We start from the raw sequence: 45,540 nt of genomic DNA, 5'->3' as shown, positions 1-45,540 counted from the left end.
TTATTTTGCACATGTGTTGGTTTTTTCCACAAAATAATGCAAATAAGTAGTTTTTCATTCATTTTTTAATCGTTTTCGAACCTAAATCGCATATTTATTTTCATTTGATGTGTTTTTGGCTTTTATTATCAGCGTGAAATGTAAAAAAAAGCACAACTTTTATGTTGTGCTTTTCTATTTTGTCATTCGACGTATTAGAACGAGCTTTCTAATGCTTCTAATTCCATCATTAACGTCAGCATCTCTTCTTCAATTTGCTCTAACTTTGCTTTTAACTGATTTTGTTCATCCATCAATTTCAGCAAATCTTGTTTACGCTCTGCTTCATATAAACTGCTATCTCCCAACAGAGTTTCAATTTCTTGTAGACGCGGCTGTATTTTTTCCATCTGCAATTCGTATTTTTCAATATTTTTACGAATGGGTCGACTGAGTTCACGGTGCCGTGCTGCTTCTTTACGTTGCGCCTCTTTGTCCAATTTTGAAATAGTGGCTTTTACTTCAACTTGGGATTGAACTGGAGCAGAGGGTTGTTGCCCAGTCTTCATCATGTCGATCCGTGCTTGGCGTAACCATTCGGCATAAGCTGTCAAATCACCATCAAATTCACGATAAGTTCCTTTATGTACTAATAGAAGTTCGTCACAAACGCTGGCAATGAGTTGGCGTTCATGTGAAACAAGAACAACGGCACCTTCAAAATCTTGGAGTGCCATAGTTAGTGCATGACGCATATCTAAGTCTAAATGGTTGGTCGGCTCATCTAGAATTAAAACATTTGGACGTTGCCACACGATCAGCGCCAAAGCCAAACGCGCTCGTTCCCCCCCTGAGAAACTTTCACTTGGTGTGTCCATTCGCTCACCACTAAAACCAAAACTGCCCAAGAAAGAGCGTAAGCTGGCTTCACTAATTTTTTTGTCGGCGATACGTGCCAATTGCAACATTGGGCTGGCATTCCCATCCAAAACATCCATTTGATGCTGAGCAAAGTAACCAATATTTAATAGTTCAGAGTCTTTACGCGTCCCTTGTAATAATTTTAGATCGCCGACTAGCGATTTAATCAGGGTTGATTTACCAGCACCATTCATGCCCAATAAACCAATTCGGCTGGTTGGGGTAATTTGCAAATTAACATTGGTTACAATCAGTTTTTCACCGTAACCAATATCGGCATTTTCAAGTTCTAATAAAGGTGAACTCATTTTTGATGGTTCACGGAAACTAAAGGTAAACGGCGTATCCACATGTGCAGCAGAAAGTTCCTGCATACGTTCTAATTGCTTAATTCGACTTTGTGCTTGTTTGGCTTTGGTCGCTTGTGCTTTAAAGCGGTCGATATATTTTTGCAAATGGGCACGAGTTTCTAGTTGCTTTTCATAAGCTTGTTGTTGTTGTGCTAAACGCTCGCTGCGGGTACGTTCGAAGGTCGAATAATTGCCTGTATATAATGTCAGCTCTTGATTTTCAATATGCAGAATATGGTCGGTAATGGCATCCAAGAAATCTCGGTCATGCGAAATCAAAACCAAAGTTCCTTCATAAGCTTTCAACCAATCTTCTAACCACAGAATTGCATCTAAGTCTAAATGATTGGTTGGCTCATCCAATAACAGTAAATCTGAACGACTCATAAGGGTACGCGCAAGGTTCAGACGCATACGCCAACCACCCGAGAAACTTGAAACATCGAGCTGGGATTGATGTTCGAAGAAACCTAAACCCGCCATGAGTTGCGATGCTTTGGCTACGGCTGAATAACCATGAATTTCATCAAAGCGACCATATAAATGAGCAAGTTCATCATTACTTAAGTTTTCTGGATGATCGAGTTTGTGCTGAATTTCCCAAAATTCCTCGTCGCCAGATAAAACAAAATCAATAGCTTTCATATCTAAAGCTTTGATTTCTTGTGCCATATGGGCCACGGTCCATACCGCAGGACGGGTTAAAGATCCTCCATCAGATTCCATTCCCCCCAAGAGCGCAGAAAATAATGTGGATTTACCTGCACCATTGACGCCCGTTAAACCAATTTTCCAACCTGGATGCAATTGCATCGAGGCTTTTTGGAAGAGTACGCGTCCTCCACGACGTATTGAAAGTTGGTCTAATTGGATCATTACACACACTGGCAGATAAAAAGTTAGCACTATTCTAAAGGAAGTCGCCTAGAAAAGAAAAAGGACCAATATCCTACACACCGAAATGTTATCGGTCGGAAATAGAGTAAAAGCTCTATTTTATTCAAAAAAAACATGTTTATATAAATTTGTTCCAGCAAAATCAAAAAAATGAGGTGAAATAATGAAAAAAGCCTTTTTTGTCTTGTCTACAGCAACCCTATTCAATATGCCTAATTTAGCGCATGCAAATATTAATGTTTGTGTTTTCGATTTGCTTGCCAAATCTGGGGAATCTTATAAGTTTCTTGAAGAATGGGCATTGGCCAGTAAAAACTGGGGTGCCAATATCGACCTGACGGCTTACAAAGATGAAGCCAAATTAGACCAAGACTTCAAAGCTGGAAAATGTGACGGTTTTTATATGACCTCCATGCGTGCCCGTAATTATAATAAATTTGCAGGTTCAATTGATGCATTGGGTGGGGTACCCAATAACGCGATTGCTCAAAAAGCCATTACTTATGTTTTAGACAAACGCAATCAAAAGCGTCTCATCACCAAATCAGGCAAAGAGACTTATGAAGTTGCGGGGATTGGTCAGATTGGTCCAGCCTATTTATTTGTACGGGATAAGTCCATCAATACCGTTGAAAAACTCAATGGCAAAAAAATTGCAGTGATGGAGTTTGATCAGGCACAAAAAATTATGGTGAAACGCGTGAATGCTGTTCCTGTGATGTCTGAAATTTCCAATTTTGTGAAAAAATTTAATCAGAATGAAGTCGATGTCGTACCCGCACCAGCTTATGCCTTTAAACCTCTTGAGATTTATAAAGGGCTGGGCAATAACGGTGCAATGGTCAATTTTCCCGTATTAAATGTCACAGCAGACCTGATTATTCGACCAGAGCAATTTCCAGAAGGTTTTGCAGCTCAATCTCGTCAATGGTTTGTCCGTCAATTGCCTAAAAGTTTTGCCATGGTACAGCGTGTAGAAGCCACTATTCCAAGCAAATATCGTATGGAACTCGATAAGGATGCTAAAGAGAAATATCAAAAACTGTTACGTGATGCACGGATGGATCTGACCCAACAAGGCATCTATGACCCCACCATGATGACGGTATTGAAAAAAGCCAGATGTACCATTGAGCGCACCAATTTTGAATGCTCGCTTGGTGGGGAATAATTTAATGATAATTTTTTAGGCCTAAATCCTTTTAATTCACTGATTTTATTTAAAACACAGCTTTGGATTGGACAATTTGACAGCAATTTTGCAGCGCGTGTCATTTTTTTATTTAAAATTGGAGTAAATACTCTATTTATAAATACAAAACTTGCTTAATATTGTTTGCGTGTAAGGACACTTAAAACAATAACCAATCTGAAAAGGATGAACACAATGAAAAAAGTCATGTTAAGTTTAGCTGCTTTGACTGCTGTGGGTCTTTCTACGACTACACAAGCAGCTAAAGTCGATATCTGTGTATTTGATTTGCTTGGTAAGTCAGGTGAGTCTTATCAAATGGCGCAAGAATGGGCACTAGCAGCAAAAAGCTGGGGGGCAGAAGTCAACCTCATTCCACGACAAGATGAAGCTGTCGCAGACAACGATTTTAAAGCAGGTAAATGTGACGGCGTTTTTATGACTGCAATGCGCGCACGTCAATACAATAAATTTGCTGGTTCAATTGATGCCTTGGGCGGTGTACCCAGTAATGCGATTGCGCAAAAAGCCATTAGCTTTGCCTTAGACCAACGTAATGCCAGCAAAATGGTGACCACATTGAGTGGCAAAAAATATGAAGTGGCAGGCATTGCTCCCCTTGGCTCTGCTTTTATATTCGTCCGTGACAAAAACATCAATTCCATCGAAAAGGCTGCTGGAAAAAAATTCGCAGTCTTGGGTTATGACCAAGCACAAAAAATTATGGTACAGCGTGTTGGTGCCCAAGCTGTGATTTCAGATGTTTCAAATTTCGTGGCTAAATTTAATAATGGTCAAGTGGACATGGTGGGCGCCCCAGCCTATGCATATAAACCTCTCGAAATTTATAAGGGTTTAGGCAATAACGGCGCAATGTTTAACTTTCCAGTTCTACAAGTGACTGCTGACTTTGTGATTCGTCCTGAGCAATTCCCTGCTGGTTTTGGACAAAAATCTCGAGACTGGTTTGTGAAGAATTTACCAAAAAGCTTCTCGATGATTAATCGTCTTGAAGCGGGTATTCCTGCAAAATACCGCATGAATTTAAATGCTGAAGATAAAATTAAATACCAAAAAATGTTACGTGATGGTCGTATCGATCTCACCAAGCAAGGTATTTATGATGCAGGCATGATGAGTGTTTTGAAAAAAGCACGTTGCTCTGTCGATAAAGCCAATTTCGAATGCTCGATGGCTGGTGAATAGACCATAAATCAATAACTAAGGCCTAGATTACTCTAGGCTTTTTTATTTAAGTTTTAGTCTAAAGTGCCAATGTTCAAGGATAAAAACACGCTAATCTTGAACTCAGGAAAACGGATTGTTTTATCACTTAAAGTGATGAAAAACATCATCCCAACAATATAAAAAGAACGGAATAAGGAAAATTCATATGATGAAACGATCATCAATACAACTTTTGATCGGACTCGGGCTGTGTACTGCAACCAGCCTTGTACAAGCCAAACAAGTGGTCTGCGTATTTGACTTGGTCGGTAAAAGTGGTGATGTCTATGCGCTAATGAAAGATTATCAATTGGCCGCCAAAAACTGGGGGGCAGATATTGAATTACGAGTTGCCCAAAATGAAGCGGTCATTGCCGAAGATTTTAAGGCAGGGAAATGCGATGGCATTAGTGTGACTGGCATGCGCGGACGTCAATTTAATGATTTTACTGGCTCACTGGATGCGATTGGAGCCATTCCCAATCTAAAATTAGCAGTTAAAGTCATGCAAGGTTTAGCCAATCCTACTTTTAGCAAATATATGGTGAAAGGCAAATATGAAGTTGCAGGCGTCATTCCAGTGGGTGATGCCTATCTGTTGGTCAATGATCGTAGCATCAATACTGTTGCTAAAGCCGCAGGCAAAAAAATTGCCGTGCTGGATTATGATCAAGCGCAAAAAATCATGGTGCAACAAGTCGGTGCCCAAGCCGTTAGTTCAGATGTCACCAATTTTGGCAGCAAATTTAATAATGGTCAGGTCGATATTATTGGTGCCCCTGCAGCGGCCTTTAAACCACTCGAATTACACAAAGGTTTAGGCAACAAAGGGGCAATTGTGAACTACCCAATTTTGCAAGTTACTGGCAACATCATTATCCGCCCTGACCGTTTCCCTAAAGGCTACGGACAGCAATCACGTGAATGGGTGAAATCACAGCTTCCTCGTGCCTTTGGCATTTTAGGTAAAATGAAAGCCGATATTCCAACAAAATACTGGATGGAAGTTTCCGCAACCGACAAACCTGGCTATCAAAAAATGATGCGTGATGCGCGAATTAATTTGACTCAGCAAGGCGTATACGATAAACGCATGATGAAACTGCTGTGGCAATTCCGCTGTAAAGAAGATGCCAAAAATTTTGAATGCGGCTTACAAGATGAAAACTACAAATAATCTTGATAAAATTACTCTGCTTTGACTTTTAATCTTCGAATATTGACCATATATTGAGTATGCTATACTAGACATATGGTCTTTTTCATTTTTAAAAGACCCATGAACCGAACAGAGGAATCTATCATGACTGCTCCAGCGCTTGTGTTGACCGACAATGCTGCAAATAAAGTACGCCAATTGCGCGATAGTGAAGGCAACCAAGATCTCATGTTACGTGTCTATGTAACGGGCGGGGGCTGTTCTGGCTTTTCTTATGGTTTTAACTTTGCCGATAATATGAATGAAGATGATGCAGAATTCATCAATGGTGATGTGAAAATGCTGGTTGACTCACTGAGCTATCAATATCTCGTCGGTTCAGTGGTCGATTATATTGAAGGTCTTGAAGGTTCACGCTTTATTGTACAAAATCCGAATGCAACCACCACTTGTGGCTGTGGATCATCTTTCTCGATTTAAATCGATTATAGATAAAAAAACCTCCTATTCAGGAGGTTTTTTTATGCATGTGTTCTGGACGTTTAAACTGCAGTTATGCTACCTAAAATACGATAACCGTCAGCGCCAGTTACCGCAGGTAAATTACCACTCAAATGTTCAACAAAACGCATCGCCAACCAAGCAAAAGCTGTGGCTTCGACCCAAGTCGGACTTAAGCCCAAATCTGCGGTACTTTGGACTGTCCATTGGTGTTTGCGTAAACGCCAACGTAATTGTTCTAATAGTTGTGAATTATAAGCACCACCGCCACAGACATAGACCTCGCCTGTATCCATTCCTGAGCGATAAATGGCTTTCTTAATGGCACGTGTGGTGAGTTTTAATAGAGTCGCTTGGACATTTTCAGGTGTATCTTCCAATTCATCATAAGCCAGCTCGTCATTGCGCCAGTCCATGATTTGGTCATCTAGCCAATCCAGATTAAAATCTTCACGTCCCGTACTTTTAGGTGGCTCTTTGGCAAAAAAATCATGGGCCTGTAAACGCTCTAACAAGCTGCGAATTGGCTGACCATAAGCTGCCCAGTTACCATTTTCATCATAAGGTTGTCCGGTATAACGATGGCACCATGCATCCATCAGAATATTGGCTGGTCCTGTATCAAAACCCGAAACTTGCTCTGGTGCACCCGCAGGTAAAAGGCTGACATTTGCAATGCCCCCTAAATTCAGAATCACACGGTGAATGCTTTCATGCTGAAATAAAGCTTGATGAAAAGCAGGGACCAAGGGTGCACCCTGCCCACCCGCAGCCATGTCGCGACGACGGAAATCAGAGACCACAGGGATTTGAGTCATTTCAGTAATAATGTTGGGATCGCCAATCTGTAAAGTAAAGCCATGCTCTGGGCGATGTCGAATGGTCTGCCCATGCGAACCAATCGCTTTAATTTGGCTACGATCAAGTTGATGCTGTTCAATCAGCGTATTGATGCCTTCACCAATCATTTTTGCCAAAGCCACATCAGCCTTGCCCATACGATCTATTTCGTTATCATCAGGCAAAGTGAGTGCCATCAGTTCATTTCGTAAATCGGGGTCAAACGCTAAGGTAAGCGTGGCATGCAACTGCAATGGGTCGAATGAAGCGGCCACAATATCTACCCCATCCATGCTGGTGCCGGTCATTACCCCAATATAGATTGCTGTCATGATTATTCTAAAGCCTGCAATGTGCTGAAAAAGTGTTAGTATATCGCACAAATTGAATAACTGATGTGTTTGGGTTTTGTGATGTCAAATTTCCTGCCGGCTGAAGAACAACTTGCCCTCATTCAACGAGGCACTCATGAAATTATCTCTGAAGAGGATCTATTAAAGAAACTCAAAGAGAATCGTCCTTTAAAAATTAAAGCGGGCTTCGACCCGACTGCACCTGACTTACACTTAGGTCATACCGTGCTGATCAATAAATTAAAAACGTTCCAAGACCTTGGTCATGAAGTGTTTTTCTTGATTGGTGACTATACGGCAATGATCGGTGACCCTACGGGTAAAAGTGCGACTCGCCCACCATTGTCACGTGAACAAGTCTTAGAAAATGCCAAGACCTATCAAGAACAAGTGTTTAAAATTCTTGACCCGAACAAAACCAAAGTAGTGTTTAACTCGGAATGGTTTGCGACTAAAACTGCGGCTGATTTAATTCAGTTGGCTTCACAGCAAACTGTGGCGCGTATGTTAGAACGTGATGACTTCACTAAGCGTTATAATAATCAACAACCGATTGCCATTCACGAATTCTTGTATCCACTGGTACAAGGCTATGATTCTGTTGCCTTACATGCCGATGTGGAACTTGGTGGGACAGATCAAACCTTTAACTTGCTGATGGGTCGTACCTTGCAAGGTCGTTATGATCAAGAAGCGCAAGTATGTATTACCGTGCCAATTCTTGAAGGTTTAGATGGCGTCAACAAAATGTCTAAATCTTTAGGCAACTACATTGGGGTATTTGATACGCCTGGGGCAATGTATCAAAAAGTACTTTCCATGCCAGATGCTTTGATTGAACGTTATTTTGATCTGCTCAGCTTTAAATCACTTGAAGAAATCAAAGTCTTGTTGAAAGAAATTGAAGATGGTCGTAACCCACAAGAAGTGAAGAAGATTCTTGCACTTGAGTTGGTCGAACGTTTCCACGGTGCTGAAGCAGCTGCCAATGCGCATAAAGGTGCTGGCAACATCATTACCGAAGGTGAATTACCAGAAGGAACACCTGAAATTACGATTTCACGTGCCGAGTTTGGTGGTGAAATGTTTATTGCTTCGATTGTACGCGCTGCGGGCTTAACCAAAAATGCGGCTGCTGCCAAAGACGCTGTTTCACGTGGAGCCGTTAAAGTCGATTGGAATGTGGTCGATGCCGGCTTCTCTGTGAAAGAAAATATCACGGTGATTGTTCAAGCAGGTAAAAAAGCCATCGCGAAAGTGACTTTTACTGACTAAGACCAATCCCTAATAAATTAAAAGCAGGTCACACGACCTGCTTTTTTTATGCTTAAATCAATTCAATCACATAGATCAACCAGTTTCTTTTTGCAAAACCGTAGTTCAATAATTTGCCATGCATCGGCATGAAAGGACCAAGTTTCTTGAACGACCTGTCCAGGCTGCGCGAGATGGAGCAAAATTCGGCATTCAGTTTGTGTCGGGTTAAACTCAAATATTTCAGTTTGAATGTCTAAATGACGTGGCTTCCAGACACCGTTTTGAACTGCATGCTCAATACATGCATAACGACTCAAATTACTTTCTACCTTCCCTTGTGCCTCATATACCACTTTAAATTCTGGATGCTCGTATACCATCAATTCCTGTACTTGTCCCGTATAAAAAGCATTCAGCCAATGATCTCGACACTGTTCCAAACTTAAATCCATATGCTTTCCGCTCAGTTATTTTTAGTCAGCATGCCAGAACAATACGACAGTTTAATAACCATCACTAAAAACCAACAAAGTCTATGCAATAAAAAAGCAGCCCGTAGGCTGCTTTCAAGGTGACATGCTGTTAGGCATCAATATCGGCATTTAAAGCATTCTCTTCAATAAAGGCACGACGTGGTTCGACATCATCCCCCATCAAACAAGAGAACATGCGATCAGCCTCAATCGCATCATCAATTGTCACTTGCAACATATTACGATTATCAGGGTCCATCGTGGTTTCCCAGAGCTGCTCGGCGTTCATTTCACCCAAACCTTTATAACGTTGGATCATCATGCCGCGACGCGAGTCTTGTAAAATGTGTTGCCATACTTGATGGAAATTGTTGACCGCAATCTTGCGTTCGCCCTTCTCTAAATATGCACCTTCTTCAAGCAAGCTAAACCAACTCTTCGAGTTTTTCAGCAAACGGACATACTCACCCGAAGATAACAAGCCTGCATCAAGCAAATAGCTGTGCGGAAGGTTGTGCACATAAATCGTGATACGTGGGAAATACACCACTACCTTCTGACCATCAGCCAGCTCTTTATCAAAAGCTTCCAAGGTCAATTCAGGACGCAAGCTCGGCTGAGTTTTTTCAACAGCAGCACGCAATTGCTCACCCCACTGTTGTACATAAGCCAAATCTTGTGAATGATCAAACTTATAAGCATCCATTGAGATCAGACCATCCAACAAGCTTGCAGGATAACGCTGAGTTAAACGCTGTAGACTCTTTTGCGAGGTTTGATAATCCGCAATCACATTGGCTAAAGCTTCGCCACGAATCGCAGGCGCTTCAGCACTAATATGCAAAGCCAAATCATCAATCGCATTTGAAATCAGGAAGGTTTCCAATGCTTCATTATCTTTGATGTATTGCTCTTGCTTACCTTTTTTCAACTTATACAATGGTGGTTGGGCAATATAAATATGACCACGTTCCACCAATTCTGGCATTTGACGGAAGAAGAAAGTTAACAACAAAGTACGAATGTGTGAACCATCGACGTCGGCATCGGTCATGATAATAATTTTATGATAACGTAACTTATCAGGATTGTATTCTTCACGCCCAATACCACAGCCCAAAGCGGTGATCAGCGTCCCCACTTCCTGAGAAGAAATCATCTTGTCAAAGCGTGCACGTTCTACGTTCAAGATTTTACCTTTCAAGGGTAAAATGGCCTGCATTTTACGGTTACGCCCTTGTTTCGCCGAACCACCCGCAGAGTCACCCTCGACTAGATACAATTCAGACATTGCAGGATCTTTTTCCTGACAGTCTGCCAATTTACCTGGCAAACCAGCAATATCTAAGGCACTTTTACGACGAGTCATTTCGCGGGCTTTACGAGCCGCATCACGAGCACGAGCCGCATCAATAATTTTGCCAGCAATTGATTTTGCTGCAGCAGGATTCTCAAGCAAATACTCAGAGAACGATTTGTTCATCGCCTGCTCAACCGCAGGTTTTACCTCACTCGATACCAATTTTTCTTTGGTTTGTGAAGAGAATTTTGGATCTGGCACTTTCACTGAAATAATTGCAGTTAAACCTTCACGCGCATCATCGCCCGTAACTGCTACTTTTTCTTTTTTCAGCAGACTCTCATTTTCCATATAGCTGTTTAAGCCACGGGTCAGTGCTGCACGGAAGCCTGCTAAGTGTGTACCACCATCTTTTTGCGGAATATTGTTGGTGAAGCAACGGACATTTTCTTGATAAGTATCATTCCATTGCAACGCCACTTCCACGCCAATGCCATTTTCAGCTTGAGTGGTAAAGTGGAAAATGTCATTCAGATGGTTTTTACCCTGATTAATGTATTTAACAAATTCAGATAAACCACCTTCATAGTCATATACATGTTCTAAATTAATTCGCTCATCACGAAGAACGATACGCACACCTGCGTTCAGGAAAGACAATTCACGTAAACGACGCGCCAAAATATCGACATTAAAAATCGTTTGGCTAAACGTTTCTGCACTTGGCCAGAAACGTACAATCGTACCTGTAGTTTCTGTATTACCAATGACTTTAAGAGGGTACTGTGGGTCACCGTGACGATATTCTTGTTGATGAATATGCCCAGCACGATGAATGGTTAACTCGAGTTTGCTCGACAAGGCATTTACAACGGAAACACCTACACCGTGTAAACCACCTGAAACTTTATAACTATTATCGTCAAATTTACCGCCAGCGTGCAGAATCGTTAAAATAACTTCTGCGGCAGAAACCCCTTCTTCAGGGTGAATATCGGTTGGAATACCACGACCGTTATCAGAAACACTGACCGACTCATCTTCATGAATCGTCACCAAGATTTCATCACAATGACCAGCTAAAGCTTCATCAATGGCGTTATCCACCACCTCGAACACCATGTGATGCAAACCTGAACCATCATCAGTATCGCCAATATACATACCTGGGCGCTTACGAACGGCATCCAAACCACGCAACACTTTGATGCTAGAGGAATCATAAGCCTTTTCGTTGCTTTGTTCTGTTTGAGTGACAGATTGGTCTTCTGAACTCATGGTTACTCCCTAGTGAAAAATCGGTCTATCCAAAGATGGGAAATCATTGCACAACACATGCTACTTGGCCATTTTCCACGTGGAACAATTGGTGGGAAATAGACAAGTCATGTAAATGTTTTTGCACAGATTCATGCTCTAAAGTGGTAATAAAAACTTGACTACCAAGTTGGCTTAATCGCTCAATTAAACGTTGTTGTGCGGCTAAATCTAATTCTGCTGTCAGATCATCTAATAATACCACAGTTTCCTTATTACAGGCATGTAGCATTGCAATCTGTGAGAGTTTTAGCGCTATAATCAGTAGCTTTTTTTGGCCGCGGGATAAAACAATATCCGCCTCCCCGTTAGGGGTTTTCAGGCGTAAATCGGCACGATGTGGACCATATTCTGTATATCTTCGGTCAACATCTTTTTGATGATGAATGCATAGGTCATGTAGCAATCCATGTTCAGTATGAAAGCCAGCAATATATTGCAGTTCAACACTTAAGTTAGGCAGCAGATAGTGTAAATCTTGCTGAAAAAATACATTCCACTGTTCCACAATCGCAACCCGCTGTGAATGCAAAATTTCACCATATTCACCCAACATTTTATTCCACGGTTCTAAGCTTTCTAGACTTAAATGCCGCTGCGACTTTAATAGGCTATTGCGTTGTTTTAAGGCACGCGAATAATATTGCCAAGCATGATAAAACTCTGGTTCCACGTGAAACATTAGCCAGTCGAGCAATTGTCGTCTTGGTTTGGCACCCTGATCAATAATATCGGTACTTTGCGGATCGATATGCTGTAAAGGCAGTAGTTTGGCCAACTGCCCTTGTGTGGCAATATGATCTCCATTCACTTTCATAACCTGCTCGCCATTAATATGTTTTTGCATTCCAATTTTTTCACTGGAAGATTGAGCAAAAACAACAGCATTCTGAGCATCATGCAGAATATAGTGTTTGGGAATATGGGTGCGAAAGGAACGACCCGTCGCCAGCAAATGGATCGCCTCCAAAATTGAAGTTTTTCCCGAACCATTCGCACCATAAAAGACGTTAAACGGCTGCAACTCAGAGAGTGCAACCGTTTTTAAATTACGAACACGTTCGATGTTTAAACGCGTAATCTGCATAATAAATCTAGCGATTACACACGCATTGGCATAACAACATAGGTCTGATCAGCATGTGCAGGATCATGAACCAATACTGATTGGTTGGCCTCACTCATGGTCATCGATACATCATCACCATCTAGGACACCAAGCACATCCAGTAAATACTGTGCATTAAATGACATTTCTAACGGTGCATCGTTGTACTGAATTGCCAAATCTTCAATCGCTTCATCTTGCTCAGGGTTATTGGCACGCAATTGCAAAGTATCTGCACTGAAATTCAAGAATACGCCACGCAGTTTTTCATTACTTAAAATCGAAACACGCTGTAAAGACTGCTTAAACACATCATGAGCGATTAATACATTTTTATCACCACCACGTGGAATGACACGGCGATAATCTGGAAATTTCCCATCGATCAGTTTCGTGGTAAAACGAACAGTAATGGTTCCCTGCTCTTTATCGCGGCTTGGTGTATTAATGGTCACATTCAGTAGTTCACGACCAATTAATAACGACAATTGCTCATCTTCAATGCTCAGTAAACGTTGTAATTCACCCACAGCTTTACGCGGTACAATCGCTTGAATCAACTGTTGCGTATTTGAAGAAGCCAATGTTTCACACAAGGCCAAACGGTGACCATCTGTTGTGACTGCACGCAATTGATTTTCATCAATTTCTAGTAAAGTACCTGTTAAATAAAAACGAACATCCTGTACAGCCATTGCAAAGGCCGTTTTTTCAAATAAACGTTTTAATTCACGCTGAGTGACCGCAACTTGTGTGCCTTGTGTGTTTTCTGTATTAAGCAACGGGTAATCTTCGGCAGGCAAAGTCCCCAATACAAAACGGCTGTTCCCCGATTTCAGAATACAGCGCTGATCTTCGGTAATTTGAATATCGATTAAGGCAGAACTTGGTAAAGATTTACAGATATCCATCAGTTTACGTGCAGGTACTGTCGTTTCACCCGCTTGTAAGCACGCACCTTCCATTAAATTGGTACTCGCAACCAATTCAACTTCTAAATCTGAACCTGTAATCGCCAAAGCATTTTGACTCACTTGTACTTTAACATTCGATAAAATGTTTAAGGTGTGGCGACGTTCCACCGCTCCTACTACATGTGAAAGAACATTAAGTAAACTTTCTTTGGCGATTTTTAAACGCACGATGCATTCCTCGAAAAAACTGAAGATGAAATATAAATAAATGTGTTTTTAGCAGTGTACTATGCGGCAGAATATACCGCATTGCAAGAATAGAATTTGATCAATATAGATTAGCTTTGCAGCAGGCGTTGCAAGTTTTTGTAATCCTCATTAAAGATAGGATCATCCTCTCTGAGGCTTTGCACTTTTTCACACGCATGCATGACAGTACTGTGGTCACGACCACCAAATGCCATACCAATTTCAGGAAAGCTGTCCCCTGTCAGTTCACGTGCCAAGCCCATAGCCAATTGACGAGGGCGTGCATAAATACGCGTCCGTTTAGGACCAATCAACTCTTTCAATGGAATACGGAAATATTCACTCACCACACGTTGAATGTTTTCTGTACTGATGGTTCGAGCACGAATCGCCAATACATCTTTAAGTGACTCGCGCACCACATCAAGATCAATTGATGTACCTTTAAACCGTGAAATAGCGACCACTTTATTGAGTGCACCTTCTAACTCACGGACATTCGCAACGACTTGTTGTGCAATAAATAACGCACAGTTACGTGGTAAATCTACGCCACTACTCTGAGCTTTCTTCAATAAAATCTCAATTCGCGTTTCAATATCTGGAGGTTCTACACCAACCGACAAGCCCCAAGAAAAACGCGAAACTAAACGGGCATCGAGTTCCGTCAATTCTTTAGGATAACGATCTGAAGTTAAGATAATTTGCTTCGATTCATCCAACAAGGCATTAAATGTATAGAAAAACTCGACCAAACTGGCTTCTTTTCCAGCCAATAAGTGAATATCGTCCACCAAAAGCAAGTCTAAAGAACGACAGTTTTTCTTAAATTCTTCCACTTTGCCTTGTTGTAAGGAGCTAACAAAGTCCTGCACAAAGCTTTCAGCGGTCATATACATCACTCGTGCATTTGGCTTAGCTTGCAATAAAGCATTCCCTACCGCTTGCATTAAGTGAGTTTTACCTAAACCTGTCGGGCCATATAAAAACAAAGGGTTATGCTGAGAAGCTCCCAATTGAGTCAATACTTTACGGCAAGTTTCAGCGGCCATTTGGTTAGAACGACCTTCAACAAACAGTGAAAAAGTAAATAAGGGATTTAGCAATCGCTTTTTGTTTTTTAGCGACAAATCATCTTTTTCTTTCTTTGGCTTTACTGCTGGTACAGGGGTTGAAGTTTCCAAGGCTGCTGTTGTTGTAGCAGGTTGTTCACTTGGAGATAAAATTGCACCAGGCCGAGAATCCACCATGATTTCCACATGACGTACTCGTCCTTCTGACAATTGCTCTGCCAAAATAGTAATAAGTTCTAAATGATGTTCTTGAATATAACGCGTCCAATATGGATTAGGCGCATATAGTCGCAAAGTGTCTTCTAACTCTTCAGCAACTAAAGGGCGAATCCACATTGTAAAAACATTTCCAGAGAGCTCTTGTCGCAAGCGAGTTAAGCAGTCTGTCCAAAGCATGTGAAACCCCTATTCATCCATTTTTAAATTTAAAAACACCACTGTCCGCCTAAGCGGGTCGCCATTCTAACCAAGTTATCCACATCTGTCATGAAGAATTCTGCAAAATTTGCTCAAAAAAGAAATAAACAATCTAAATTTAAATTCAAAACCTCATGTGGATAAAAGCACCCGCAGGCTGTGGATAAAAATAACCACCAAGTTATCCACAATTGATTAAAATCTTAAAAACACAGATATCCACAGGGTTAAGTCTTGTTTTTATATATTAAAAATAGCTTTTCCACAGAAAAACTACTCCCTAATAAGAATAAATTTAAATTTTAAAATTTGAATTTATTTATTAAAGCCAACTTTTGTTGGGGATAACTCAAACAAAAGAATAAATTTAAATTTAAACCATCAGTTGTCTATCGTTATGTGGATAAATTTGTGAATAATATTGTTTATAACTTATTTTTTATTATTTAACAACTTATTATGGTGTGAATACTTTTTAATTTCGTGAATAGAACAATTGAGGTTTTTGTAGTCAAGCTGTTTTGATTATAAGTTTATTTGCTCTGAATGAGCGTTTTTGATTGACAGCTCAAGCAATGAACACTAAAATCGCGGACCTTTATAGAAAGATCAATTTTTGGAGTTTCGATATGAAACGTACATTCCAACCATCTGAATTAAAGCGTAAACGCGTTCATGGTTTCCGTGCTCGTATGGCTACTAAAGCTGGTCGTCAAGTATTAGCTCGCCGTCGTGCAAAAGGTCGTCACAGCTTAACTGTTTAATCTGTTAATGCTTAAACGATTTTGGGTGTTATGACACTTTATGACTTCGGCGCAGAGCGGCGTCTTCGCTGTGCTGCCGATTATAAAGTTGTATTTGATGGTGCGCTTTTTAAAGTGCATCAACCCCATTTCTTGTTTCTTGCAACACATTCCAAGCAACCTAACAGTCGTTTGGGAATTGTTGTTGCCAAGAAAAAAGTGCGCCGTGCGCATGAAAGAAATAGAGTAAAACGACTTGCTCGCGAAAGTTTTCGCCTGCATCAAATGCAACTGGATGCCTTGGATATTGTTGTTATGCCTAAAGTTGGTATAGAAACAGTCGCCAATTCAGAATTGCATCAGCAATTACAATTTGCTTGGCAAAAGCTGCAACGCATTGCCAAAAAGCATTCAAAAATAGCTCCCTCCCCACAGAAGTAGAGAAAGCCAATGGTACGTGTGCTGCATTGGTTCATTCGATTCTATCAGATCGCGATTAGTCCTATGTTGGGACCACGCTGTCGTTATATACCTACATGTTCTCAATATTCATTGGAAGCAATCCATACGCATGGAGCTGTACGGGGTGTTTGGTTGGCTGCAAATCGTATTTGTCGATGTCATCCATGGGGCGGCTCAGGTTATGATCCTGTTCCTGCAAAAGCAATTCGTTTTATTTCATTTCAGCAAATCGATTCTCAAATGCATCTCGTTGCTGTACCCTTTCGTGGATGTTTATGGAATCAAAATCACTCTAACTTTTTGGGGTAATAGATATGCAACAATGGGCCAGGATTGCAATTCTAGGAGCCATGTTTGTCGTCGCATATTTGCTTATTTTGGCATGGCAAAAGGACTATGGTCATAATGAAACTCAACAACAGCCACAAAAAGCTGCTGTCGTTTCACATGAAGTCTCTGCTGACTTGCCAAATGGACAGACAGCTACGGCTGCTTCTGATGTGCCACAAGCAAATAGTACTGCTCAGCAAACTACAGAATCGACTGCGGCAGCAAGTCAACAGCTTATTTCAGTTCAAACTGACCTTTATCATCTTTGGATTAGTCCAAAAGGTGGTGATATTGTTCGTGTTGAATTACTCAATCATGATAAAAACAAAGATAGCGATGAACCGTTTGTTATGCTGGAAAGCGATGCCAAACGTACGTATGTTGCACAATCTGGTTTAATTGGTCTAAATGGGCCTGACAGTAGCCGTAATGGTCGTCCTGTCTATGAAATTGAGAAATCTGCATATACTTTAGCTGATGCAAAAGCAGCGAAAGATAAAGACGGCAAGTCAGTTAAAGTACTTTCTGTTCCGATGGTCTTTAAAACGGCTGACGGTGTAGAAATTATTAAAACATTTACCTTCACTCAAGGTGAATATCCAGTTGTGGTCAATCACAAAGTGGTTAACCGCAGCGGTCAAAACTGGCAAGGCCAGATGTTTGGTCAGCTCAAACGCGATAATTCAGAAGATCCAGGAAAATCGGATCAAGGGATTTTCACTTTGGGTACCTTCTTGGGTGGTGCGTGGGGTACGCCTGAAGAACATTACAACAAGCTTAAATTTGCCAACTTTAACGATGAAAAGTTAAATGTTGAAGCAAAAGGCGGCTGGGTTGCAATGGTTCAGCATTACTTTGTCAGTGCTTGGATTCCAGGCGAGTTGAAGTTGACTCAGGCCAATGGTCAAGCTTATAGCGCTAAATTAGAATCGCGTAAATCGAGTGATGATATGAACATCCTCAGTTTTACTTCACCGACCATCAATGTACCTGCAGGTACTGTGGCAGAGGTTGACGCGACGTTCTATTCAGGTCCTAAAATTCAATCTGAATTGAAAGATTTGGCTGTAGGTTTAAATCAGACCGTTGATTATGGTTGGTTATGGCCAATCGCAAAATTATTGTTCCTAGGCTTACAATTCTTCCATAACTTGGTCGGAAACTGGGGCTGGTCAATCATTTTACTGACTGTATTGGTTAAACTCATTCTGTGGCCATTGTCGTCTAAGAGCTATCGCTCAATGGCGAAAATGCGTGTAATTGCACCAGAAATGCAGCGTATGAAAGAAGAATTCGGTGAAGACCGTATGCGCTTCTCTCAAGAAATGATGGCATTGTACAAGCGTGAGCAAGTCAACCCACTTTCAGGCTGTTTACCGTTATTACTGCAAATGCCGATCTTCTTGGCTTTGTATTGGGTACTAATGGAAAGTGTGGAATTGCGCCATGCACCTTGGATGCTCTGGATTCAAGACTTATCAGCAATGGACCCGTGGTTTATCCTGCCATTATTGATGGGTGCGACCATGTTCATTCAGCAAATGTTGAACCCGCAACCTGCTGATCCAATGCAGGCGAAAGTGTTCCGCATTATGCCAATTATGTTTACTGTATTTATGTTGTTCTTCCCTGCAGGCTTGGTTCTGTACTGGATTGTGAACAACACGATTACCATTACACAACAATGGTTTATTAATAAATCAGTAGAAAAAGCACGTAGCTCGAAAGAAGCCGCATAACGCAGCTTCTCACAGCAACTAGCTGATTAAATCCGCTTAAGATGGTAATCTTAGGCGGATTTTTCTTTGGGTTCGATTGGGACTAACGTCAGGTGAATTGTATGCAACATCAAACCACTATCGCAGCGATTGCTACTCCTCCAGGTCGTGGTGGTGTGGGAGTGATTCGTCTTTCTGGTCCGCAAGCTTATGCGATTGCAGAACAGTTGACGCAAAATGCATTACCAAAAGCACGCATGGCTGGGTTCCGCCAGTTTCTTGATTTTGAAAATGAAGTACTGGATGAAGGTTTGGTAATTTGTTTTCCCAATCCAAACTCATTTACAGGTGAGGATGTCGTGGAGTTACAGGGACATGGTGGGCCTGTGATTCAAAATGCTTTGCTTGCGCGGTGCTTAGAATTAGGTGCAACTGCTGCTAAGGCAGGTGAATTCTCCATGCGTGCCTTTGAAAATGGCAAACTGGATTTGATTCAAGCCGAAGCGATTGCCGATTTGATTGATGCGACTTCGCAGGCTGCTGCACGTTCAGCTGTGCGTTCTTTGCAAGGCGCCTTTTCACATAAAGTGAATACTGTACTGGAAAAGTTGATTCATTTACGTCTACATGTGGAAGCCGCAATCGACTTTCCTGAAGAAGAAATTGATTTCTTGGCTGATGGCAAGATTTTAACTTTATTGGAAGAAGTACAGCACTCAGTGGCTGCGGTACAACAATCTGCTCGCCAAGGGCAATTGCTGCGCGAAGGTTTGCAGGTGGTGATTGCTGGTAAACCGAACGCAGGTAAATCTTCCTTACTCAATGCATTAGCAGGGATTGAACGTGCGATTGTAACGGATATTGCAGGCACTACCCGTGATGTATTACATGAAAAAATTAGCTTGAATGGTTTGCCGATTACGTTAACCGATACCGCAGGATTGCGTGAAACGGGCGATGTGGTGGAAAAAGAAGGTATTCGCCGTGCGATTAAGGAAATTGAACAAGCTGATTTGCTGTTATTGGTCTATGACTTGAGTCAAGGCGAAGATCCTCTGCAATTGGCACGTGAATATTTTGAACACCATCTTGAGCCTAAGCGTCTAATGTTGATTGGGAATAAGTGTGATTTGACTGGTGCAACTGTTCAAATTGGCGATTTTCACGGTTTCCGTCATATTACGGTTTCAGCTAAACAGGAAACAGGTGTTCAATCGCTTATAGAAGCGATTACGGCGCATGCAGGCTTCCAGCCAGAGGAAGACACCTTTATTGCACGAACTCGTCATCTAGACGCAATGAAGCGCACTCAGCACTATCTTGCAGAAGCACATGAACAGTTGGTAGTGTTTCATGCAGGTGAATTGGTTGCCGAGTCATTACGCCTTGCTCAAAATGCTTTGGGAGAAATTACGGGTGAATTTAGTGCGGATGACTTGCTTGGGAAAATTTTCGGCTCATTCTGTATTGGAAAGTAATTTAGAACTTAAGTGTTGTTGAATAAGCTGCAATAAATTCTATTTATAAAATAAAAAGCATTCAGTTCACAATGACGGAATGCTTTTTATTGTTCTATGGGGTTTCATCATTTGACTTTACAATAAATCGAGTTGAAATAGCAGGAAAGTTTTTAATCTCGTAAAGGCATTTTCTATGAGATCATGCCCTCATCTATTTCTTTATTTTATATATCCTGAGTTACTTAAGCATTGGTTGTCTTGAGTTAAGCAAAGTCATTTTTTCGCAATCATTTGTGCCAGGACAATCCTTCCCTCTTGTAGGTTTTTTCCTTGATTCTGCGCCATGATTTTAAAATCAGCCCCCAGTAGTATGTGAAACCCCAGGGAGGGTAAGCCTTCCTTTTGTATCTTTTCAGCCAGAGACACAAACCATGTACGTGCACTTTCGGTTGTATCTAACCAGTCAGTAATTGTAAAACCTGCTTCTTGGAGTAGCTGACGTAGCTCATTTGGCTGTACCAGAAAGCTGGTATTTGCTGTGCGTGCCCATGGCACCGGAAAAAGGACAGGACCCGATGGGCCTGCAAGAACATCATAAATTGCTAGTGTGCCACCTGGTTTTAGCACCCGATACATTTCCTGATACAGACGAGCTTTATCCAAGATATTCATTGCCACATGTTCTGTCCAGACGACGTCAAAGGTCTGATCGGGAAATGGAAGTTGGGTCGCATCTCCTTGGTGATAATCAACTTGGTGCGCAAGACCAATCTTGGTAGAAAGCATTCTCGCAGCACGACAGTATTCTTCTGTGAGGTCAATGCCTGTGACGTGACAGCCGAATTCTTTTGCAAGACAACGCGAAGTTCCACCAATACCGCTACCGACATCCAGTACATGTTTTGTTGCATCAAGTCCAGCAGCATGGGCCAGCTCCAGAGTGGCTATGCGTCCTCGGATATGAAACTCATCAATCGGTGCCAGATCTTCGGGTGTTAGCTGGTTGATGTTCTTACCTGCTTTTTCCAGTGCGTTCAGGATGATGTCTCCCAAATCGGGACGTGTATAGTGCATTTGGATTGTTTGATTGACACGAGATTGCATAAATATGATCCTCCTCGTGTTGACTGTAAGTGATAGGACATATTGACTCTATGACTGAAGAAAGGTGTGAAAATATCTGTTTTATTCAGTATTTAATTGTGCTTATTTGATTATGCTAGTCGGGCGAGTATTCAATATGTTGTCATTAATTCGCGTTTTGTACCACAATCATAACAAATCACAAGATCTGAAAATAGGGACATACATCGTGCCACTGTATCTAATAGTTACCAGTCTCAGATTGCCATTGAGTCTAATGAAAAAAACAGTAAAGAAGATGTTGAGTGATATTAGCGGAACTTTAATACGTGAGTGATCGCTTTGTTGGTCGTTGCTGAATTTGTGATTGATTTTGATTACATCATAATGATGTACATTAAGCAGGCAGTTTGCAAAGTGTTAAGGCATGATTGTTGAATAATGAAAAAATTTATTCAAAGTGGTTTTAAATTTGGAGGTTATTTTTCTTCTGCCAGAACAATAATGTGAAACATAGAAGTGCCATAGCCATACCAAAACCGCTCACTGCCAAATTTAAGCCCCATAGATCGGCACTGTAACCGACTGCAATAATCGGTACGATAGTCCCCAAATAACCTATAAACAAATATGTCGAAATGACCGCAGCACGATTGTGTGGGGTGGTCATTTGATGAATCAGACCAAAAGACCCCATGATACCCAAACCATGCCCCAAGCCAACGCCAATATCACTGATAAAAAACAAAAGACTCCAATGCGTTTGCATACAGATGGCTAAAAGTAAACAACTTCCCATCATCAGAATCAAACCATAATTTAAGCTACGTGCCGCGGGTAACGATTTGGCAAAAAACTGAACCAGTGCAGAAATAAACAGAATGCTGGAAATGGCCAGACCACTGACCAAAGGACCATGCCAAGGAATTAGGTCTTTGACAAAAGATGCTGACAGTGAAGCAAACAGACTGAATGCGCCAAAAGCACAAAATGCAGTTAAACCTGCAATAAAAAAATGAATACGTGCTGAGGCGACAGGAAGTTCCAAATGTGGTGCAATCGAAAAGGCTTGTGCTTGAAAAGTCGGTGGCTTTAAGCAAAAGAGACCGATCAAACAGAGCATTGCCCCCGCAATCACTGGGAGATAAGGTACCAGTAATGGCAATGCTGAAAATTGAGCAATTACACCACCAATCAAGGGGCCTAAAGCAAAGCCGATGACAGTAATAATGGAACTTATCTGAGGTGCATGAGGTTTATAATGGTCTGGAATAGTGAGCATTAGGCCTAACATGGCGGAAGTACTGATCAGTCCTGATGCAATCCCAATAATAAAACGTCCTAAGCCGAGCGAAATCGCTGTATGGGCAAAAGCAGAAAGGACTAACCCTATGATGACGAATCCTAAACCGACTTGTAGCGTGCGCAAAAAACCAAAGCTGTTACTGGCGCGGCCGAAAAACAACAGTGTTGCTAAACAACCAAACATATAAGCAACGAAAATATAGGTAATCTGACTGGGCAATAAATGCCACAGTTCTTGATAAATCGGATACAGCGGGCTGGCTAAAGCTGTACCGATAGTTCCCATAATCAAGGCAAGGCTGACCATGATAAATGGACGCCAAGTTTGAGAGTTTGTCATGAAGCCAACCACAAATGAGTGCATATTGCCATGCTATAAAAAGCTAACAATGAGCAAAAAGAAGATATTCTTGGCAGTGTACTGGTGATGTGCTTCTTCGGTCAATTTATCTAATCTAATAAAAACTTAGCTATAACGTTTAAGTAACTTCATAAATTCAGCCAGTTCTTGTTCATTAACCTCTGCATGCTCCCCAATAACATGATGGCGTAGATGTGCTTCGATTAATTCGTTCATCAGACCGTTAACAGCACCTTTAATTGCAGCAGCTTGTTGTAATATTGCGATACATTCTGCATCGGGCTGCTGTAATGATTGTTCCACAGCATTCAATTGGCCTTGTAGACGCTTAACGCGGTTTAAAATCTTTTTATCCTGATGCAAATGGCCCACACGCTGCTCCAAAAATAAATATACTATGGGGGAGTATATTTAAAATGACCTAAAATGAATATTTTCCCATCTTCACGCAGTCACACCCATCAATTTGATGAAGGTAATCCGCTCGCACAAAAACGTATTTTACTGGCCACTATTCTAACTGCAGTCATGATGTTATTAGAAGTCATTGGCGGCTGGATTTTTAATTCGATGGCATTACTCGCCGATGGTTGGCACATGAGTTCGCATATGTTGGCATTGGGTCTGGCTTATTTTGCTTATCGCGCGGCTCGTCATTATGCCCAAGATCATCGTTTTAGCTTTGGTACGTGGAAAATTGAAATTTTAGCGGGATATAGCAGCGCAATTTTACTGTTAGTGGTTGCAATTTTTATGGCATTTCAGTCGGTAGAACGACTAATTCATCCTATTGATATTCAATATAATCAAGCGATTCCGATTGCAATTTTAGGCTTGGTCGTGAACTTGATTTGTGCATGGTTGTTACATGATGGTCACCATCACCATCACCATCACCATCACGAAGAATCGGCTCATTCGCATCATCACGAGCATGATTTGAATCAAAAAGCAGCTTTTTTACATGTGGTTGCCGATGCCGTGACTTCGGTCTTTGCTATTGTTGCTCTTTTTGCTGGGAAATACATGGGGTGGTCATTCCTTGATGCTTTATTAGGGATTTTAGGGGCAATTTTGGTCGCACGTTGGGCTGTGGGATTGATGCGGGACACGGCGAAAACCCTATTAGATGCAGAAATGAATCATCCTGTCGTGGAGGAAATCCGTGAGGTGATTCATGATTTGCCAGTTGTTGTTGAAGTGACCGATTTACATGTCTGGAAAGTCGCCAAAGGTAAGTTTGCCTGTATTTTGGCATTGAACAGCCCTTCTCCATTAACGGCGGATGAAGTGCGTGCCGCTTTATCAATTCATGAAGAAATTGTACATATCTCGGTAGAAATTAATTCATTTGATGTTGCCGTTTAAGTTCCACGTGAAACACTCAGGTATTTGTTTTACCAAATACCTGATAAAAATTATTAATCAGCACCATAATTCGGATTAAACTGATTCACTTTTATAACTTACGTGAACGAGCAGAATTCATGTTGAAAAGAACAATGGTTGCGATGCTGGCAGGTTTCATTTCTTGGTCTAGTTTTGCGAGTGTCGAGACTGTAAAAACCAATTTAGCCAAACAACATCCAGATTTGAAAATTGAGAATATTCAAAGCACGGAAATGCCAGGTATCTATAGTGGTTCTATGGATGGTCAAGTGGTTTATGTTGGAGAAAATGCCCAACATATTTTAGTGGGATCGATGATTCGGTTGAAAGATCAGCACAACCTGACCAAAGACTTAATTGTAAAACAGAACTCGGTTGATTGGAAAAAATTGCCATTACAAGATGCGGTGAAAACGGTGCGGGGTAATGGTAAACGCCAATTGGCGATCTTTTCTGACCCAAATTGCCCGTATTGTAAGCAACTTGAGGCTGAATTAAAAAAACTGGATAACGTGACCATTTATACTTTTATTTATCCAATCAAGCCACAATCGGTTGCGCCGTCTAAAGCGGTGTATTGTGAAAAAGATCAAAGTTATGCTTGGGAAAACTTGATTGCTAAAGGGATTGCTCCTACGGGTAATAAAAGCTGTGCCAATCCCATTGAGCGTAATTTGAAATTAGGTCAATCTCTTGGTGTAAATGGTACACCTACGTTGATTTTCTCGAACGGTTTTAAAGCGGCGGGTGGCTTCCCTGCCGAGCAAATTGAACTCATTTGGAAAGAGTTTGGTTTGTAATGAGATAGAAATTAATTTAAAAAAAAAGCCTTTTCATGGTTCACATGAACAGGCTTTTTTGTGCGAAAAATTAAGCGCGGGATTTTTTCATAATAAGATTATAAATAAACAAAATAATAATCGCGCCAATCACTGAGGCAATAAAGCCAGCAGCTACATTGTCGGCATACAACCCGAGCATGCGTCCACCGTAAGTTGCGAGTAAAGAACCCGCGATCCCTAACAGGGTGGTAACGAAGAAGCCTGCCTTATCATCGCCAGGATGAAGTGCACGGGCAATCAGACCTGCAATAAAACCTACCACAATTGCAACAATGAGTGACCACATAAGTATTCTCCTTGTTCTTGTTTTGAATCAATGATTTTGACGTACTGCTTATTATTTTGGAGAAAAGGGTGGGAATTAAACAGCAGATCTGCAAAAACCTGTGGTGTTTTTGTGTGAGGGATTTATAGCAAAAAGACATAAAAAAACCTTCTAAACCCCGAGCAATGCGGGAGATAGAAGGCTGAATATTGGGTTATTCGACGCTAAGCTTAGAGACCAATTTCACCAATAAAAGGAATATGGCGATATTTTTGATCATAGTCGAGACCATAGCCGACAATAAATTTATCTTCGACTTCAAAGCCTAAGAATTTTACTTCTAAATCAATTTCACGGCGTGAAGGTTTGCTCACGAGTGTGCACAATTCAATTGAGTTGGGTTCACGTGTTTGCAAGATTTCAAGCACTTTGCTTAAGGTATGCCCTGAGTCAATAATATCTTCAACAACAAGGACATCTTTACCACGAATTTCGCCATCTAAGTCTTTTAGAATGCGTACATCACGGCTTGAAACGGTTGATTTTCCATAGCTCGAAACTGTCATAAAGTCGAGTTCATGTGGTTTTTCAATTGTTCGGCATAAATCAGCCATAAAAATAACGGAACCACGTAATAAGCCTATTAAGACAAGTTCTTTATCACTTTGGGCATAGTGGGCATTAATTTTAGCACCAAGCTCTTGCACTTTTGCTTGGATCTCTTCAGCTGAAATCATTACGCTCATTTGAACGGTCATGGGCAGATACCTAAAAATCAAAAATAAAAAAGGCGTTGACCTGCAACACCTCAAAATATGCGTTTATTTTAATACATCTTCTATCGAGATGCATCTTTTGTTGTATGTTTTTTGCTCGCACCATGACTGTCGTGTCGAAGTATGATCGTGCCTACAAGCAGCAGCAGGCACAGTTTTAACTTGGATATTGGAGGTGTAATGGCGTTATTTTGGCTGGACATACGCCGCTTGACCATATACATAAGTTGCGTGAATATTACGGTCATCCCCCATCGTCATGAGGGCAAATAAAGCATCTTCAATGCCTTTGGCATGTTGTTGACGCAATGCCTGCAAGGCAGTTGCTTGTAGGTCGAGTACGATAAAATCAGCTTCTTTGCCGATATCAAAATTACCTAATTGCTGTTCAAGGCTTAATGCTTTGGCACCCCCTAACGTGGCGTGGTAAAGCGATTCAAAAGCAGACAGTTTGTTGCCTTGCAATTGCTGTACCTTATAGGCTTCATTTAGTGTCTGGAGTTGGTTGAAGGATGTTCCTGCACCAATATCGGTGCCCAAACCGACTTTCACTTGTTTTTCCCATGTCTTCTTCAAGGGGAATAAACCACTACCGAGAAACAGGTTGGAGGTTGGACAAAAAGCAATAGCTGAATCCGTGGCATGCATGCAATCCCATTCACTGTCTTCTAAATGCAGGCAGTGAGCAAAGACCGAACGTGAACCTGTCAGTCCATAATGATGATAAACATCCAGATAACCTTGCTGTGCAGGGAATAATTCTTTGACCCATGCAATTTCATTCTTATTTTCACTTAAATGGGTATGTACATAGACATCTGGATATTCGGCTTTAAGTTGCCCAGCGAGTTGTAATTGTTCAGGTGTGGAGGTGGGTGCAAAACGAGGTGTAATTGCGTATAGCGCACGCCCCTGCCCGTGCCATTTTTCAATCAGTGCCTTAGAGTCTGTATAAGCACGTGCAGGCGTGTCGCATAAAGCTTCGGGTGCATGGCGGTCCATCATGACTTTGCCTGCAATGAGACGCATCTGGTGACGTTGCGCAGCTTCAAACAGAGCATCTACCGATTCAGGATGCACGGTACAAAACACCAACGCTGTAGTTGTGCCATTTTTTAACAGTTCTTGCACAAAGAATTCAGCAATTTTTGCAGCATATTCAGGGTTTTGAAACTGCATTTCGGTAGGGAAAGTATAGGTGTTGAGCCATTCAAGCAGTTGCTCACCATAGGCACCCACCATTTCCATCTGCGGAAAATGGATATGGGTATCAATAAAACCTGGCACAATCAACTTTTCAGGATAATGTTGGATTTCGACACCTTCTGGCAAATGTGCTGCTGCATCTTGCCAAGCACCAAACCATTGAATTTTTCCAGCTTCACTGATTAGCACGCCATCTTCTATATAACGTACTTGCTCGGCGATGTCCGCGGCTTGCGTAACTAAATTTTGGATATCTAAAAAACGACCACGAACGACGGTGGTCTGCAACAATGAAGACATGGAAAAACCCTATAACTTTTACTTTTTTCGGTTGATTGTACCTGAAAATGACTGACTAAACTGTATAACCTTTACGGCATCTCATTTTGCTCAAATACAATAAGGAAGTTTTTTTGCAGCCGAAGTCCAAATGAGATGAAGAGAAAAAGCCGTTTGAATTTTGAGTTTTGCAGAAGTCGAAAAGACAGATTCAGCGAACTGAATCTGTCTTCTTTAAAATCAATTCATCAGGCTTAAGCCGATGGATTTTCTTGTTTTTTATTGTGACGAATCGACAGCCACGCGGTAATGCTTAATACAATCACGATAAAACCGAGTGAAATCCAGATTGGCATATGGAAGACATCCAGCATCAACATCTTAAAGCCGATGAATAACAGGATAATCCCGAGACCATATGGGAGGTAATGCATCTTCGATGCAGCGCCAGAGAGCAAGAAGAACATGGCACGCAGACCTAAAATAGCCATCAGGTTTGCCGTTAACACAATAAACGGATCACTGGTGACGGCAAAGATGGCCGGAATTGAGTCGACCGCAAAAATAACGTCTGAAGCTTCGACCAAAATCAGGACTAAAAATAGCGGTGTAAACCACAACACGCCATTTTGACGAACAAAGAATTTATCGCCTTGCAGTTGGGGTGTAATACGCAAATGCTTACGTAACCATTTCAATAATGCCATGTTCTCGATATCGGGTTCGTCATCCTGCCCTTTTAGGAACTTAAAGCCCGTGTAAACCAAGAACGCGCCGAACAGATATAGAATCCAAGAGAATTCTTGGACAAACCATGCACCAATAAAAATAAAGATGGTCCGCAGTACAATTGCGCCGAGTACACCGTAGAGCAAAATTTTACGTTGTAATGCTGGTGGAATCGCAAAAGCCGCAAAAATCATGAGCCAAACAAAGACATTGTCAATCGCAAGGGATTTTTCCAGTAAATAACCTGCGATATATTCCATGGTTTTTTGGTTAGCAATTGCAACCCCCACAGTTTGTTGTAAATACAGCCAGAGACCGCCTGCGAATAACATCGCCACAGTGACCCAAGCAATACTCCAATAGGCTGCAGTTTTAATGGCAACTTGTTGCCCTTGTTTTTGTTTAAATCCGAGAAAGTCGATCAACAGCATGATAATTACAATGCCGAAGAAGACCAAATACAGCCATAAATTGCCGATAGATTCCATAAAAATCCTCCACATCTGGCAATTGGCCACAAAAAAACCTTGACCTGTTGCCAGATGAAATAAACATCTGTGTCAACATGATCAAGGTCTTGCCTACATTACCTTGGGTAATGCTCAGATACCGACTTTTTTGCAAAGTGTAATGACGATATTCTGACACGTCAGCACGGAGTACTGTAGCTGACGTCTGGAGGAGGCTACTCCCCTTGTTCAAATTCTGTATTGGATTGAATCCAAATGATGTGGCAAGAATCGCATATTTTATATAAAAGTGCAAATTTAACGAGTATGTGATCGATGTAAATTATGAGATGCCTGACCCGAAGTTGAAAGAAAAGTTTATTCTTTATCTTGGGTTTAAAGTTTAGGGTCTAAATGGAACTGTGTTGTCATATTGAGCGATCACTTTGGCCAATAACGAACCACAGAGCATTAATACGAAATAAATTAACATGCCGCTACTCCTGTGCGTACCATCTGTTTAGCATAGAAATAAATAAGCGTGAGCTTCATCCCTTGAACTAGGGATTTCCTGCTTAAGGTGTAACCAGATTTTAAACTTTGGTCGAAAAATGGCTGTTTTTTCTACGGTGCTTATGGCATGTTAACTGCAATGCATCTACTTAGAGGAAAGCGCAGTATGCAATTCCAACACCATAATAATGCCGAAAAAGGTGAGTTTTTTCTAAATGATGCTGAGGGGCAACGTATTGCTGAAATTACCTATGTTTGGCGTGATGCATCTACGATTGTTGCTGACCATACTTGGGTAGATGATTGTTTACGTGGTCAAGGTGTGGCACGTCAGTTGTTGGATGTCTTGGTCGAATACGCACGCGAAAAACAGTTAAAAATTGTGCCCGTGTGTAGTTATGTTGATGTGATGTTTAAACGTGATCAAAGTTTGTTGGATGTCGCGGCTTAATACAGTCATCGTATTTTATTGTACTTTAAGGATTACAACTTAATGAGAACAACATGGTTGTGTTGCCTGAACAGTGTGTTAAGACAGTTGAATTGACGTAAATGAACAAGCTTTTATCTTTTGTCTTATGCAGTTTGCTTTCCCCTTTAGTATTTGCCGAAGATTGTGCAAAACTTGAGGAAAAGGCAGGACAAAAAGAAGTCCAGATGATTCCCCGTTGGGGCATGAAAGTGATTGCCCCATCACGTGTCTATTTTCACTCTGCACCCAGTGATGCCTGTAAAATCAAGGATCTGTTCATTATAAAAAATGATTTTATTACCGCTTATAGCACTTATGATGATGGCAAAGAACAATGGGTTTCGATCATGTATATCAGCAAGCATTTGGGTGACACAGTACAAGGTTGGGCAAAACTAAAAGACTTTGAATATACGGGCACGATGTCCGCTTTTTAGTTGGAGAACCTCAAAAAAACCCGCAATCTAATCTGCGGGTTTTTTGAGAGTAGTAAGCGTTTATTCTGCATTTAAAGCATGAATCAATTTTTGGTGTAAGCCACCAAACCCACCGTTGGACATAATCACCACGGCGTCCCCTTCTCCTGCTTCATTTACTACAGTTTGAATAATATCTTCAAGGGAACGCGCTACAATTGCTTTGTTAGATGCTGCATCAATCACAGGTTGTAAGTCCCAATCCAAACCTTCAGGCTGATACCAAATCACTTCATCTGCCAGACGTGCCGAATATGCCAGTCCATCTTTATGGCTACCCATACGCATGGTGTTTGAACGTGGTTCTATGATTGCCCAAAGTTTACGTTCACCTAAACGTTTACGTGCACCTTCAAGTGTGGTGTCAATTGCAGTTGGATGATGGGCAAAGTCATCGTAGACTTCAACACCACGTACAGTCCCTAAGAGTTCCATACGACGCTTTACACCGCCGAAGTGAGACAGTGCTTCACATGCAGTTTCAATGCTTACACCCACGTGCTCAGCCGCAGCAATAGTAGCCAAAGCATTTGCTACCGAATGTTGCCCTGTCATGTTCCATTTCACTTCACCTTTGACCACGCCGTGTTGTAACACTTTAAAGTGTGAACCATCTGCTGAAAGCTGTTCTGCATAAAGTGCTGCATGAGCCTGTGCTGTTAAAGATGTGCGTACCACAGGTGTCCAACAGCCCATTTCCAATACTTCATCAATGTTGGTTTCAGTAATTGGGGCAATAATGCGACCTTCACTTGGGATGGTACGGACTAAATGATGGAATTGTTTTTGAATGGCAGCCAAATCATCAAAAATGTCGGCATGGTCAAATTCAAGGTTGTTTAAAATGGCAGTTTTTGGATGGTAGTGCACAAACTTAGAACGTTTGTCGAAAAATGCCGAATCGTATTCATCCGCTTCAACACAGAAATATTTTCCGCCGCCTAAGCGAGCACTTTCAGAGAAACCTAAAGGCACACCGCCAATTAAAAAGCCTGGTTCTAAGCCTGCCTGATCCAATACCCACGCCAACATGGTGGTGGTGGTGGTTTTACCATGAGTCCCAGCAACCCCAAGCACATGTTTACCTTGCAAGACATGATCTGCAAGGAATTGTGGCCCTGAAATATAAGGTAAACTTTCATTGAGCATATATTCAACCGCGTCAATTCCGCGTTTCATGGCATTACCGACAATGACTAAATCGGGGTGCGGTTGTAAATGGCTACGATCATAGCCTTGCATTAAAGTAATGCCTGCATTTTCCAGTTGAGTGGACATGGGCGGATAAACGTTCAGATCTGAACCTGTCACCTTATGTCCTAAATCTCGCGCTAATAACGCCAATGAACCCATAAAGGTGCCGCAAATACCCAAAATATGCAGATGCATTGATCTTTAACTCCACTGCTTTTTGACACAGCACTTCATGATTGGTGTTGTTGTCAGAATTGATTCGATTTGACAGCAACGATATCAAGGCTCTTAGGGAAAAGATAGTTTTTCTTGTATCAATTTAGACAGTTCACTCATGACAAATTTCACCAAGATTAAAGTCGATAAAATTACCTAAAGAAAGGACTTTGACTTATACTTTTGAGCCTATTTTAGGTCTTAATTGTGAATGTGGTGTAATGATGAATACCATGCTGATTCCGTTTGCATTGTTAGTAATATCCAATTGTTTTATGACATTGGCTTGGTACGGTCATCTAAAATTTTTACATGGTGCACCATTGTGGCAAGCCATTTTATTTGGTTGGTTAATTGCCCTATTAGAATATGCTTTTATGATTCCTGCTACTCGTCTCTTGGCACAGGATGGCTGGTCTGTAGGGCAAATGAAAATTACCCAAGAAGTCATGACTTTATTGGTTTTTGTCCCATTTATGATTTATCTGTTTAAACAACCATTTAAGTTAGATTATCTTTGGGCAGGCCTGTGTTTATTAGGTTGTGTGTATTTCGTATTTAGAAGTCAATAATTGCTTTTAGGGCTATTAAGGTTGTAGTGAGTGGTTTTCAGAGATGATGTAAAAAACTTACTGCAACCAGTTCGCTATAGAATGGTCTAAATATGACTTTGAGTGGCTGATTTTTTCATCAAGGGAATCATTTCCTTATTTTTATCGAAAAAAAACTAAAAATATCTCGCTCTAGCCCTGCTTAAGTTTTGGAGAGATGAAAAAGCAGTCTATAATATGGGGCTTCTGAACCATTTAAAGCTTGGCTCTCGTCGAGATTTATCCTCCTTCACTCTAGTCTCTGGAACATTAGCAATGAATGCGGCCGCAGCACAAGACGCTCAACCCCTCGTAGGAATTATCATGGGTTCTCAATCTGATTGGGCGACTCTCGAACACACTGCCAATATGCTTAAGCAACTTGGTGTCCCATTTGAAGCTGAAGTGGTTTCTGCACACCGTACCCCAGATCGTTTATTTGAATATGCTGAAACTGCACGTGATCGCGGAATTCAAGTGATTATTGCAGGCGCAGGCGGCGCAGCACATTTACCAGGTATGTGCGCGGCAAAAACCGACTTACCAGTCTTGGGTGTACCTGTAAAATCTTCTATTTTAAATGGTGTTGACTCACTGCTTTCAATTGTACAAATGCCAGCAGGTATTGCAGTTGGTACTTTAGCAATTGGCCCTGCGGGTGCAACCAATGCTGCAATTATGGCAGCACAGATTCTTGGTTTGACGCGTCCAGAGATTGCTGAAAATGTAGCAAATTTCCGTGCAGCACAAACGGAAAAAGTGGCAAGCAACAATATTCCGGGTCAAGCTTAAAACGGGACACAGTTATGAACAAAACCATCGGTATTTTTGGTGGTGGTCAGTTGGGTCGTATGATGGCGCAAGCTGCTTTACCACTCAATATTCAATGTACCTTCTATGAAGCAGATACAGACTGCCCTTCCGCAGCTTTAGGTCAGGTGATTTCAAGTCAGACTGAACAAGGTCTGCAACAGTTTATTCAAAGCGCAGACGTGTTTAGTCTGGAATTTGAAAATACGCCACTGGCAGATGTCGATCTTTTGACGCAAAGCAAAGCCATTCACCCACCACGTCAAGCTTTAGCGACTGCACAAAATCGTTTAATGGAAAAAGCCTTATTCGATCAATTGCAGATTCCTGTTGCGCCATATCAAGCCGTGGATTCTTTAGCAAGTTTACAACAAGCTGTTAAGATGCTAGGTTTACCATTGGTGCTGAAAACAGCTACTGGCGGTTATGATGGTAAAGGTCAATTTGTACTGCGTAGCGAAGATCAAATTGAGCAAGCATGGGCTGAATTGGGTCCAGCAAAAAGCTTGATTGCAGAAAGTTTTGTGACGTTCTCGCGTGAGGTTTCCATCATTGCGGTGCGTGGTCAAGATGGTGAAGTGAAAACTTGGCCTTTGGCTGAAAACCATCACCACAATGGCATCTTGTCGCATTCGATTGTTCCTGCGCCAAACAGTGTAGATTTACAACCAGCTGCACAAGACTACATCACACGTTTACTCAATCACCTGAACTATGTGGGTGTACTGACGTTGGAATTGTTTGTGACAGAACAAGGCCTATTTGCCAATGAAATGGCACCACGCGTACATAACTCAGGTCATTGGTCGATTGAAGGTGCAGTCTGCTCGCAATTTGAAAATCATATTCGTGCAGTTGCAGGCCTACCTTTAGGTTCAACCGAAGTGGTCCGCCCTACTGTGATGATCAATATCATTGGACAATATCCAAAATCAGAACAGGTTTTGGCTTTAAATGGCGCACATCTGCATTTGTACAACAAAACAGAACGTGTGGGCCGCAAGATCGGTCACATCACGTTAATGCCAAATGACAGCACCCAATTGACCACTTTATGCCGTCAATTGGCGAAAATTTTGCCTGTGCCTTTAGCATTAAGCGAAGATATGACCATTTAAATCTTGAACTGTTTAGCAAAAAAGCGATCACTCTGTGGATCGCTTTTTTTATGTCAATGACTCAGGCATGCTACGCGACCCTGTATTGAAGTATTGCCTTTTATCGCAAATTTTAGCTTTTTGTTGTGTCTGGTTTGAATAAAAAATAAGCTGTATGTGGTATTTTTGGTTGTTAAAAAATAATAAAAACTTTGAATTTAAAACTGAGGTTGGGTGAAAGTTTTAAATTTAAACACAGAGTAAATCATCAATTGTGGATAAAGTAATTTGAATTTAAAATCGATGAGCATTTTTAAATTCATTTTTTTTAAATTTAAAGTGCGAGTTATGAATTTAAATCGGCATTTTTGAATTCAAAAATCATGATTAAAGGTCATGACTCATGCTGAGTTTACTTGATTTGTTAGTGTGTGCGCTTTGAATTTAAAGAATACGGTTGTGGATAACCTCTTTTAAATTCAAATTTTTGGTTTTAAATTTAAAGTGGTGCTTTTGAATTTAAATTAAAGCGTGATTTGGGTTGTGGGTAACTATTTTTGAATTTAAAATTAAGAAAATGAATTCAAATTTTACGTTTCTTATCTGTCAATTTTGTACTGGAATGTTAAGGTAAGCGCATAATTTGAATTTAAAACGAAAGTGATGATGAAACGAATTAATTATTTTATTTTTGGATCCATTTTTTGGTTTACGGCACCATCCCATGCGGAATTGATTATTAATGGTCAGCCTACTTCTGCTTCGACTTATAATAATAACTTAACAAACCAAAGTGGTTACAGTGCTGAGAATAATTTTCAAGGTTGCTTGTCAAATTTGCGTAGTCAAGCACTTGCTGTGGGTGTCAGTGCGAGTACTTATGATCGTTATACCCAAAATTTGACGCCTGATTATAGCGTGATTGATAAGTTAAATTATCAACCTGAATTTTCTACACCAATTTGGGACTATTTGTCAGGTCTGGTCGATGATGAGCGAGTGGAAATGGGGCGGCAAAAATTAGCCCAGCATCGTGAGGTTCTGAATCGCGTTGCCCAAGCTTATGGTGTACCTGCTGAAACTGTGGTGGCCGTCTGGGGAGTTGAAAGTAATTTTGGTAATATTTCAGGCAGTTATCCTTTATTACAGGCTCTTGGTACTTTAAGTTGTGAAGGCCGCCGCCAAAGTTATTTCCGTGGTGAGTTTTTTGCCACTATGCGTATTTTACAGCGTGGTGATTTAAGAGAAGAACAATTACGTGGGTCGTGGGCGGGTGCATTTGGTCATACGCAGTTTATGCCATCGACCTATGAGGAGTTAGCCGTCGATTTTGATGGTGATGGTCGCCGTGATTTGGTCTCGAGTACCTCAGATGCACTGGCTTCGACCGCCAATTTCCTGACCAAGCGGGGTTGGCAAACAGGCATGCCTTGGGGTTTTGAGGTAACGATACCCGCAAACCTGTCGATTTCAGGTGAAGGGCGCCGTAATAAGAAAAGTTTGTCTTACTGGATGAATCAAGGACTGACACGTGCGGATGGGAGTGCCTTAATTCAAGGGAATCTATCTGAAAGCACCCCAGCTGGATTAATGGCACCCGCTGGAGAAAACGGACCTAAATTCCTAGTTTTCAAGAATTTTGATGCTATTTATAGTTATAACGCGGCTGAAAGTTATGCTTTAGCGATTGCTCATTTATCGGATCGTTTACAAGGCAAAGGCAATTTCCGACAAGGTTGGCCAACCAATGATGCAGGCACATCGCGTGCAGAACGTCGTGAAATTCAGCAATATTTACTCAATCGTGGTTATGATGTTGGTAAAGTGGATGGTTTGATTGGTGATAAAACCCGGCAAGCGATTCGTGATGAACAGATTCGTATAGGTTTAAATCCGACTGGACGAGCAGGGCAACAGACTTTGCAGGCCTTTCGTAATGAAAATGCCAAATTAATGATGAAGTAAAACGGAAAGATGACGGTGCAGGTGTACCGTCATCACATTTTAGGTGCTTTATTCGACTTCAATTGGATCGAGTTTCACCGCCTCTAGAATATCAAAAATTACAGTAGTGACATCCTGACTTAAATCGCGGTTATTAAAAATTTCATGTGCGCTAATGGTGACATCTGTGTCGCTTGGCAGTAGACGTTGTTCTTCTTCAATCAGGTGTTGAATTGGCAACAAAGTCTGCTTGATTTCTAAATGCAAGATATCCTGAAATTCAATATTTTCATCTTCCAGTTCAATTTCTTGCTCATTGAAATATGGCAGGATAATAGAGTGGAGATAAGGCTGAATTTCAATAATATCAAACAATTCCAAATCACGAGTTTGTTCAATTGTGCTGATATGATCATTCACTTCAATGAGAATATGGTAGTAACTCACATTGTTCTCCGCTCAGTTTGCTGTGTGGATGGTTCTATCACAATAGCATGAAATCTAATCTTTTGCTGCGCAAATCAAGCAAAAAGCCTTATAAAGTTTAAGGGTATTTTTCACAAGGTTATTGGCGTGCTGCCAATAACTGTAAATCTGCAGCTCTGAGCCTAAAATGCTGTAAATCTTGTTCTCCCAAAATAGGGTACATTAGGGCTTGAGAGTCATTATGGTGTGCCAGTCCTAGTGCATGGCCTAATTCATGTGCGATGGTCAGTCTCAGATCATCATTTCCATCAAATTGGTAGATTTCAATTTTATTGCCCATAAACACGCCTTTATGGAATTCACGTGCTGGGAAACGTCGTTGGGCTTGCACGATTTCCTTATTTAGCTGTTGAATACTCAAGTTGTGTTGATCGACCTGCTGATTAAAGTTTTGATTTTGTTGTTGAAAATAAGCAGTTTCTTGTTCGAACTGTGCAATTCTGTATTGTAGTTGAGCGAGTTGGTCACGTAAATTTTTTTGTTGTTCCGCGGACTGCGCTTGAGTTTGTTGGCTCTGTAAATAGCGATATTCGGCTTCCAGTTGTTGTTGTTGTTGTTCTAAACGATGTTGTGTGAAATCCAGTTGAGTTCTGGCGCGTTCAATATTGTCTGAAGAGCGATTGTTTTGATTTTTGCTCTTATCTAGTTTTTGTTGGGTTTGTTTTAACGCATTTGCATCTTGCTGGCGCTGATCATAGATCAGTTCAATGCTGAGTTTTGCATGCGGATCGTAAACAAACAGAGTTTGTTGTGTACCTTGATGCCAGATTTCAAGAGCTTCTTGGCTCAATTGTATAACCTGTGCTTGAGTAAGACCAAAACGTGGATCTACATTGCCAATTTTAAAGCGTAGTCGTTGATCAAAGGGGTGCAGTAACCGATCTGACCAGGCATTATAGCGTAATTGATAATGTGCATGGCTTTGGTAGCTGAGCCAGAGTATCGCTAAGAAGAGTAGGATGAATCCAAGTCGATGCATAAATCATTTTTCTTTTTCATTTGTGTGTAATGTAGCGAAAAGTGTGTGGTGTGGAAATATATGCTTCCTCTAAAAATAAAAAAAACCGCGCGTAAGCGCGGTTTTTTTAAAGAGACAAATTATTTTTTGTCATCTTTTACTTCAGTAAATTCAGCATCTACAACGCCATCATCAGCTTTTTGTTGACCTGCATCGCCACCTTGGAATGCATTTGGATCAAAGCCTTCAGCACCACCAGCTTGTTGTGCTTGTTCATAAGCACGTTGAGTGATAGGCATCAAGATGTTTTGTAAAGCTTCAGTTTTCGCTTTGATATCTTCAACATCATTTTCTTTGGTTGCTGCTTCTAGCTCAGAAACGGCAGTGCTTACCGCTGTTTTTTCATCTTCAGTCACTTTGTCACCAAGATCTTTAACAGCTTTGTTTGAGCTTGAAATTAATGCATCAGCTTCGTTACGAGCTTTTGCAAGTTCTTCAAACTTACGATCTTCTTCAGCATTCGCTTCAGCATCTTTGATCATTGCTTCGATTTCAGCATCAGACAAACCTGAGTTTGCTTTAATCTGGATCGATTGCTCTTTACCAGTGCTCTTATCTTTAGCAGATACTTTCAAGATACCATCAGCATTGATGTCGAAAGATACTTCAATTTGTGGCACACCGCGTGGAGCAGGCGGAATGTCACCTAATTGGAAGTTACCCAACAATTTGTTTTGTTGAGCCATCTTACGTTCACCTTGGTAAACAGAAATGTCTACAGCAGGCTGGTTGTCAGCAGCAGTAGAGAACACTTGTGATTTCTTCGCAGGAATCGTCGTGTTTTTCTCAATGATTGGTGTTAATACACCACCCATTGTTTCAATACCTAAAGTTAATGGCGTTACGTCTAATAAAAGAACGTCAGTTTTGTCACCAGACAATACCGCACCTTGAATCGCAGCACCGATTGCAACTGCTTCGTCAGGGTTCACGTCTTTACGTGGCTCTTTACCAAAGAATTCTTGTACTTTTTGTTGTACAAGTGGCATACGAGACTGACCACCCACCAAGATTACGTCAGAGATGTCAGAAGTCGAAAGACCAGCATCTTTAAGCGCAATACGGCAAGGCTCAATTGTACGAGCAACTAAATCAGCAACTAAACCTTCAAGTTTTGCACGAGTTACGTTGATCACTAAGTGTTTAGGACCAGTTGCATCAGCCGTGATATATGGAAGGTTAATTTCAGTTGCATTTGATGAAGAAAGCTCAATTTTTGCTTTTTCAGCAGCTTCTTTCAAACGTTGTAACGCAAGTGGATCATTTTTCAAGTTCACACTTTGTTCTTTCTTAAATTCTTCAACCAAGAATTCAATCAATGCGTTATCAAAGTCTTCACCACCAAGGAAAGTATCACCGTTTGTTGATAACACTTCGATTTGTTGGTCGCCATCAAGATCTGCGATTTCAATGATTGATACGTCAAAAGTACCACCACCTAAGTCGTAAACTGCAACTTTACGGTCGCCTTCTTTTTTGTCCATACCGAACGCAAGTGCCGCAGCAGTTGGTTCGTTAATGATACGTTTAACATCTAAACCAGCGATTTTACCCGCATCTTTAGTTGCTTGACGTTGAGCATCGTTAAAGTAAGCAGGAACAGTAATAACTGCTTCAGTAACTGTTTCACCTAAATAGTCTTCTGCAGTTTTCTTCATCTTTTTCAAGATTTCAGCAGAAACCTGTTGAGGCGCTAATTTTTTATCGTTTACTTCAACCCAAGCATCGCCATTGTCTGCTTTGATGATTTTGTAAGGTACAAGACCGATATCTTTTTGTACCGCCTGGTCTTCATAACGACGACCAATTAAACGCTTAATCGCGAATAATGTGTTTTTAGGGTTAGTCACTGCTTGACGTTTAGCAGATTGACCAACCAAGATTTCACCATCTTTATATGCAATGATTGATGGAGTTGTACGAGCGCCTTCGGCGTTCTCGATTACTTTAACTTTGTCGCCTTCAAGTACAGCAACGCATGAGTTTGTTGTACCTAAGTCAATACCAATGATTTTAGCCATTAGATCTGTTCCTCAAAAATTCTTGTGCAATGTTTTTGCTTGTTATCCGATATGAGAGCCGTTCAAAATTTTTCAAGTTATTTTTCTGAAAATTTTTCACAAACTCCCGTATTTATAGGGTTTATGCGCCTACCATCACCATAGCAGGGCGAAGTAAACGACCATTTAAGGTGTAACCTTTCTGTAAAACGGTGCCAATTTCGTTCGCTTTGGCATTTGGATCAATGCCGACAGCTTGGTGTAAATCTGCATTGAAACCGCTTTGTGTATCTGCTTCAACCACACCAAATTTTTCAAGTGTTGTGAGTAAAGATTTCAAGGTAAGTTTTACGCCTTCAAGTACAGGGGTTTCTTCTTCACCTGCGGCTTGAATGGCACGTTCTAAATTGTCGACAGAGTCGAGTAATTCTTTGGCAAACTTTTCAAGCACAGTTTCCTTATGCTTTTCAGCTTCACGTTGAATACGCTCAACACTCTTTTGTGCTTCATAAACGGCATTTGCTGTACGGGCTTTTTCTAATTTCAAGCTTTCTTCAAGTTTGCCGATTTGCGCTTGTAAATCTTCAACGCTAAGCTCGTTTGCTTGCTCTACACCTTCAGCTTGAGTTTGTTCTGTCTGTTGCTCATTTTGAATGTCTTGAGCTTGCTCATTGTGCTCATTAGCCATTGATGATCTCCGTTGAAAAAAGTTCTTAAACATGTACAGTCCTTTGGTGTCAGTGTTCACTGGTTAAATCTGAACTGTCATGAGTGATGAAATTCATGATTAGTAAAAGAGGTCGGGGCAGGAATGCAAAATTCAAGTTGCATACCTGATTAAATTTGCACTATTTCTATTTTTTCTCAGATAAATTGAAGTGTTGAATTACAAATGCGATGAATTCTTGCGTTTTTTTACTTAAATGGCGACGAGACGAATACACCACAGACAGTTGCATTTGTGGCAGGGCGTAGTCGGGCAGAATCTGATGTAGCCGATTTTGATTCAGCTCAGTTTGTACCAATGCGGTTGGTAACATGGCGATGCCTTGAGCCTGTTTGCACATCTCTAATAATGCATAGGCATCATTGCTTTTGATCACACTATGCAAGTTATAGTTTTGGGGGTGTTGATTCGGAGCGTTCAGCGTCCAAACTGAATGCATACTGTGATGGGTCAGGCAGGTATGTTGTAACAGCTGTTCAGGATGTTGGATCTCGGGCGCTTGAGCCAAATAATCGGGGTGTGCGCATAAAACAGAGTCAATCGGAAACAGCGGACGGGCAATTAAACCTTCAGCTATTTTAGGGCTAATCCGAAAGGCTAAATCGATTTGGGCATCAATTAAATCGAGTGTGTCTTCGGTAATCACAATATCAAATTGTACAAATGGAAATTGCTCACGAAAGCGTTGAATACATTCGGCTAAACCATTTTGTAGTAAAAACAGCCCCGTGGTCAGTCGAATCATTCCTGTTTGTTGCTGATCTTGTGTCATATCCAACAGCAATTGCTGTTGTTGCAAAATATTTTCACAGTAATGCAGCGCCTGCTCGCCAGCAGCCGTAAGTGAGATTTTACGGGTATTGCGATGAAACAATCGGGTCGAAAAATGATTTTCCAGATGTTCAAGGTAGCGAGATACCATGGCGCGTGAAACATTGAGATGGTCTGCAGCTTTGGTCAAACTGCCTTGCTGGGTAATACAGACAAAGACTTGAATGGCTTTTAGGGTATCCATATTTATGTTTATTGTTGCGTATATTGTAACAGTTTATCTTAAGTTGAGGTGTTTATTTGTCATAAACTGAAATTTAAAGTATTCAAAATCAAATAAGAGATGAATACCATGCAAACCAAGTTTTATGCCCTTGCCTTAACTGCTTTAGCACTTAGCTCGACTGCCTATGCGCAAGACCTAAAAATTCACACCTATTTAGCTAAGCCTGAACATTTTGGCGTGACATCTACCCTTATTGAAGGGGATAAAGAAGTCATGTTGGTGAATGCTCAATTTTCTAAATCGGAAGCTTTACGTATCGCAGCAGAGATTTTAGACAGCGGTAAAACTTTAAAAACGATTTTTGTGAGTTATGGCGATCCTGATTTCTATTTTGGTTTGGATGTTTTTAAACAATATTTTCCAAACGTAAAAATCATTGCAACACCTGAAACCGTGCAACATATTCAGGCAACGCAAGCCCTGAAAGTGCAGTACTGGGGACCACAAATGGGCGTGAATGCACCCAGCAAAATTATTGTGCCAGAGGTATATACTCCCAAAACATTAACGCTCGAAGATGAAGTGATTGCAATTAAGGGGCAAAAGGAACTGACTTATTTATGGATTCCAAGTGCTAAAGCAGTGGTTGGTGGTATTCCTGTTTCATCAGGCATTCATCTTTGGATGGCAGATACACCAAGCTCGAAAGATCGTGCAGAAGTAGTTAAGACCTTAGAATCAATCAAAGCACTTCAACCTGAAGTTGTTATTCCTGCACATATGCAGGCAGGCGCTGCTGAAGGTTTAAATGCAGTGAACTTTTCCATAGATTATTTAAAACAGTATGAAAAAGCCGCGAAAAATAGCAAAAATTCTGCACAGTTAATTCAAAGCATGCAGCAACAATATCCAGATTTGGCCGAGTCTGGCAACCTAGCATTGGGTGCCAAAGTAGTGAAAAGTGAGATGAAATGGCCTTAAGCAGTTGAGAGTAAAAAACGATCAAGTTAAACGAAATTAAATATTTCACAAGCGTTACAGATTTTCTTAACCTAGAGCTTAGTAATCACTGCTGTAGTTTCTGATAAGCATGTCGGAGTCTGTTTTTAAGCTTATTCAACCTTTGAATAAGCTTTTTTTTGGGGAAATTGTTGAGAGTTATGACTTTTTATAGATTTAGTAGCATAGAAACGTTATGGGCAAGTCATTTTGTAAATACTTGGCAACAGCAGTAAGTTTTTTCATTTCAATATCTTTTAACCAAATTTGTTTTTTTAATTGTGTTTGGCTAGAACGATGTACTTTATACGATTAAAAATAATCACTTAATTGATTTTTTTATTCTCATAGAATAAAAGAAACGTCTCAATCAGTTTAATAAAACATTGCAGAATGCAACCAACAAATAAAAAACGCTCACCATATATGTGCGCAATTCATTGAAAAAAAATGAATGATGACTTGGCAAAACTAAAGATTGGTTTTTGTATTTTTTATTTGAAAAGGAACAATGTATGAAAAAAGTCGGTTTATTTTCTATTTCTATGTTAGCTATTTCAGTGCTTGCAGTGGGTTGTACTTCAAAAGATCCTGTACAAGCGACTGAAACAGCTCAAATGTCGACTGGAGCAGAAGTGGGTGCACAAGGACAAGTTGGGATTGCTGCGCAAGCAGATGGTTCTGCAAACATGAATGCTCCACAGACTCAAATGAATGATATGCAGGGTCAACCACAATCGATTCAATAATAATGTTTATGTTGTTGAGTTGAAAAACAGCATATTTAGAGTAAAAGACAGTACTTGAATGAGGTGTACTGTCTGAATCAATAGATGCTCTTATTAATTAAGGATGTGTTAAAGAACCCAACTTTTCTATTGATGATTTTGACTTGAACTTGCAGAAACAATGTTAATGACAATATGCTTAAAGCAGATTAGCTTTGTTGCAAAAGCCATACTTTAAGGTTGAACATCTTTAGTAAAGTTTGACCGAAAAATAAAACAACAAGGAATGAGTCGTTTATGGGCATATCAATACAAAAAGTGATGGAACAAAATCAAGGGACAGCAGCGCGACTACTCGATAAGTTGCCTAACTTTGTACAGGAGAATATCGTCAAGGCTTTAGCCTATCCTTATCACTACCCCGAATTAGACTCTTTTCTTAAATGTCTGGTTGCTGTTCAATATAAACAAAATAAAACAGGCTTTATTTCTGCAGATGCACAGCACTCTCGTAAAGTCTTTGAATTGCAGAGCCAGCTTATTGCAGGAAAATCAACAGTCATTAAACAAGTCGAAGATTTACGCTTACCTTTGCAAAGTGGAACTATTTTTGCGCGTCACTATCATCCTGCACCCAATAAAAAACTTCCAATGTTAGTGTTCTATCATGGAGGAGGTTTTGTCGTTGGTACTATCGATAGTTATGATGAAGTGTGTCGTCTATTGGCTGTACATGCGCATGTACAAGTGCTCAGTATAGATTATCCCTTAGCACCAGAAGCCTCGCCGTATCAAATTGTACAAAGTTGTGAAGATGCCTTGGCATGGGTATACCAAAATCGAAAACAACTCAAAATTTTAAAAAATCGTATAGCCGTTGCTGGTGACAGTGCAGGTGGCAATTTAAGTGCGGTGGTTGCGCAACGTAGTATAGGTAAAGCCTATGCACCGCAAGTCCAGTTTCTAATTTATCCAGCATTAGACTTTAAAAGTCGTCATCCTTCCTTTTTTGCTTATAAAGATGGTCTAGTCTTAACTGGAGACGATGTTGATACCGTGACCGCACATTATGCCACTCAGCATCAGGTTGCTTTGGATGATCCAATTATTTCCCCGACTTATGGTAGTTTAAGAAAATTAGCATCCGCCTTTGTTGTTACGGCAGGGCATGATGTACTGCACGATGAAGCCGAGATCTACGCCCATAAGCTACGACATCATGGTGTCTCCGTGGCTTATCATGATTATCCAAGTATGACTCATGGTTTCATTAACATGGTAGGCTTATCGCGGACTGCAAAGAAGAACTACATCGAAATGAGTAAGAAATTCAGAAAATTTTGGGATAAACACAGTTAAAGTAAGACATAAATAAAGTGTTTTAAATATTTGAATATCCATGCATAAATTTAAAACAATGATTTAGATCTTATAAATAAAAAGTTTAAAAGTATCTGAATTTAAAGAGTTGTGTTAAATATAACCAAATATAAAACAGCATTACAGGAACCCCCAACATGTTAAAACAGAGCCTCGCGTTATTGACTGCTGCTACATTCAGTGTGTGTACCTATGCAGCCAATACTCTGGTGGAAATGAAAACATCAATGGGAAATATTGAAATTGAGCTATTTAATGATAAGGCACCAGTTTCAGCTAAAAACTTTGAAGACTACGCAAAAGCAAATTTCTATAACGGCACTATTTTTCACCGTGTCATTCCTGGGTTTATGATTCAGGGCGGAGGAATGGATGCCAATATGGTCGAAAAGCCAACCAAGGCACCTATCAAAAACGAATCTTCAAATGGTTTAAAGAATACGCGTGGCACATTAGCGATGGCACGGACCAATAACCCAAACTCGGCTACCAGCCAATTCTTTATTAATGTCGTAGACAATGATTTTTTAAATAAAGGGTCTATGAATGCAGGTTATGCGGTCTTTGGTAAAGTGACGAAGGGAATGGATGTGGTCGATAAAATTGTAAAAGTACCGACTGCGAGCTATGGAATGCACCAAGATGTACCGAAACAACCTGTGAAAATTCTTAGTGTGAATATTAAGTAAGCAGGCACTGCTAAATCATTAAAAAAATAGCAGAAATATATTTATTTGTATTTCTGCTTTATAATTAATGGGTTATGTGGTTTTTTGTTTATTGGTGAGCTAAAATGGTGCATAAAAATACAACACTCAATAAAACAGCCAGTTAAAAGTGCTTGCACTGAAAATAAAACCGTATAGAATGCACCCCATACCGACGAGATAGACGGAAACGAACGAAGTGCGAAGCACTGAGTTGTTGAGTTTATTGAGTCCAGCATCTAATACTGACGAAGTATTAGAT

42 protein-coding genes are annotated in these 45,540 nt (G+C 40.8%); 22 read left to right on the top strand and 20 right to left on the bottom strand.

What is annotated here, in order from left to right; translation table 11 throughout:
- Nucleotides 1–194: 194 nt before the first annotated feature.
- Nucleotides 195–2,126 carry an ATP-binding cassette domain-containing protein gene (locus tag F4W09_RS16085; RefSeq protein ID WP_151505369.1) on the bottom strand — a complete coding sequence of 644 codons (1,932 nt, stop codon included), beginning with the start codon at nt 2,124–2,126 and terminating at the stop codon, nt 195–197.
- A 229-nt stretch (nt 2,127–2,355) separates the two neighbouring features.
- Here F4W09_RS16085 and F4W09_RS16080 point away from each other — a divergent pair, with 229 nt between their 5' ends.
- From F4W09_RS16080 to erpA, 4 genes are all read left to right on the top strand, one after another.
- Nucleotides 2,356–3,318, top strand: coding sequence for a putative solute-binding protein (locus tag F4W09_RS16080; protein WP_104442303.1), 963 nt, complete (start codon nt 2,356–2,358; stop codon nt 3,316–3,318).
- A 216-nt stretch (nt 3,319–3,534) separates the two neighbouring features.
- A complete protein-coding gene (locus F4W09_RS16075) occupies nt 3,535–4,545 on the top strand; it encodes a putative solute-binding protein (protein WP_044739561.1) in 1,011 nt (336 codons plus the stop codon).
- Nucleotides 4,546–4,735: 190 nt separating this feature from the next.
- A complete protein-coding gene (locus F4W09_RS16070) occupies nt 4,736–5,743 on the top strand; it encodes a putative solute-binding protein (RefSeq protein WP_171492452.1) in 1,008 nt (335 codons plus the stop codon).
- Nucleotides 5,744–5,869: 126 nt separating this feature from the next.
- Entirely contained in the window at nt 5,870–6,205 is a 336-nt protein-coding gene (gene erpA, locus F4W09_RS16065; RefSeq protein WP_016168939.1) for an iron-sulfur cluster insertion protein ErpA, read from the top strand.
- A gap of 62 nt (nt 6,206–6,267) precedes the next feature.
- Here erpA and F4W09_RS16060 read toward each other — a convergent pair whose 3' ends face one another.
- Nucleotides 6,268–7,398 carry an anhydro-N-acetylmuramic acid kinase gene (locus tag F4W09_RS16060; RefSeq protein WP_151505367.1) on the bottom strand — a complete coding sequence of 377 codons (1,131 nt, stop codon included), beginning with the start codon at nt 7,396–7,398 and terminating at the stop codon, nt 6,268–6,270.
- A 63-nt stretch (nt 7,399–7,461) separates the two neighbouring features.
- On the opposite strand from F4W09_RS16060, the gene tyrS reads away from it, so the two are divergent.
- A complete protein-coding gene (gene tyrS / locus F4W09_RS16055) occupies nt 7,462–8,694 on the top strand; it encodes a tyrosine--tRNA ligase (RefSeq protein ID WP_016168941.1) in 1,233 nt (410 codons plus the stop codon).
- 62 nt (nt 8,695–8,756) lie between these two features.
- Here the strand turns inward: tyrS and F4W09_RS16050 are convergent, their stop codons facing one another.
- The 5 genes from F4W09_RS16050 to dnaA form a co-directional block, all read right to left on the bottom strand.
- Nucleotides 8,757–9,128 (bottom strand): hypothetical protein, encoded by a 372-nt coding sequence (locus tag F4W09_RS16050; protein WP_151505366.1) that lies wholly within the window; start codon nt 9,126–9,128, stop codon nt 8,757–8,759.
- 130 nt (nt 9,129–9,258) lie between these two features.
- The gene (gene gyrB, locus F4W09_RS16045) at nt 9,259–11,727 is read right to left on the bottom strand and encodes a DNA topoisomerase (ATP-hydrolyzing) subunit B (protein WP_016168943.1); all 2,469 of its coding nucleotides are present in this window, start codon (nt 11,725–11,727) and stop codon (nt 9,259–9,261) included.
- A gap of 43 nt (nt 11,728–11,770) precedes the next feature.
- Complete coding sequence (recF, locus tag F4W09_RS16040) at nt 11,771–12,853, bottom strand: DNA replication/repair protein RecF (protein ID WP_151505365.1); 1,083 nt, start codon at nt 12,851–12,853, stop codon at nt 11,771–11,773.
- 14 nt (nt 12,854–12,867) lie between these two features.
- Nucleotides 12,868–14,016 (bottom strand): DNA polymerase III subunit beta, encoded by a 1,149-nt coding sequence (dnaN, locus tag F4W09_RS16035; RefSeq protein WP_016168945.1) that lies wholly within the window; start codon nt 14,014–14,016, stop codon nt 12,868–12,870.
- 110 nt (nt 14,017–14,126) lie between these two features.
- Nucleotides 14,127–15,506: a chromosomal replication initiator protein DnaA gene (gene dnaA, locus F4W09_RS16030; RefSeq protein WP_044739554.1), complete on the bottom strand. Its 1,380-nt coding sequence runs from the start codon at nt 15,504–15,506 to the stop codon at nt 14,127–14,129.
- Nucleotides 15,507–16,156: 650 nt separating this feature from the next.
- Here dnaA and rpmH point away from each other — a divergent pair.
- From rpmH to mnmE, 5 genes are all read left to right on the top strand, one after another.
- Complete coding sequence (rpmH, locus tag F4W09_RS16020) at nt 16,157–16,291, top strand: 50S ribosomal protein L34 (protein ID WP_000831329.1); 135 nt, start codon at nt 16,157–16,159, stop codon at nt 16,289–16,291.
- Nucleotides 16,292–16,321: 30 nt separating this feature from the next.
- Nucleotides 16,322–16,711, top strand: coding sequence for a ribonuclease P protein component (rnpA, locus tag F4W09_RS16015; protein WP_044739553.1), 390 nt, complete (start codon nt 16,322–16,324; stop codon nt 16,709–16,711).
- A gap of 9 nt (nt 16,712–16,720) precedes the next feature.
- Nucleotides 16,721–17,041, top strand: coding sequence for a membrane protein insertion efficiency factor YidD (gene yidD / locus F4W09_RS16010; RefSeq protein WP_016168948.1), 321 nt, complete (start codon nt 16,721–16,723; stop codon nt 17,039–17,041).
- Nucleotides 17,042–17,046: 5 nt separating this feature from the next.
- A complete protein-coding gene (gene yidC, locus F4W09_RS16005; protein WP_044739552.1) occupies nt 17,047–18,801 on the top strand; it encodes a membrane protein insertase YidC in 1,755 nt (584 codons plus the stop codon).
- Between the two features lie 101 nt (nt 18,802–18,902).
- Nucleotides 18,903–20,258 carry a tRNA uridine-5-carboxymethylaminomethyl(34) synthesis GTPase MnmE gene (gene mnmE, locus F4W09_RS16000; RefSeq protein WP_151505364.1) on the top strand — a complete coding sequence of 452 codons (1,356 nt, stop codon included), beginning with the start codon at nt 18,903–18,905 and terminating at the stop codon, nt 20,256–20,258.
- Between the two features lie 255 nt (nt 20,259–20,513).
- Here mnmE and F4W09_RS15995 read toward each other — a convergent pair whose 3' ends face one another.
- The 3 genes from F4W09_RS15995 to F4W09_RS15985 all read right to left on the bottom strand — a co-directional run bounded on the left by F4W09_RS15995 (nt 20,514) and on the right by F4W09_RS15985 (nt 23,361).
- Complete coding sequence (locus F4W09_RS15995) at nt 20,514–21,344, bottom strand: class I SAM-dependent methyltransferase (protein ID WP_151505363.1); 831 nt, start codon at nt 21,342–21,344, stop codon at nt 20,514–20,516.
- 445 nt (nt 21,345–21,789) lie between these two features.
- Complete coding sequence (locus F4W09_RS15990) at nt 21,790–22,968, bottom strand: MFS transporter (RefSeq protein WP_244948587.1); 1,179 nt, start codon at nt 22,966–22,968, stop codon at nt 21,790–21,792.
- Between the two features lie 126 nt (nt 22,969–23,094).
- A complete protein-coding gene (locus F4W09_RS15985; RefSeq protein WP_044739548.1) occupies nt 23,095–23,361 on the bottom strand; it encodes a metal/formaldehyde-sensitive transcriptional repressor in 267 nt (88 codons plus the stop codon).
- Nucleotides 23,362–23,415: 54 nt separating this feature from the next.
- On the opposite strand from F4W09_RS15985, the gene dmeF reads away from it, so the two are divergent.
- A complete protein-coding gene (dmeF, locus tag F4W09_RS15980; RefSeq protein WP_151505362.1) occupies nt 23,416–24,357 on the top strand; it encodes a CDF family Co(II)/Ni(II) efflux transporter DmeF in 942 nt (313 codons plus the stop codon).
- Between the two features lie 119 nt (nt 24,358–24,476).
- Nucleotides 24,477–25,178 carry a DsbC family protein gene (locus F4W09_RS15975; RefSeq protein ID WP_016168955.1) on the top strand — a complete coding sequence of 234 codons (702 nt, stop codon included), beginning with the start codon at nt 24,477–24,479 and terminating at the stop codon, nt 25,176–25,178.
- A 70-nt stretch (nt 25,179–25,248) separates the two neighbouring features.
- On the opposite strand, the gene F4W09_RS15970 is transcribed toward F4W09_RS15975, so the two are convergent.
- The 4 genes from F4W09_RS15970 to F4W09_RS15955 form a co-directional block, all read right to left on the bottom strand.
- Nucleotides 25,249–25,506: a GlsB/YeaQ/YmgE family stress response membrane protein gene (locus F4W09_RS15970; protein WP_104441294.1), complete on the bottom strand. Its 258-nt coding sequence runs from the start codon at nt 25,504–25,506 to the stop codon at nt 25,249–25,251.
- Nucleotides 25,507–25,715: 209 nt separating this feature from the next.
- On the bottom strand, nt 25,716–26,243 hold the full coding sequence (gene hpt, locus F4W09_RS15965) for a hypoxanthine phosphoribosyltransferase (protein WP_016168957.1): 528 nt from the start codon (nt 26,241–26,243) through the stop codon (nt 25,716–25,718).
- A gap of 204 nt (nt 26,244–26,447) precedes the next feature.
- Complete coding sequence (gene guaD, locus F4W09_RS15960) at nt 26,448–27,767, bottom strand: guanine deaminase (RefSeq protein ID WP_151505361.1); 1,320 nt, start codon at nt 27,765–27,767, stop codon at nt 26,448–26,450.
- Nucleotides 27,768–28,000: 233 nt separating this feature from the next.
- Nucleotides 28,001–28,963: a TerC family protein gene (locus F4W09_RS15955; RefSeq protein ID WP_151505360.1), complete on the bottom strand. Its 963-nt coding sequence runs from the start codon at nt 28,961–28,963 to the stop codon at nt 28,001–28,003.
- A 640-nt stretch (nt 28,964–29,603) separates the two neighbouring features.
- Between F4W09_RS15955 and F4W09_RS15950 the strand changes: the two genes are divergently transcribed.
- A complete protein-coding gene (locus F4W09_RS15950; protein WP_016168960.1) occupies nt 29,604–29,888 on the top strand; it encodes a GNAT family N-acetyltransferase in 285 nt (94 codons plus the stop codon).
- 101 nt (nt 29,889–29,989) lie between these two features.
- Entirely contained in the window at nt 29,990–30,346 is a 357-nt protein-coding gene (locus tag F4W09_RS15945) for a hypothetical protein (protein ID WP_151505359.1), read from the top strand.
- Between the two features lie 60 nt (nt 30,347–30,406).
- On the opposite strand, the gene mpl is transcribed toward F4W09_RS15945, so the two are convergent.
- On the bottom strand, nt 30,407–31,774 hold the full coding sequence (mpl, locus tag F4W09_RS15940) for a UDP-N-acetylmuramate:L-alanyl-gamma-D-glutamyl-meso-diaminopimelate ligase (protein WP_151505358.1): 1,368 nt from the start codon (nt 31,772–31,774) through the stop codon (nt 30,407–30,409).
- 254 nt (nt 31,775–32,028) lie between these two features.
- Here mpl and F4W09_RS15935 point away from each other — a divergent pair, with 254 nt between their 5' ends.
- The 4 genes from F4W09_RS15935 (at nt 32,029) to F4W09_RS15920 (ending at nt 36,257) form a co-directional block, all read left to right on the top strand.
- A complete protein-coding gene (locus F4W09_RS15935) occupies nt 32,029–32,367 on the top strand; it encodes a DMT family protein (protein ID WP_026441189.1) in 339 nt (112 codons plus the stop codon).
- A 294-nt stretch (nt 32,368–32,661) separates the two neighbouring features.
- The gene (gene purE / locus F4W09_RS15930) at nt 32,662–33,177 is read left to right on the top strand and encodes a 5-(carboxyamino)imidazole ribonucleotide mutase (protein WP_026441188.1); all 516 of its coding nucleotides are present in this window, start codon (nt 32,662–32,664) and stop codon (nt 33,175–33,177) included.
- A 14-nt stretch (nt 33,178–33,191) separates the two neighbouring features.
- Nucleotides 33,192–34,313 carry a 5-(carboxyamino)imidazole ribonucleotide synthase gene (locus tag F4W09_RS15925; protein ID WP_151505357.1) on the top strand — a complete coding sequence of 374 codons (1,122 nt, stop codon included), beginning with the start codon at nt 33,192–33,194 and terminating at the stop codon, nt 34,311–34,313.
- Between the two features lie 645 nt (nt 34,314–34,958).
- A complete protein-coding gene (locus tag F4W09_RS15920) occupies nt 34,959–36,257 on the top strand; it encodes a lytic murein transglycosylase (RefSeq protein WP_151505356.1) in 1,299 nt (432 codons plus the stop codon).
- 48 nt (nt 36,258–36,305) lie between these two features.
- On the opposite strand, the gene F4W09_RS15915 is transcribed toward F4W09_RS15920, so the two are convergent.
- From F4W09_RS15915 to F4W09_RS15895, 5 genes are all read right to left on the bottom strand, one after another.
- Nucleotides 36,306–36,683, bottom strand: a complete 378-nt coding sequence (locus F4W09_RS15915; protein ID WP_016168967.1) for a hypothetical protein — start codon at nt 36,681–36,683, stop codon at nt 36,306–36,308.
- A gap of 118 nt (nt 36,684–36,801) precedes the next feature.
- On the bottom strand, nt 36,802–37,701 hold the full coding sequence (locus F4W09_RS15910; protein WP_151505355.1) for a matrixin family metalloprotease: 900 nt from the start codon (nt 37,699–37,701) through the stop codon (nt 36,802–36,804).
- A 119-nt stretch (nt 37,702–37,820) separates the two neighbouring features.
- On the bottom strand, nt 37,821–39,761 hold the full coding sequence (gene dnaK, locus F4W09_RS15905; protein WP_016168969.1) for a molecular chaperone DnaK: 1,941 nt from the start codon (nt 39,759–39,761) through the stop codon (nt 37,821–37,823).
- 121 nt (nt 39,762–39,882) lie between these two features.
- Nucleotides 39,883–40,428 (bottom strand): nucleotide exchange factor GrpE, encoded by a 546-nt coding sequence (gene grpE / locus F4W09_RS15900; protein ID WP_016168970.1) that lies wholly within the window; start codon nt 40,426–40,428, stop codon nt 39,883–39,885.
- Between the two features lie 166 nt (nt 40,429–40,594).
- On the bottom strand, nt 40,595–41,482 hold the full coding sequence (locus tag F4W09_RS15895) for a LysR family transcriptional regulator (RefSeq protein WP_151505354.1): 888 nt from the start codon (nt 41,480–41,482) through the stop codon (nt 40,595–40,597).
- Between the two features lie 108 nt (nt 41,483–41,590).
- Between F4W09_RS15895 and F4W09_RS15890 the strand changes: the two genes are divergently transcribed.
- From F4W09_RS15890 to F4W09_RS15875, 4 genes are all read left to right on the top strand, one after another.
- The gene (locus F4W09_RS15890; protein WP_044739539.1) at nt 41,591–42,445 is read left to right on the top strand and encodes an MBL fold metallo-hydrolase; all 855 of its coding nucleotides are present in this window, start codon (nt 41,591–41,593) and stop codon (nt 42,443–42,445) included.
- Nucleotides 42,446–42,978: 533 nt separating this feature from the next.
- A complete protein-coding gene (locus tag F4W09_RS15885; RefSeq protein WP_151505353.1) occupies nt 42,979–43,212 on the top strand; it encodes a hypothetical protein in 234 nt (77 codons plus the stop codon).
- 276 nt (nt 43,213–43,488) lie between these two features.
- Nucleotides 43,489–44,550: an alpha/beta hydrolase gene (locus F4W09_RS15880; protein ID WP_151505352.1), complete on the top strand. Its 1,062-nt coding sequence runs from the start codon at nt 43,489–43,491 to the stop codon at nt 44,548–44,550.
- Between the two features lie 158 nt (nt 44,551–44,708).
- Complete coding sequence (locus F4W09_RS15875) at nt 44,709–45,260, top strand: peptidylprolyl isomerase (protein ID WP_044739536.1); 552 nt, start codon at nt 44,709–44,711, stop codon at nt 45,258–45,260.
- Nucleotides 45,261–45,540: the final 280 nt, after the last annotated feature.

The organism is Acinetobacter tandoii (assembly GCF_008867985.1).
Taxonomy (GTDB): domain Bacteria; phylum Pseudomonadota; class Gammaproteobacteria; order Pseudomonadales; family Moraxellaceae; genus Acinetobacter; species Acinetobacter tandoii.
Note: the sequence above shows the minus strand (reverse complement) of the source record. Positions and strands in the feature narration are given on the sequence as shown.

What these genes read in the sequence shown, in the direction of transcription:
- purE (WP_026441188.1), top strand. Translation starts at nt 32,662, where the DNA reads ATGAATGCGGCCGCAGCACAAGACGCTCAACCCCTCGTAGGAATTATC.
- yidC (WP_044739552.1), top strand. Translation starts at nt 17,047, where the DNA reads ATGCAACAATGGGCCAGGATTGCAATTCTAGGAGCCATGTTTGTCGTC.
- F4W09_RS15875 (WP_044739536.1), top strand. Translation starts at nt 44,709, where the DNA reads ATGTTAAAACAGAGCCTCGCGTTATTGACTGCTGCTACATTCAGTGTG.
- tyrS (WP_016168941.1), top strand. Translation starts at nt 7,462, where the DNA reads ATGTGTTTGGGTTTTGTGATGTCAAATTTCCTGCCGGCTGAAGAACAA.
- F4W09_RS15925 (WP_151505357.1), top strand. Translation starts at nt 33,192, where the DNA reads ATGAACAAAACCATCGGTATTTTTGGTGGTGGTCAGTTGGGTCGTATG.
- guaD (WP_151505361.1), bottom strand. Translation starts at nt 27,767, where the DNA reads ATGTCTTCATTGTTGCAGACCACCGTCGTTCGTGGTCGTTTTTTAGAT.
- F4W09_RS16085 (WP_151505369.1), bottom strand. Translation starts at nt 2,126, where the DNA reads ATGATCCAATTAGACCAACTTTCAATACGTCGTGGAGGACGCGTACTC.
- F4W09_RS15890 (WP_044739539.1), top strand. Translation starts at nt 41,591, where the DNA reads ATGCAAACCAAGTTTTATGCCCTTGCCTTAACTGCTTTAGCACTTAGC.
- dnaK (WP_016168969.1), bottom strand. Translation starts at nt 39,761, where the DNA reads ATGGCTAAAATCATTGGTATTGACTTAGGTACAACAAACTCATGCGTT.
- F4W09_RS15895 (WP_151505354.1), bottom strand. Translation starts at nt 41,482, where the DNA reads ATGGATACCCTAAAAGCCATTCAAGTCTTTGTCTGTATTACCCAGCAA.
- F4W09_RS15880 (WP_151505352.1), top strand. Translation starts at nt 43,489, where the DNA reads ATGGGCATATCAATACAAAAAGTGATGGAACAAAATCAAGGGACAGCA.
- F4W09_RS15955 (WP_151505360.1), bottom strand. Translation starts at nt 28,963, where the DNA reads ATGGAATCTATCGGCAATTTATGGCTGTATTTGGTCTTCTTCGGCATT.
- rnpA (WP_044739553.1), top strand. Translation starts at nt 16,322, where the DNA reads ATGACACTTTATGACTTCGGCGCAGAGCGGCGTCTTCGCTGTGCTGCC.
- F4W09_RS15885 (WP_151505353.1), top strand. Translation starts at nt 42,979, where the DNA reads ATGAAAAAAGTCGGTTTATTTTCTATTTCTATGTTAGCTATTTCAGTG.
- yidD (WP_016168948.1), top strand. Translation starts at nt 16,721, where the DNA reads ATGGTACGTGTGCTGCATTGGTTCATTCGATTCTATCAGATCGCGATT.
- F4W09_RS16060 (WP_151505367.1), bottom strand. Translation starts at nt 7,398, where the DNA reads ATGACAGCAATCTATATTGGGGTAATGACCGGCACCAGCATGGATGGG.
- F4W09_RS16050 (WP_151505366.1), bottom strand. Translation starts at nt 9,128, where the DNA reads ATGGATTTAAGTTTGGAACAGTGTCGAGATCATTGGCTGAATGCTTTT.
- recF (WP_151505365.1), bottom strand. Translation starts at nt 12,853, where the DNA reads ATGCAGATTACGCGTTTAAACATCGAACGTGTTCGTAATTTAAAAACG.
- F4W09_RS15935 (WP_026441189.1), top strand. Translation starts at nt 32,029, where the DNA reads ATGCTGATTCCGTTTGCATTGTTAGTAATATCCAATTGTTTTATGACA.
- mnmE (WP_151505364.1), top strand. Translation starts at nt 18,903, where the DNA reads ATGCAACATCAAACCACTATCGCAGCGATTGCTACTCCTCCAGGTCGT.
- F4W09_RS16070 (WP_171492452.1), top strand. Translation starts at nt 4,736, where the DNA reads ATGAAACGATCATCAATACAACTTTTGATCGGACTCGGGCTGTGTACT.
- F4W09_RS15970 (WP_104441294.1), bottom strand. Translation starts at nt 25,506, where the DNA reads ATGTGGTCACTCATTGTTGCAATTGTGGTAGGTTTTATTGCAGGTCTG.
- dnaA (WP_044739554.1), bottom strand. Translation starts at nt 15,506, where the DNA reads ATGCTTTGGACAGACTGCTTAACTCGCTTGCGACAAGAGCTCTCTGGA.
- F4W09_RS15995 (WP_151505363.1), bottom strand. Translation starts at nt 21,344, where the DNA reads ATGCAATCTCGTGTCAATCAAACAATCCAAATGCACTATACACGTCCC.
- rpmH (WP_000831329.1), top strand. Translation starts at nt 16,157, where the DNA reads ATGAAACGTACATTCCAACCATCTGAATTAAAGCGTAAACGCGTTCAT.
- F4W09_RS15910 (WP_151505355.1), bottom strand. Translation starts at nt 37,701, where the DNA reads ATGCATCGACTTGGATTCATCCTACTCTTCTTAGCGATACTCTGGCTC.
- F4W09_RS16075 (WP_044739561.1), top strand. Translation starts at nt 3,535, where the DNA reads ATGAAAAAAGTCATGTTAAGTTTAGCTGCTTTGACTGCTGTGGGTCTT.
- grpE (WP_016168970.1), bottom strand. Translation starts at nt 40,428, where the DNA reads ATGGCTAATGAGCACAATGAGCAAGCTCAAGACATTCAAAATGAGCAA.
- F4W09_RS15975 (WP_016168955.1), top strand. Translation starts at nt 24,477, where the DNA reads ATGTTGAAAAGAACAATGGTTGCGATGCTGGCAGGTTTCATTTCTTGG.
- F4W09_RS15920 (WP_151505356.1), top strand. Translation starts at nt 34,959, where the DNA reads ATGAAACGAATTAATTATTTTATTTTTGGATCCATTTTTTGGTTTACG.
- erpA (WP_016168939.1), top strand. Translation starts at nt 5,870, where the DNA reads ATGACTGCTCCAGCGCTTGTGTTGACCGACAATGCTGCAAATAAAGTA.
- dmeF (WP_151505362.1), top strand. Translation starts at nt 23,416, where the DNA reads ATGAATATTTTCCCATCTTCACGCAGTCACACCCATCAATTTGATGAA.
- gyrB (WP_016168943.1), bottom strand. Translation starts at nt 11,727, where the DNA reads ATGAGTTCAGAAGACCAATCTGTCACTCAAACAGAACAAAGCAACGAA.
- F4W09_RS15950 (WP_016168960.1), top strand. Translation starts at nt 29,604, where the DNA reads ATGCAATTCCAACACCATAATAATGCCGAAAAAGGTGAGTTTTTTCTA.
- mpl (WP_151505358.1), bottom strand. Translation starts at nt 31,774, where the DNA reads ATGCATCTGCATATTTTGGGTATTTGCGGCACCTTTATGGGTTCATTG.
- F4W09_RS15990 (WP_244948587.1), bottom strand. Translation starts at nt 22,968, where the DNA reads ATGACAAACTCTCAAACTTGGCGTCCATTTATCATGGTCAGCCTTGCC.
- F4W09_RS16080 (WP_104442303.1), top strand. Translation starts at nt 2,356, where the DNA reads ATGCCTAATTTAGCGCATGCAAATATTAATGTTTGTGTTTTCGATTTG.
- hpt (WP_016168957.1), bottom strand. Translation starts at nt 26,243, where the DNA reads ATGACCGTTCAAATGAGCGTAATGATTTCAGCTGAAGAGATCCAAGCA.
- F4W09_RS15945 (WP_151505359.1), top strand. Translation starts at nt 29,990, where the DNA reads ATGAACAAGCTTTTATCTTTTGTCTTATGCAGTTTGCTTTCCCCTTTA.